The following is a 57,671-nucleotide window of genomic DNA, read 5'->3' on the forward strand; positions in this document are numbered from 1 at the left end:
AGGTTCACGACCGTGTAGCCGTTGTTGGACAGGATGATGTCCACCAGGTTCTTGCCGATGTCGTGGACGTCGCCCTTGACGGTGGCCAGCACGATCGTGCCCTTGCCCTCATCGTCCGACTTCTCCATGTGCGGCTCCAGGTGCGCCACCGCGGTCTTCATCACCTCGGCGGACTGCAGCACGAACGGCAGCTGCATCTGGCCCGAGCCGAACAGCTCGCCGACCACCTTCATACCCGCCAGCAGCGTGGTGTTCACGATGTCCAGCGCGGCCCGGGTGGTGAGCGCCTCGTCCAGATCGGCCTCCAGCCCGTTCCGCTCGCCGTCGATGATCCGCCGCTGCAGACGCTCCTCCAGCGGCAGCGCCGCCAGCTCCTGCGCCTTCGACTCCCGCGAGGACGCCATCGAGACACCCTCGAACAGCTGCAGCAGCTTCTGCAGCGGGTCGTAACCCTCGCTACGGCGGTCGTAGACCAGGTCCAGGGCGGCAGTGCGCTGCTCCTCGGGGATCCGGTTGATCGGGAGGATCTTGGCGGCGTGCACGATCGCCGAGTCCAGCCCGGCCTCGACGCACTCGTTCAGGAACACCGAGTTGAGCACCTGACGCGCGGCCGGGTTGAGGCCGAAGGAGATGTTCGACAGACCCAGCGTGGTCTGCACGTCGGGGTGACGGCGCTTCAGCTCGCGGATCGCCTCGATGGTCTCGATGCCGTCCCGGCGGGACTCCTCCTGACCGGTGGCCAGGGTGAAGGCCAGACAGTCGACCAGGATCGCGCCCTCGTCCACGCCGTACTCGCCGGTCAGCTGCGCGATCAGGCGCTCGGCGATCTCCACCTTCTTCGCGGCGGTGCGCGCCTGGCCCTCCTCGTCGATGGTCAGCGCGATCAGACCCGCACCGTGCTCGCGGGCCAGGGAGGCGATCTTCCCGAAGCGGGTGTCCGGCCCGTCCCCGTCCTCGTAGTTGACGGAGTTGAGCACCGCGCGCCCGCCCAGCGCCTCCAGGCCGGCCCGGAGCACCGGCGGCTCGGTGGAGTCGAGCACGATCGGCAGGGTGGAGGCCGTGGCCAGGCGACCCGCGATCTCCTTCATGTCGGCCACACCGTCCCGGCCGACGTAGTCCACACACAGGTCCAGCAGGTGGGCGCCCTCACGGATCTGGTCCCGGGCGATCTCCACACAGGCCTGCCAGTCCCCCGCCAGCATCGACTCACGGAACTTCTTCGACCCGTTGGCGTTCGTCCGCTCGCCGATCGCCAGGTAGGAGGTGTCCTGGCGCAGCGGGACGGACTGGTAGAGCGAGGCGACCGAGGGCTCGGGGCGGGGGTCGCGGGTGCTGATCTCGCGGCCGCGCACGCGCTCGACCACGGCCTTCAGGTGCTCGGGGGTGGTGCCGCAGCAGCCGCCGACCAGGTTGAGGCCGTACTCGCGGGTGAACACCTCATGGGCGTCGGCGAGCTCCTGGGGGGAGAGCGGGTAGTGGGCGCCGTCCTTGCCCAGCACCGGCAGACCGGCGTTCGGCATGCAGGACAGGCCGACCTTGGCGTTCTTCGCCAGGTAGCGCAGGTGCTCGCTCATCTCGGCGGGGCCGGTGGCGCAGTTCAGGCCGATGAAGTCGACGCCGAGGGGTTCGAGGGCCGTGAGCGCGGCGCCGATCTCGGAGCCCAGCAGCATCGTCCCGGTGGTCTCCACCGTCACCTGCACGAACACCGGCAGGTCCAGCCCGGCCTCCTCGACGGCGGCCTTGGCGCCGAGAACGGCCGCCTTGGTCTGCAGCAGGTCCTGGCTGGTCTCCACCAGCAGACCGTCCGCACCACCGGCGATCAGACCCGCCGCGTTCTGCCGGAACCCCTCCCGCACCGTCGCGTAGTCCACATGCCCCAGCGTCGGCAGCTTCGTCCCCGGCCCGATCGAGCCCAGCACCCACCGCGGCCGCTCCGGCGTCGCGAACGCGTCGGCCGCCTCACGGGCGATCCGCGCACCCGCCTCCGACAGCTCGAAGACCCGCTCCGGGATGTCGTACTCGCCCAGCGCCGCCCAGTTCGCCCCGAACGTATTGGTCTCGACGCAGTCCACACCCACCGAGAAGTACGCGTCATGCACCGACCGCACGATGTCCGGCCGGGTCACGTTCAGGATCTCGTTACAGCCCTCGAGCTGCTGGAAGTCCTCAAGCGTTGGGTCCTGCGCCTGCAGCATGGTGCCCATCGCACCGTCGGCCACCACCACCCGGGTGGCAAGCGCCTCGCGCAGAGCGTTCGCGCGGTCTTGAGGGGCGGACGAGGGGACAAGTGTGGCCATGAGGCGCTCCCTGAGTGCGACGGCTGTCGGCTATGCGGCCCCCCATTGCGGAGGCGCACCAGGTCAGCGTATCCGCACCGACCGTCGGTTTGGAGCCCGTCCCGTATCCTGGGCGTTTCCGTTCGAGGGGGGAGCGTCCAGCATGCGGATATCCGCGGCTCGATTCCGTGGTTTCCTGGCCGGTGTCTGGCAACGCCGCAGGTGGCGGCGGTCGATCCTGGCGGCGCTCTGTGTGCTGGCCCTGCTGGTGCTGCCGGTGGCCGCGGCCGGGGTGGCGTTGCGCCTGCAGTACGCGGGCGCCCCGTCAGCGGACGCCTGGACCAGGGGGCGGGACGCCGTCTGGCTCGGCCATGCGTGGGTCGACGGACGGAAGGGGGAGCCGGAGCTCACCGCGTTGACCCGGCAGCTGGCCGGGACGGGCGTCCGGGACCTGTACGTGCACACCGGGCCGCTGGAGAGCGACGGTTCGCTCTCCCCCGCGCGCTACCCGAAGGCCGCCTGGCTGCTGGCCGCCGTGCACCGGGAGCTGCCGGGTGTGCGGGTGCAGGCCTGGCTGGGCAACGTCGTCGCCCCCGAGCACCCCGAGGCCCTGCATCTGGAGGACCCGGCCAGCCGGGAGCGGGTGGTCACCGCCACACGCCAGGTGCTGGCCGCCGGCTTCGAGGGCGTGCACTTCGACATGGAGCCGATCCGCTCCGACTCGGCCGGCTTCCTGACCCTGCTCGACCGGACCCACGCCGTCACCGCCGCCGCCGGCGCCCCGCTCTCGGTGGCCGCCCCGCAGATCGACCCGCTGCCCGGCCTGCACGTGGTCACCACCGGGCTGACCGACCACGGCAAGTGGTGGTCCCAGGCGTACTTCGGGCAGGTCGCCCGGCGGGTCGAGCAGATCGCCGTGATGTCGTACGACACCAGCATGCAGCTGGAGTCCCTCTACGGGGGTTATGTCGCCCAGCAGACGAAGCTGGCCCTGGAGGCGACCCCGCCCGGGGTCGACCTCCTGATGGGCCTGCCCGGCTACTGGGACGACACCTTCTCGCACCGCGGCTCGGCCGAGACGGTCGCCGCCGCCGTGCGCGGCGCCCGCCTGGGGCTGAGCCGGCACGGCGGCGGCCGCCGGACCTTCGGGCTGGCCCTGTACGCGGACTTCTCCGCCTCGGCCCAGGACTGGAGCTCCTTCCGCGACGGCTGGACCAGCCGGTAGCCGCCGCTACTTCACGAACCAGCCGGACAGGTCGGCGACGACCTGGGTGGTGCCGCTGAAGTTGTAGACGTCGAAGGCCCCGTCGCTACTGAGTGGAGTGGTCACGTGGTTCGGGACCACCTGGCCCGGGAGGAAGTTGAGGTTGCTGGTGCCCGGCCGCTTCTCGCTGTACGCCCAGACCGTCAGATAGCCCGGGGTGGTCGGCTGGACGGCCGTCACGTTGACCACGGCGCCGGTCGCGAGCAGAGGCGCACCGGAGGCAACCGCGACCGTGCCGCCGGGGCCGAGAGCGGAACTGGTGCGGGTGTCGAGCAGGCGGCGTGGGGTGACTGGCTCGAACAGCGCGTCGCCGTCCGGGCTGTAGTAGCCGAACAGGTCCACCACCGCCTGGGCGTGACCGGCGAAGTTGTACAGCCTCACGCTCCCGTCCGAGCCGATCGGCACGATCACCTGGTTGGCCACCGTCTGCCCGGGCTTGAAGTTCAGGTTGCTGGTCCCCGGCCGGGCGGTGCCGGAGGGGTACGCCGTGAAGTAACCCCCCGCGTCCGAGCCGGTCGAGGTCACGTTCAGCACCACGGCCTTGGCACCCCACGGCACGCCGTGCTTGCCCGCGATCTGGAGCGAGGTCTCGCCACCGGGGCCTAGCGGCTGGTCCGCCCGGGTGTCGAGCAGGCGAACCGGTGCCTGGGCGGTGAACCGGCCGGAGTCCTCGCCCCAGTGCACGCTGTAGTACCCGGCGATGTCGACAACCACGTCCGTGTCGCCGAACTTGTTGAAGATCTGGACGGTGCCGTCCGCCCCGACCGGCACAGTGACGAGGTTCGGCACCGCCTGGCCCGCCGCGAAGTTGACGTTCGAGGTGTCCGGCCGGTCGGTGCCGCCCGGGAAGACCGTCAGATACCCGCCAGAGCTCTTCGCCACCGCCGTCACGTTGAGCACCACGGCCTCCGGAGTCTTCCCGAAGATCACGTCACCCCGGCCGAGGACCGGCAGCGAGAGCGTCTGCTGCGGCCCGATGGTGGTCTTCTGCTGACGGGTGTCCACCAGCCGGGCCGGCGCCAGCGGGACGTACCCGGCGTCCTGGTAGTTGGCGTGCAGCACCTGCTGGAGCTTCTTGGTCCGGCCACCCGCGTCCTTGACCGTGATGGTGACCATAAGGTCGCCCTCCTTCCGGTACACGTGGTTGCAGGCACCGACGGTGCTCTCGCAGACGGCTGAGCCGTCTCCGAAATCGAAGCTGTAACCGGTGATGTCCCAGGCGGAGTGCGCCGTCACCACGGCGTAGTAGCTCAGACCGTGATCGCTGGGGGTGAGGCTGAAGTAGGCATCCAGCGGGCCCGGCTGGGTGGCCGTGAGGGTGAGCCGGGTCGGCACGCCGGCGTCACCGTCGGCCAGCACGGCGGTGACGCTCGCCTGGTGGGGGCCCATGGTGTCGTAGGTGTGCGAGACCGTCAGGTCGGCGGTGGTGACCTTGATGCCGTCGCCGAAGTCGTAGCGGTAACTGACCTGGCCCGACCAGCCCGCGAGCGGAGTGACCGTCAGGGAGACCGCCGAGCCCAGCGGCGTTTGGGAGCTGCTCGGGGCAACGGCGAGCTTCTGGCTGAGCGGGCTGAACTCGAAGGCGCCCAGGTCGTGGTTGCCGCTTCCGGTGTCGGGCACCGTGGGATCGGCGACCCGCTGGCGGCCGTACAGGTCCGTGGCCGACTCACCGGGGGCGGCGGCGTCCGCCGCATCGATCGCGGGCGAGCCCTCGGTCAGCGAGAGGCCCGAGATCGGACCGGTCGGGTCGAACTTCGGGTCGGCGGTCAGGTCGTGACCGGCCTGCCCCGGGACTGCCCTGGCGAAGGCGGCGGCATTCGGGTAGTCCGCTCCGGCCCAGGTGTACGCGGGCTGGTGCGGGTAGGGGTTGGTCAGGTTGTGGTCGGCCCTGGTGCCGCTCGCCGAGGCGGCCGACACGGCCAGCCGGGGCGCAGGCTGCTGGCAGTCGTGCGCCCAGGACACCAGGAGCGGGCTGGGAGCCAGCACGTTGTTCTCCACCACGGCCCTCGACGAGTCGCCGAGCAGGCTGACGGACGGTGCGCAGGCGGTGCTGACGGTGTTCCCGGTCAGGACGACGCCCTGGGTGCCCGTCACCTCGATCCCCGTGCCCAGCGAGTTGGTGACGGCGTTGGCCGAGAGCACCGTCCCCGTCGAGCCGGGCGCAATCACCACGTTGGTCCCGTGGGTGTACCCCTCGATCAGGTTGTGACTGACGGTGGTGCCCGAGGACTTGCCGTCGACCAGGATGTTCTGCGGCGAGCCGTTGGAGGCGGCGAAGAACCAGTTGCCGTCCAGCGTGACGCGGCTGGTGCCGCTGAGGGCGGCTCCCGGCCCCTGGGAGTGGACGAAGAACCCCGAGAGCGTCACGTCGTGCACACCGTCCAGGACGAAGCCCTGCTCGTCGGTGTTGGAGGCGACGATGTGGGCCAGCGTCTGGATCCCGTCACTGAGCCGCCCGCCCCGGAAGGTGATCGGCTGCTGCGGCGTACCGGAGTGGCTCAATGTGATCCGGGGCTGCACGTACTGGCCGTGCGCCACCTCGACCGTCTGCCCGGCCTGCACGACATCGGCGGCGGCCTGAATGGTGCAGAACGGCTGCGCCTGGCTCCCCGGCCCGGAGTCGGAGCAGTGCGCGGCCGTCGCGTTGTTCACGTACAGCGTGCTGCCGTCCGCTGCTGCCGCCACCCCCGGCAGCTGGAGTCCGAGCGCCATGCTCCCGGCTGTCGCCAACGTGGCCATATGTCTCAAACGCATGCATTCCCCCCGGAGTTGGCCATGGACTGCCCGGCGCTCAGGCGCCGGGCAGCACTCGCGGGAACAGCGTACGGCGGGGCTACTTGGCGCCGTTGTTCGGGGGCGTGCTTTCCCGGAACCAGCCGGACAGGTCGGCGACGACCTGGGTGGTGCCGCTGAAGTTGTAGACGTCGAAGGAGCCGTCGGGCCCCGCCTGGGTGGTCACCTGGTTCGCCACCACCTGGCCGGGCACGAAGTTCAGGTTGCTGACGAACGGCAGGTGGGTGTCGTCCGGCGACCAGACCGTCAGGTAGCCCGGGGCGGTGGGCTGGACAGCCGTCAGGTTGAGTACCGCTCCCTTGGTCCCGGCCGGGGCGGCGGAGGTGACCTCGACCGAGCCGTGCGGGCCGAGGGCGGTGGTGGTGCGGGTGTCGAGCAGGCGCCGGGCGCTGACCGGCTGGTAGAGCTCGGGGCTGCCCGGGCTGTACCAGCCGAACAGGTCGACCACGGCGTGGGCGTGGCCGGCGAAGTTGTAGAGCTTCACCGTGCCGTCCGCGCCGATCGGGACGATCACCTGGTTGGCCACCGTCTGCCCGGCGCCGAAGTTCAGGTTGCTGGTCCCCGGCCGGGCGGTGCCGGACGGATAGGCGGTGAAGTAGCCGCCCGTGTCGGAGCCGGTGGCGGTCACGTTGAGCACCGCCGCCGTGGCCCCCGCCGGGGCGTGGACCGGGATGACGGTCTCGCCGCCGGGGCCGATCGCCCCGGACTTGCGGGTGTCGAGCAGCCGGGACGGGGCCAGCGGGGTGTAGCGGCTGCCACCGGCCGTATGGGTGCTGTAGTAGCCGGAGATGTCGACCACGACGTCCGTGTCACCGAACTTGTTGAAGATCTCGATGGTGCCGTCCGGCCCGATCGGCACGGTCACCACGTTCGGCACGGCCCGGCCCGCCGCGAAGTTGAGGTTCGAGGTGTGCGGCTGGGTGGCGTTGCCCGGGTAGACCGTCAGGTAGCCACCGGCGTCGTGCGCGACGGCGGTCACGTTGAGCACCACGGCGTCCGGGGTCTGCGCGAACGGCAGTCGGGGGGACAGGTTGAGGAGCGGGAGGGTCAACGTGCGGCCCGCGCCGAGGGTGTTGTGGGTCAGCCGGGTGTCCGCCACCCGGGTGGGGGCCAGCGGGTAGAAGGCCGAGGGCTGGTAGGCGACGTGCAGGGCCTGCCGCGCGGTGGCGGTGCGGCCGCCCGCGTCCGTGACCGTCGCGGTGACGGTGACGTCGCCGTCCTGGTGGTAGGAGTGCTCGCAGGAGCCGCGCAGGGCGGTGCAGGGCGCCGAGCCGTCGCCGAAGTCGACCGACCGGCCGGTGATCTGCCAGGGCGAGGTGCCGTCCGCCTGGACGGTGTAGATCAGGCCGTGGTCGGCGGGATCGACCCGCAGGCCGGCGGTCAGCGGGCCGGGCGGGCTGACGGTCACGTCCGTGGTGGCGGAGGTGGAGTCCCCGTTCTCCAGGGTCGCGGTCACCGAGGCGTGGTAGGTGCCGGTGGCCCGGTAGGTGTGCGCCATGGACTCGGCCGTCGTCACGGCAGATCCGTCACCGAAGTCGTAGCGGTAACTCACATGGGGGGACCAGCCCTTGAAGGCGTTGACCGAGAAGGTCAGCGCCTCGCCGAGCGGCACTGCGGAGGGCAGTGCCTCCAGCAGCAGCTGCGAGCTCACCGGGGTGAACTCACCCGCCCCCCGGTCGTACGTCCCCGCGCCCGTCCCGGTGTTCGCCACGGTCGGGTCGTCCACCCGGTGGAAGCCCGACACGTCGGTGGCGAGCTCGCCCGGCGCGGCGGCGTCGGCGGAGTCGATCAGCGGTGAGCCCTCCTGCAGCCCGCCGGGGAAGTCGGGGTCGGCCTTCGGGTCCTCGGTCAGCTCGTGGGCGGCCTGGCCGGGCACCGCCTTCGCCAGCTCGACGGCCGTCGGGTAGGCCTTGCCCGCCCAGATGTACGCGGGCTCGCCCGCCGGCGGATAGGTGAGGTTCCAGTCGGCCTTGGTACCGGCCACCGAGGCGGCCGAGACGGCCAGCTCGGTGCTGAGCGTGGCGCAGCTCGGCTGGCCGGAGCGAGCCCGGTCGGTCGCCAGGACGTTGTTCTCGACCACCGACTTCGACGAGTCGCCGAACAGGCCGACCGCCACGGCGCATCCGGTGGAGACGGTGTTGCTGGTGACCACCGTGCCGGGCGCGTCGGTCACCTGCACGCCGACGCCGATCTCGTTGTAGATCTGGTTGGTGGTCACCGTCGTTCCGGTGGCACCCGCCCCGACCGTGACGGCGCCGGCGTCGTCGGTGTTGATGATGTTCCGGCTGATCGTGGTGGCCGTGGCCGCTCCGCCGACCTCGACCTCCGCCCAGGCGCGGGCGGCGTTCAGCTGCGAGAAGGTGTTGCCGTCCAGCGTGACGTGGTCGGTGTCGTGCAGCACGGCCGCCTGACCGTCCGTGTTGACCACGAACCGGGAGACCGTCACGTCGTGCACACCGTCGAGCAGGAAGCCTCGGCCCGGGCCGGCGATCCGCGGCATCGCACCGCGGTCGGCCGACCGGCCCTGGAAGACGATCGGGCTCCCCGGCAGGCCCGAGTGGGTGACCCGGATGTCGTGCTCCGGGTACACCCCGGACGCGACCAGCACGGTCTGCCCGGCCCGGACGGCATCGGCGGCGGCCTGGACGGTGCAGAACGGCTGCGCCGCGGTGCCCGTCCCCGAGTCGCTGCAGTGGGCGGCCGCGCCGTTGTCCACGTAGATCACGGCGGGGCCGGCCGCCGCCGGCCCCGGCAGTTGCAGGCCCAACCCGACGGTTGCGGCCGCGGCAAGGCAGGCCAGAGTTCTGAGACGCACGAATTACCCCCGTAATCGGTCTCACTCCGGCCGGCACGCACGCCGCCGGAGGGCGGGCCAATCATTCAACACGCCGTGCTTGCTTGTCAGTTCATCGCGCACCAGCGTGTCCGAACAGTTGTAGAGGGATCGGCCCGCGGTGGAGCACGTGCGGGACGTCGCCCCAGGGGCGGGCCGGTTCGTCCGGGGCCAGGGTGCGCAGCCGGGCCAGGGCGCGGTCGGTGACCTCGGAGACCGCGCGCAGGGTCGCCGTGGTGAGCGGGAGGTGGTCCTCGGGCCCGCCGGGGTCGGCGGAGAGTGCGCCGCGGGTCATCCGCATCAGGCGGATGCAGCAGCGCGCGGGGTCCAGCCGGGCGGCGTCGAGGGTCCAGACGGGGATGTCCGGGACGGGCCGCCCGGCGGCGCGCATCGCGGCGAAGAGGACGGCGGGATCGACCGGCGAGAGGAAGACGACCTCCGTCCAGGAGCAGTTCAGCGGGAGCACCTGTTCGTGCAGGCGGTGTTCGCGGCCCCGGTACTTGGCCAGGTGGCGGGTGTACAGGTCGGGGTGGCGGTCCCGCAGGTCGGCGAGCGGGAGGAGCTCCTCGCCGCGCGGGTCGGTGACGGCCGTGTGGTAGAGCGTGCCGCGGGCGGGGCTCAGGGGTGATTCGGGCATGAAAAAAGCGTCCGTCGCGGAGCAACTGACGGACGCGCCATAGTAATTGTACCGCCCCGGCCCCTCTGCTGTCAGCCGGGCCAGGGCGGTGCGGTTCACTTCCAGGTGTCGTTGACGGTGGGCGAGCCGGTGGCCGGGGTGGTCCAGCTGCGGTTGGCGCCGGACTCCCAGGTCACGGAACCTGAAGCGTCCTTGAGGATGTACTTGTACTCGAAGGCGGTACCGGCCGGGAGCGACACGGTGGCACTCCAGACCGGGTAGCCCGCCGAGGAGAGCGGCACCGCCTTGCCGGTGTCCCAGCCGCCCAGCGCCGGGAGGGAGCCGACCAGGTAGACGCTCTGGCCCCAGACGGTGGTGCGGGTCTCGTCGAAGGTGACCGGGACGGTCTGGCTCCAGGAGTCGGTCAGGGTGGCGTCCGAACTGGCGGTACTGGCGGTGTGATTGGCGCCGGGTTCCCAGGTCACGGAACCTGAAGCGTCCTTGAGGATGTACTTGTACTCGAAGGCGGTATTGGCCGGGAGCGACACGGCGGCGCTCCAGACCGGGTAGCCCGCCGAGGAGAGCGGCACCGCCTTGCCGGTGTCCCAGCCGCCCAGCGCCGGGAGGGAGCCGACCAGGTAGACGCTCTGGCCCGTGGTGGTGGTCCGGGTCTCGTGGAAGGTCTCGGTCACCTGGCCCGGGGTGGGCGTGGCACTCGGACTCGAGGTCACCGTGGCGCTCGGACTCGGACTCGGACTCGGACTCGGACTCGGGCTCGCTGTGGAGGTGCCGGTCGCGTAGAGGGCCACGGCGTCGCCCGGGTTCACGGTGACCGTCGCCAGGCCCGCCGCGTCGACCGTGACGGCCGGGCCGGTGCAGGCGCCGCCCGCCGCGAGGTCGCCGTGGATGATGTCGCAGTAGCTCCCGGCCGCCAGGCCGGTGGTGAAGGTGGCGGTGACGGCGCCTGCGCCGTTGTTGATCGCCACCCAGGCGGCGCTCCCCCGACTGAAGGCGATGGCACTGGAGCCGTTGTCCCACCAGTTGGCCACCGGCCGGCCCTGGGCCGCGTTGTGCCAGCCGACCATGTTGGCCACGCCGCGGTCCCGGTCGGTGCAGACCCAGCCGTTGGAGCAGTCGGTGGCGGTCACATGGCCGGCCGCGTCGGCCGGCGGCGAGTCGTCCGAGCCGTTGAAGGCGAAGCCGGAGTACACCTGCGGGGTGCCGTAGCCCCAGGCGAGCTGGAAGAGCGTCGCCAGGGTGTACTTGGTGCCGCTCTTGTAGTTCAGTGTCGAGCCGTTGCGCTCCAGGTCGTGGTTGGTGACCATCACGGCCGCCTTGTCGCTCGGCTCCAGGCCCCAACTCTGGCCGAAGGTCCTCAGGTTGGCGATGCCGCCGTTGAACTGGTCCTTGAGCTTGTACGCGTAGGTGAACTCCAGCACGCTGCCGTTCCCTTCGAAGGCGCTCGGCGCCAACTGGCCGCTGCTGCCCGGGAAGACCTCCTGGTAGACGTACGGCCGCCCGCCCCAGGCGGTGTCGGCGACGCGGGAGAGGATGTTCGCCAGGTCCGCCTGGGCGATGTGCTTGGCGGCGTCGACCCGGAAGCCGTCCACGCCGTAGCCGACCAGCTTGTTGAGGTAGCCCGCGATCTTCGCGCGGACGTCGTCCTTCTCGGTGTACAGGTCGGAGAGCGAGACGAGCTGGCACTCCTGCACCTGCTGGACGCTGTTCCAGTCGTTGATGGCGTTGCCGGCGTTCGGGCAGTTCGCGGGGTAGTCGTGGAAGCTGGCCCGGTCGTACGGGATCGAGCCGTAGCTGTAGGTGGCGGGATCGAAGCTCGCGCCGCCGTAGGAGTCGGTGCTGGTCTGGTTGGCCCCGGCGGCGTGGTTGATCACGGCATCGGCGTAGACCTTGACCCCGGCGTCGTGGCAGGCGGTGACCATGGCGGCGAACTGCGCCTCGGTGCCCATCCGGCTGTTCAGGTCGTAGCCGACGGGCTGGTACACCTCCCACCAGGGGTGGGCGCCGGCCAGCCGGATCGAGTCCTCCGGCGGGGCGACCTGGACGGCGCCGTAGCCCTTCGGGCCGAGCACGGTGGCGCACTCGTTCGCCACCGAGGGCCAGTTCCACTCGAAGAGGTTGGCGATCACGTCACCCCCGTTCGGGCGGGTGGCGGCCTGGGCCTCCGGGTGCAGGCCGAGCGGCAGCAGGGCGCCCGCGATCAGGGTGGTGGCGGCGAACAGTGCTCTTCGGGCGTGGTGGGGCACGCGCATTCTCGTCAACTCCTATGCCGGGTGGGGGCTGTGACGGCGGAGTAGACACTCCCGCCCGGCCGGAGCACCGTCAAGGGATCGCGCAAACATTTTCAGAATGTTGCAGCAATTCTTTTCGCATTACGATGCGTAGTCAACCGACCGCACAACGTCATCGGAGAACGCCAGTGCGCCACCGTCTGCTCGCCGTCGCAGCCGCGCTCACCTTCACCTTCGGCCTGGGCGCCGCGACCCCGGCCGCCGCCGCCACCCCCGCCTCCTACGCCGCCCTCGGCGACTCCGTCGCCGCCGGGGACGGCGCGGGCGACTACCGCGCCGACGGCACGGACTGCCACCGCAGCAACCGCTCCTACCCCGCGCTCTGGTCGGCCGCCAAGGGCGCCGGGGAGTTCCGGCTGCCCGCCTGCAGCGGGGCCACCACCCAGGACGTGCTGGACTCCCAGCTCGCCGAGGTGAGTCCGGCCACCACGGCCGTCACGCTCACCGTCGGCGGCAACGACGCCGGCTTCGTGACCGCGGTCGTGGACTGCCTCCAGCCGTTCACCACCGACGCCAAGTGCGATGCCGCGCTCGACGAAACGGCCCGCCGGCTGCGCGAGGACCTGCCCGTCCGGCTCGACCGCACGTACCAGGCCGTCCGGGGCGCCGCGCCGAACGCCACCGTGGCGGTGGCCGGCTACCCGCACCTGCTCGAGACCGGCACCCCATCCTGCGCCGTGGGCACCGAACCCCGCCGGGTGCGGATCAACGCGCTCGCCGACCAGCTGGACGACCTGATCTCCCGCCAGGCCGACCAGCACGGATTCCGCTTCGCCGACCCCCGCCCGGCCTTCGCCGGCCACGGCGTCTGCGCGACCGGCGGCCACGAGTGGATCAACCGGATCGTCTTCCTCTCCCTCTGGGAGTCCTTCCACCCCACCGCCGAGGGCTACCGCCTCGGCTACCTGCCCGCGGTCACCGCCGCACTCGGCTGAGGCTGCGTAACCGTTCCTGGAGACTGAGTGGGAGTGAGTCCTGTTGCCAGAACTCACGCTCAGCCGGACGCCCCGAACGGTCCTGGGCGTTCTGGTCGACCGCGTTCGACCCATGTCCGGCGCCGGCGGATCGTGTCCGTGGTCCAGGTACACGGGGGCGGGCTCCCTCACGCCCCCGGTCGCCCGGTCGGGCCTGGGCGGTCCGATGCCCCGCACGATCGCTCTGGTCGTGCGGGGGCGGTGTCGTCCGTCGCCGGATCGGGTGGCCGAGGGCGCGTCTGCCGATCGCCACCGCAGCGGCGGCGTGTCGGCTGGTCCTGCGGTTCTTCGTGGTGAGCGGTTTCTGCCAGTGTTCGGCGCCCCACTTGCTGGTGTAAGCGGGATCGACGGCGATGACGCCGATCCCGGCTTCCGCGCACATCGACAGCAGGCGGGCACGGAGCCTGGCGGTGGTGCCGCGACTTGACGAACCACTCGCGCTCGGAGCGGTAGCCGCCAGGCTGGTGCTTGGTCCCCTTCTCGCCGACCCGCAGCGACAGCCGGTGCCGGACCGTCCTGATCCCAGCCTCCAGCGACTGCGGATGAGCGGCCTGCGCGCGCCGCGACAGACCCCACTGATCATGCGTGTTCGCGGTCACCGAACCGGCCCACCGCGACGACGACACCGCAGTCAGCTCCCGCTTGCGCTCCGCCCACCTCCGACTGGAGTGCCCCAGACCATCGGCGCACCTGCGGGCCAGATCAGCGGACGCCAAGGAGCCCAGGTGTCCACCGACCAGCCGCAACACCGTCTCGTCCCGCTCCGTCAGCCCCTTGAGCCGGTCGCGTACCGACACACCCGACGGACCGTGCACGACGAACGGACGGGCGATCTGCCGCAACACCTTCCGCTGCTCAGCCACACTCGATCACCTCCGCCTGACTCGCCGGCCGCCAGCACCGGGAAACCTACCCGCCACCGCTGACAACGGCCTCAGGTGTTGATTACCCCTTGGCTGCCCAGGCATCAAAGCCCGTAGGCTGGGCAGGTAGGGACCATGGAGCAGCGTGCTCCGGCACGGGTTCCGAGGAGTCAGGTTCAGAGGTTCGGCAGCTGGTCGGCCGACCGGAGGGAGACGCTGGGTGATCGAGCTGGAGGATGTTCCCGAGTTGATCGACCCGGTGATGGTGTGTGCCTTCGAAGGGTGGAACGACGCGGGCGACGCCGCCTCGACGGCGGTGAGCCACCTGGACGACACCTGGGGTGGCAAGGTCTTCGCCGCGCTGGACGCCGAGGACTACTACGACTTCCAGGTCAACCGCCCGACCGTGTGGCTGGACGGCGGCGTCCGCCGGATCACCTGGCCGACCACCCGTCTGTCGGTGGTCCGGGTGACCGAGCCCAAGCCGCGTGACCTGGTGCTGGTCCGGGGGATCGAGCCCAGCATGCGCTGGCGCTCGTTCTGCAACGAGCTGCTCGGCTTCGCGCACGAGCTGGGCGTCGAGCTGGTGGTGATCCTGGGCGCGCTGCTCGGCGACACCCCGCACACCCGCCCGGTGCCGGTCAGCGGCGTCACCTCGGACAGCGCGCTGGCCCGCACCCTCGACCTGGAGGAGAGCCGGTACGAGGGCCCGACCGGGATCGTCGGCGTGCTGCAGGAGGCCTGTGCGCACGCGGGCGTCCCGGCGGTGACGCTCTGGGCGGCCGTGCCGCACTACGTCGCCCAGCCGCCGAACCCGAAGGCCACGCTGGCCCTGCTCAACAAGCTGGAGGACTTGCTCGACCTGCGCATTCCCCCGGGCGACCTCGCCGAGGACGCCCGCGCCTGGCAGCTCGGAGTGGACCAGCTGGCCGCCGAGGACAGCGAAGTGGCCGAGTACGTCCAGCAGTTGGAGGAGGCGCAGGACACCGCCGAGCTGCCCGAAGCCTCCGGCGACGCGATCGCCCGGGAGTTCGAGCGCTACCTGCGCCGCCGCGACAACCTGGGGCCGACCGGCGAGAAGCCCTACGCGGGCCACGCCACGGCCGAGCGTCCGGAGCCCGCCAAGGAGGACGAGCCCAAGGACGAGAACACCCAGGACGAGAACACCGAGGACGGCTCCGCGGAGGAGTAGGCACGGCCGAGGGGTGCGGGAGCACCCGCACCCCTCGGCTCGCCGGTGCTACTGCCCGATGTGCTGGACGATGTCCACCACGCGGTGCGAGAAGCCCGACTCGTTGTCGTACCAGCCGAAGACCTTCACGTGCCGCCCGCCGCCGGAGACGGTGGTCAGCTGGGCGTCGAACACGCAGGAGGCCGAGTCGCCGACGATGTCGCTGGAGACCAGCGGCGCCTCGACGTACTTGAGCACGCCCGCCAACTCGCCCTTGGCCGCCGCCGCGTAGGCCGCGTTGATCTCGGCCACGGTGACCTCACGGCTGAGGTTGACCGACAGGTCGGTGATCGAGCCGACCGGCACCGGCACCCGCAGCGCGAGGCCGGCCAGCTTGCCCTGCAGCTCGGGGAGCACCAGGCCGATCGCCTTGGCGGCGCCGGTCGAGGTGGGCACCACGTTGGCGGCGGCCGCGCGGGCCCGGCGCAGGTCCTTGTGCGGGCCGTCCTGCAGGTTCTGGTCCTGGGTGTAGGCGTGGACGGTGGTCATCAGACCGTCCTCGATGCCGAACGAGTCGTGCAGCACCTTGGCCAGCGGGGCAAGGCAGTTGGTGGTGCAGGAGGCGTTGGAGACCACGTGGTGGACGTCCCCGTCGTAGTCGAGGTGGTTCACGCCGTAGGCGAGCGTGATGTCCTCGTTGCTGGCCGGGGCGGAGATCAGCACCTTGCGGGCGCCGGCCGCCAGGTGCGCCTTGGCCTTGGTGGCATCGGTGAAGATGCCGGTCGACTCGACCACCACCTCCACGCCCAGCTCGCCCCAGGGCAGCTTGGCCGGGTCGCGCTCGGCCAGCACCTTGATCTGCCGCTCGCCGACGTGGATCACGTCGCCCACGGCGTGCACCTCGACGTCGAGGCGGCCCATCGTGGTGTCGTACGCGAGCAGGTGGGCAAGGGTGGCCGCATCGGTGAGGTCGTTGACGGCCACGATTTCGAGGTCGGTGTCACGCTGGAGCACAGCGCGCAGGAAGCCCCGGCCGATCCGGCCGAATCCGTTGACGCCTACCTTGATTGTCACGTCTGTTCCTTCGTTCGTATTGGTACGGGAAGGCGGACTGACTACTTGCGGGCGGCGAGGATCACGCCGACACCGCCGAGCAGCAGACCGATGATCGCGAGGGTGTTCAGGGTCTGGCCGACGACGATCCATCCGAGCACCGCGGTGACGGAAGGGGTCAGGAAGAACAGCGTGCCCACCCGGCTTGCGGCCTGCTTGCGCAGCATCCAGTTCAGCAGCAGGAAGGTGCCGACGGAGTTGATCAGCACGATCCAGGCGAGCGCCGCACCGAACGGGCCCCAGTGGCTGACCCCCCGGTCCTCCAGCAGCAGCGAGAGCAGCCCGACCACGGGCGCGCTCACCAGGAAGTGCACGGCGGTGCTGCTGCGGACGTCCGTACCCGGGGTGAATCGCTTCTGGTAGACCGTGCCGATGCTCAGGCCAAGGAGGCCAACGAAGCAGAGCAGCACGGCCGGGACGGAGACACTGAGCTCCCCCACCACCGCGAGGGCGACGCCGACCGCACCGACGCCGAACCCGAGCCACTGGCGGCGGGAGATCCGCTCACCCAGCACCCCACCCGCCATCAGCGCGATCAACACCGGGTTGAAGCCCTGCACCAGGGCCACCACGCCGCCGGGGAGCCCGGCGCCGATCGCGGTGTAGAAGGCGCCGAACTGGACGGCCTGCATGAGCAGGCCGACCACGGCGACGTGGAGCAGCATCCGGCCGCGCGGCCAGGGTGAGCGGGAGACCAGGGCGATCACCGTGAGCAGCACCCCGGCCGCGGCGAACCGGGCGAAGGTGAGCAGCAGCGGCGGGGCCGCCCCGGTGCCGAAGACCGCCGCGACGAAGGCGCTGCTCCACAGCACCACGAAGACGGCGGGCACGGCGGCCGTGACCCAGCCGGGGACTACGGGGGTCGCGGCAGAGGGCTCGCCCGTCGGCACGGCTGCCACCGCCGTCTCGGGCCTGACGGCCGCTTTCACGTCCTGAACTGACACGGAGGGGATCCTCACGTTCCGGGGTAACCGTCCAACGGGGTTACGTAGAGGCTAGGGGACCTGCTGGGCCAACGCAACCGGTCAATGCGGTTATGTCGACTATGCTGAACCGATGGAGTTCGTCTTCGTCAGCGGCCACCCCGCTCTGGATCTCGCCGGAACCGTCCAGCACCGGCGCACCGATGCCATCGATCTGCTCACCACCCCGGCGGCGCTGGCCACCTGGGTCTCGGCCGCCGGCCTGGTCGACTCGCCCACCCCCGCGAGCGCCGCCGACCTGGCCGAGGCCGTCACCCTGCGCGAGGCCGTCTACCGACTGGGCCGGGCCGCCGCCGCGGGCGAGCCCTACCCGGCGGCCGACCGGGAGCTGCTCAACGCGGCCGCCGAGGGCCCGGCCCGGCGGCTCGAGCTGCTCGCGGACGGCACCCTGCGCCGCACCGGGAGCCTGCCGGCCGTCCTGGCCGACCTGGCCCGCTCGGCCGTGGAGCTGCTGGCCACGCCGTCCGCCGAAGGGGTCAAGGAGTGCGCGGGGCCCCGCTGCACCCGGCTCTACCTGGACCGGTCACGGCGGGGCTCCCGCCGCTGGTGCGACATGAAGGGCTGCGGCAACCGGGCCAAGGCCGCGGCCTTCCGAGAGCGGCATCCGGCGGAGGCCTGACCTCAGGCCAGGTGGACGGGCTGCTCCCAGACCACCAGGACCAGGCAGCCCTCGGGGCTGCGCGGGGCGTGCACGCTGTCCGGCGGCATCACCAGCAGGCTGTTGGCCGGGTAGACGCCGTCGTCCGTCTCCAGGACGCCACTGAGGACGTAGATCGTCTCGTAGCCGGGGTGGCGGTGCGGCGCCGTGGTCGCCCCGGGCGCGTACCGGACGATCGCGGCGGCCGGGCCGTCGGCGCCGGTCTCCTCGGTGGAGTAGAGCTGGTGCATCTCGATCCCGACCCGGCCGTTGCTGCGCACGGGCCGGAAGTCCAGCTCCCGGTGGTCGATCGGCCCGCCGGTGATCCCGGAGAACAGTACGGGCGGCAGTTCGGCGAGCAGTTGCGCGGTCATGCGGTCCCTCCGCTGTCTCGGCACGTGAATTGGTCTAGGCAAGTTGACGCCTCTGTGCCAAGTGTCCGGCCGGGGAGGGGGGCCGGCCGTCGTGGACAGCGAGTCGACGGCGATCCTGTCAGGTCGTCAACTCAGCTGCCCCGTGCGTCACTTGCGTTGCGAGGGAACGGCGAAGGGGGGCACGGTCGCCCGTGCCCCCCTTCGCCGGGTGGTCGTTACAGCGCGACGCCCAGCAGGGCGTCCACCGTCCGGGAGACCAGGCCGGGGGCGGAGATGTCCTCGCCGCCGGTGCTCTCCTGCCGGGCGGCCCAGGCGTCCACGGCGGCCAGCGCCGCCGGGGTGTCCAGGTCGGCCGCGAGCGCGGTGCGGACCAGGCCGAGCAGCTCCTCGGCGGCCGGGCCGTCCGGCCGGGAGACGGCCGCGCGCCAGCGGGCCAGGCGCTCCAGGGCGGCGTCCAGGTCGGCCTGCTGCCACTCCCAGTCGCTGCGGTAGTGGTGCGCGAGCAGGGCCAGGCGGATCGCCGCCGGGTCCACGCCCTCGCGGCGCAGCTTGGAGACGAAGACCAGGTTGCCGCGGGACTTGGACATCTTGTGCCCGTCCAGCGCGACCATCCCGGCGTGCACGTAGGCGCGCGCGTACGGGTGGGCGCCGGTGGCGCTGTGCGCGTGCGAGGCGCCCATCTCGTGGTGCGGGAAGGACAGGTCGCTGCCGCCGCCCTGGATGTCGAAGCTCATCCCGAGGTACTCGAGCGCGATGGCCACGCACTCGATGTGCCAACCGGGGCGGCCGTGGCCGAGCTCGGTGTCCCAGGCGGGCTCGCCCGGCCGGGCCGAGAGCCAGAGCAGGGCGTCCAGCGGGTGCTTCTTGCCCGGGCGCTCCGGGTCGCCGCCGCGCTCGGCGAAGATGGCGGCCATCGCCTCGCGGTCCAGGCCCGAGACCTCGCCGAAGTGCGGGTCGGCGTCGACCGAGAAGTAGATGTCGCCGTCCAGCTCGTACGCGGCGCCGCTCGCCAGGAGCTTCTTCACCAGCGGCACGATCCACGGGATGGACTCCACGGCGCCGATGTAGTGCGCCGGGGGCAGCATCCGCAGGGCGGTCATGTCCTCGCGGAACAGCGCCGTCTCACGCTCGGCCAGCTCCGTCCAGTCCTGCCCGGTGGCGACCGCGCGCTCGAGCAGCGGGTCGTCCACGTCGGTCACGTTCTGGACGTAGAGCACGTCGTGCCCCGCGTCCTTCCAGACCCGCTGGACGAGGTCGAACGCATTGTAGGTGGCGGCGTGGCCCAGGTGGGTCGCGTCGTAGGGGGTGATGCCGCAGACGTAGAGCCGGGCGGTGCCGTCCTGCGGCACGACCTCCCGGACCTCGCCGGTGGCGGTGTCGTGGATGCGGAGGGGAAACCCCTGACCAGGCAGGGCGGGAACCTCGGAGGCGGGCCAGGAATGCATGAAAGTGACTCTAACCTTGCGTTGAATTGAAAGGCCAACTACTAAGCGGGATCGGCTTGAAATCGGTTTTCGACTACGTCAGCTCTACGTCAGATCGAGGACCGACTCCTTCTGTCACACCGGCGGCCAGGGGATCGACGGCCAGTCAGGCGAGGGCAGCGGGTGCCGGCCGGTCTCCCGCAGCCGCGCCACTCTGGCCTCGACGGCCCGGAGTTCGGCCGCCGTCAGGTGCGGGGCCAGCGTCTGGCCGAGCGGGCCGGCCAGCCCCACGGCCAGCCGGGCCAGCACCTCGGCGGCCTCCTCGGTGAGCGGCTGCCCGGCCCAGCCCCAGAGCAGGGTGCGCAGCTTGCCGGGCACCGCGAAGGTGACGCCGTGGTCGATGCCGTACAGGCGGCCGTCGGCGGCGCAGATCCAGTGGCCGCCCTTGCGGTCGGAGTTGTTGAGCACTGCGTCGAGCACCGCGAGGCGGCGCAGCCGCTCGTCGTCCCGGTGCACGAGCAGCGCGGTGCGGCCCTCCTCGACCTCGGCGCGGACGATCGGCAGCCAGCCCGGCTCCGGCTCGGGCTCCGGCTGGAGCTCGAGCAGCTCGGGGGCGCCGTCGACCGGCTCGACCCACACCTGGGCCATGCCGGCGCCGTGCGGCCCCTCGCGCAGCACGGTGGGGGGCACCAGGGCCCACCCGGTGGCCGCGGCCACTTCGTAGGAGGCCACCTCGCGCCCGGCCAGCGTGCCGTCCGGGAAGTCCCACAGCGGGCGCTCCCCCGCGACGGGCTTGTAGACGCAGGGGGCGGTGAGCCCGTCCAGCGTCACCGAGCAGTAGAGGACCGCGTTGGAGGCGTCCGTCACCCGGCCGTGGACGGTCAGCTCGCCCTCGCGCAGCAGGGTGAGGGCGGTACCGGGGTCGGCGGCGAGGGCGGCGCTGACCGCTGGGTCCGCCACCGGCACCTGGTCGGTGTCCATCAGCGGCGGTAGCCGTTCGCCCGGGGGCAGAGGTGGCCCTCGGGGTCGAGCGGCAGGTTGCAGAACGGGCAGGGCTTGCGCCCGGCGGCGACCAGGTCGAGCGCGCGCTTGGCGAAGACCCGGGCCATCGCACCGGAGAGCCGGACCCGGAGCATGTCCGGCCCGTTCTCCTCGTCGGCGAAGACGTCCTCCTCGGTCTCCTCGTCCTCCTCCGACTCCACCACGGCCTGCGCCTCGACCACCAGGCACTCGTCCACACTGTCCCAGGCCAGGGCCATCGTGCCGACCCGGAACTCCTCCTCCAGCGGGAGGTCGAGCGGGGCGGTGTCGACCAGCTCCGACGGGGCGGTCACCGGGATCGTCGCGGTGCCGCCGCTGCGGCGCAGCGCCTCGTCGAGCACCTCCTCGACCCGCTCGGCCAGCGCCGCGACCTGGGCCTTCTCCAGGAGCACACTGGTGATCCGACCCCGCGAGCTGGCCTGCAGGAAGAACGCCCGGGCTCCGGGCTGGCCGACGGTACCGGCCACGAACCGCTCGGGCTGGTCGTAGAAGTGGACCTGACGGGGCACGCTCTCGCTCCGGGTTCTGATTGATCGTGGGCTCACCTGCCACCCTACGGCCTGCGCCGGGGCACAGGGGGCTGAGGTGCGGACTTGCCCCGCGGGTGTCAACTCGGCGGGCCGGGATTCGATTCCCGCCGGTCCGGACCGCTTCAGCGGGCGCCGGTGTCCCCTCCGACGACCGCGTCGCCGCTCGGAGTGGCGGCGGAGTGCGGGCGCGGCGCGAGCGAGGCGAGGCTGCCGGTGTCCCCGACCCGCAGTACGAAGGGGCGCTGCGGCGTGTAGCGGATGGCGGTGACGGAGCAGGGCTCGACGTTGATCCGCTGGAAGTGGTCCAGGTGCAGGCCGAGCGCGTCGGCCACGATCGCCTTGATCACGTCGCCGTGCGAGCAGGCGATCCAGACGGCGTCCTGGCCGTGCTCGGCGGCCACCTTCTCGTCCCACTCCCGGGCGGCCGTCACCGTACGGTGGCTCAGCGCGCGCAGCGACTCCCCGCCGGGGAAGGCGGCGGCCGCGGCGTGGTCCTGCACCACCCGCCAGAGCGGCTCCTTGGCCAGCTCGGCCAGCGGGCGGCCGGTCCACTCCCCGTAGTGGCACTCGCCGAAGCGCTCGTCGAGCTCCGGCCCCCGGAGTTCGGGGCGGGCCGCCAGCAGCGGGGCCAGCGTCTGGCGGCAGCGCTCCAGCGGGCTGCTCACCGCCTGCACCAGCGGCACCTGGGCCAGGCGCTCGGCGAGCTCCTCGGCCTGCGAGCGGCCGGTGTCGTCCAGCTCCACCCCGGGGGTCCAACCGGCGAGCACCCCGGCTGTGTTCGCGGTCGATCGGCCGTGGCGTACGAGCAGCAGAGTCGGCATGCGGACCAGCCTAACGGCTCTTGATCGCCGTTCCCAGGTCCGCTCCCGGAGCTGCCGGACGTGCGGGTCTCGTGCGGATTCCGCCCGGGGTGGTGCTTGAGCACCGCCTGGTTCGGCAAGAATGTCCCGCATGATCGTGGACAGAGCCACCTACCGGGACGGCCACCGGACCGAAGGCCCGGCCGACCTCTCGGACGCCCTCGCCGCCGCCCGGGCGACGCCGGGCGCCTACGTCTGGCTCGGCCTGTACGAGCCGACCCAGGAGGAGCTGGACCTCGTCAGCGAGGAGTTCGGCCTGCACCCGCTCGCGGTCGAGGACGCCGTCAACGCGCACCAGCGGCCCAAGCTGGAGGAGTACCGGGACTCGCTCTTCATGGTGCTCAAGACCGTCGGCTACCACCCCGACGGGCACAGCGTGAGCACCGGCGAGGTGATGCTCTTCGTCGGCGACAGCTACGTGATCACCATCCGGCACGGCGCCGACAGCCCGCTGCGCGGCCTGCGCGCCGAGCTCGAGAAGCAGCCCGAGCTGCTCGCCCACGGGCCCTCCGCCGTCCTGTACGCCGTCGCCGACCTGGTGGTGGACAGCTACCTCGACGCCCAGACCTCCCTCCAGGCCGACCTGGACGAACTCGAGGCCGAGGTGTTCGCCCCCGGCCGCCCCCGGGCCAACGTCGCCGAGCGGATCTACGAGTTCAAACGCCAGCTGCTGGCCTTCCGCCGGGCGAGCGCCCCGCTGCAGGAGCCCCTCTCCCGGCTCTCCAAGGGCACCTCGAACTACCCGCCGGAGCCGCTGCGGCCGTACCTGCGCGACGTCGCCGACCACCTCTCCAAGGTCAACGAGATGATCGACGGCCTCGACCGCCTGCTCTCCGACATCCTCAACGCCAATCTGGCCCAGGTGAGCGTCCAGCAGAACGACGACATGCGGAAGATCTCCGCCTGGGCAGGTCTCGCCGCCGTCCCCACCATGATCGCGGGCATCTACGGCATGAACTTCGTGGACATGCCCGAGCTGCGGCAGCCGTGGGGGTATCCGGCGGCGGTCGTCCTGATGGTCCTCGTCTGCGTGGTGCTGCACCGGGTGTTCAAGCGCAGCGGCTGGCTCTGAGGGTCAGTCCCGCCGGAGCCGGTCCAGGATCGGCTCCCAGGCGGCCCGGCCGAGCCGGGCATCGGCCTCGGGCGTGCCGCCGTAGGCGTACGTCGTCATGGGTGCGGCCGGGCTCTCGCCGGGCAGGCGGATGCGGTGGCCGGCGTCCGCGCTGCTGATCAGCTCGACCGGAGCACCGACGGCCCGCCGCCGGCCGGCCAGCTCCTGGGCGTACCGCAGGGCGGGCCACATCTCGTCGTCGCCGCCCGCCACCAGCACGAGGTCCGCGCGAGCCTGCTCGACCGGGATCGCGGCGGCCTCCAGGCGGGCCGCGAAGGTGCGCTCGCTCTGCTCGTACCACCCGAGGATCGCCACCGGCTCCGGGCCGTGGTCGCCCTCCAGCCAGGTGTCGTCGACCGGGACGAACGGCACCGGCTCACCGCGCCAGCTCCACGACGAACGGTACGGCCGCTCCCGTCCGTCCAGCCCCGGCCCGACGTTCCCCCACACCACCGAGGTCGGCGCCAGTGCCACCACCACGTCCACCCGCGGATCACGCACCGCCGTCAGCATCGCCGCCTCGGCACCCTTGGAGGTGCCCAGGATCGCGATCCGCTCCGCTCCTCGCTCCTTCAGCAGGTCCACCGCCGCGGTGAAGGTCTCCAGCGGCACCTCACAGATCCCCGGCGGCTGCCCGGGGCCGCCGTACCACCGGATCGACAGCGCCATCACCCCCTGCCCGGCCAGCACCCGCGCCCGCTCCCGGTCCACCCGCCCGCTCGACCCCAACAGCACCACCACCCCGGTCCGGCTCCCCCCGGCCGGCTCCACCAGCACACCCTCCCAAGGGACCGTCAACTCCCGCTCGACCAGCTCCATCGCTCTCTCCCCCTCGCATCGGAACAGACTCCCCGGCATCGTACGAGATCACTGTCCGGGCCCTGCGGAATCCACCTACGATCCCCGCCATGGAACCGCAGGTACCGAAGGGCCTCACCCCCGTCGACAGCCACGCCGCCCGCCGCTGGGCAGCGGGAGACACCGAGCACCGGCGGACCGTCGGTCTCCACCCGGCACACCCCGAGCAGAACCTCGCGCTCTACATCCACCGGATCGAGGCAGCCGGCTGGCAGTTGGCCGACCAGGCCTTCCACGACGACGGGGCCGTCCGGCGCTGCTCACTGCGGTTCGTCCGCCCGGCCAGGTGACCACGCCGGCGCGGCGAACCGGGCCTCGGCGGCGATCTCGTCATCGGTCCAGGCCGCAACACCCTCGAGGTGCGGAGCATCGACCTCCTCGCCGGTGACGGCGGGATCGGCGGGATCGGCGGGATCGGCGGGATCGGCGGGCCGGTCTACGTCAATGCCCCGGGTAGGCACATCGGCTAGGCGAGGCCGGCGAGTTCGAGGGCCTCGACGCCGGTGCACCCTCGGGCGGGACCAGGACAGGCTTCGGCGGTGGCCGTCAGAACGGCTGCGGGCAGGGCATAGGTTCCGGGTCGTCCGGCCAGTGGAACGGACAGGGAACCACTGCGAGGTAGACCTTCGTGGGGTTGCCTGGCTCGGGGAACCACCAAGACCACACGTCCTCACGCCCGAGGGAGAGCACCCGCTCCGCGTACTGCTGCCGGTTCTCCGGGTCGCGGTGCGTGACCTTCGGCGTGGCGGCTTCCCACTGCTCTCGCATCCACTCGGCAGCCTCCTTGGCAGAGCCGACGGTGGCAGCCACCTGCCGGGGCTTCAACAGGTAGTGCCTCACCGCCTCGGGCGGCAGGTCCGAGGCGGTGAAGTCCGGCGTCCCCGGGTTCCGCTGTGACTGCATCTTGTAGCTCTCCAACAACCCGCCCTGGCCGGACCAGCGGAAGCAGTGGAAGTGCAATCCCAGCTTCGGTTCACCCTGGAGGTAGTGGTTCCAGTCGATCGGTTCCATGGCGCTGGACTCGGGCCTTTCAGAGGGGAGTTGGGAGATCCGGAGTGGGAGAGCTTCCCACAGCCTCGGCCGGAAGCCCGGGAGGGAAGGACTCCGGGTGTGCCGCACGCCGGACAGCTTCGGCCAGCTCGGCTGCATCGGCCCGAGCCAGGGCTCCGACCAGATAAGCGCGGGCCTCTTGGACGGCCGCCGTCGGTTCGTGCAGCGTCTCGGGGGCCAGCGCCTCCCGCATGGCAGGATCGGCGAGAGCCTGGCGGAGGATCAGGCCCGCTACCTCGGACGCCACCCACTGACCTGTGCGCTCCTTGAGCGCGAACGTCAGGTGCAGAGACGGTTCATGCCCGACCGTGTACGGGGAGTGGACGAACCCGCGCGGGAGCCACATCACGTCACCCGGTCCGAGTACGGGCGTCTCCACCGGCGGAGTGAACTCCAAGTACCTCCGTTCCTCCGGGGTGAAGCCCCGGGTGTGGAAACTCCCGTACTCCCTCACGGGGTTCTCCACGAACGGGCGGTGCAGCGGCCACGCCTTCTGCCCGGCCAACTGCACGATCAGCGTCACGTACGGGTCGTAGTGGTACCTCAGCCCGTGTGCACCGGCCGGGGTGTAGTAGGCGTTCGCGTGCACCTCGTACCCGGTCTCCACGGCGATGGCCCGCGCCATGTCGGCGACCATGGGCTTCATCGTGTCCAGGCCACGGATGGACAGCGTCCCACCGGCGTCCAGGAAGCGCCGGATGTAGCCCGGCCGGGGCATGTCGCCGACGACGTACAGGCAGGTGTCCACCGGACCACCGTCCTTGAGCAGCACTACGTTTCGGCTCGCCAAGGTGTTCGTGTCGATCAGCGCGTCCACCTCCTCCCGGTGCAGCAGAAGTCCGGCGAACCGGTCTGGGTGGTGTTGGTAGAACTGCGGTTCGGTCGGGCAGGCGCGCAGCACGCCGGACAGGTCAGCGTCGAGTAACAGGGACAGGCTCACTGGGGGTTCCCTCTGCTCAGATGGGTACGCTACGGGCAGTGGGCCGTCCTCGATTCAGGCGAGGACGGCCCACGTCGAGCTAGCCGATCAGCGGTCAGGCTGCCGTGGCGCCCTCACCGAACATGGCGAGGATCTGGTGCGCCCCGTTCACCAGCTCCGCCTTGGTGTACCGGAGGACCGGGGTCGAGTCGCCCAGCTTGGTGTCACCAACGGCGTAGCCGATGCCCCCGGCCAGCTCGGCGATGGACATGCAGTCCTCCATGGAGCCGGAGGAGTTGTCACCGCCGCCGCAGAGGGCCGTGAACGGTCCGGCCACCTCGACGTCGGAGCGGTACAGGTCGGTCATGATGTTCCCTTCGAGTGGATGGTGTGGTGCCCGCATCTCCGTTGATGCAGGGAGGTACTGTCTATCCGTCGGCCAGCTGCCGGCTCGACGCCCCGAGCAGCCGCCAGGCGGCCCGATCAGGGCACTTCGCGCCTGAAAAGACGGAGTGCCCGTCACGTCCCAAGGACGGTACGGGCACTCAGAGTCAGGAAGGGGGACGAACTGTCCCCCCATGCAAGTGTTCTAGGCCGCGACCCCCACCGACTCGGCCAGCTCCACCGCGTCGGCACGCAGCGGACCCGTCGCCGTCCGGGTCAGTTCCACCACCAGCGAGCGCCCGGCGGGCACGTAACGGACTCCTTCGGGCGAGGTCTCGTACGCCTTCTTCAAGTAGTGCAGGGCGCCCGCCGGTTCGTGCCGTGAGTACTCCGAGCGTGCCGCGTCGATGTACAGCCGCGACCGGCGTTCGACGCTCGGCACAGTGGCCGGGTCCACGTCTGCCACCCGCCGCAGCGCAGCGCCAGGGGTGTGCAGCTCCACGCCGATCGTGACCGCGTGCACGGCCACATTGCCGACGCCGAAGGCCGTCCAGGGGTGCCAGTAGGCCGGGGCCTGCTTCGCGGTCCGGTCCGCCTCGTCCCACCAGCGCCAGGCATCGCCGTCCCGGCCGTCCTGAGCGAACGTCACGGCAGCCTTGAGCGCCAGGGAGCCGAAGACACCCCGAAGGCTCTCCGAGCCCTCTTCGAGCATCGGCCGCAGGGACTCGGCGGCATCCTCCACCAGGCGCAGGCACTCATCCGTGTGCCCGCTGGCAGCAAGGCCGTTGGCGGAGATCCACGCCGACGCGGCCAACATCACGGGGTCGTCGGCCTCCTCGGCCGCCATCCGGGCCCGGTCGACCGTGAGCCAGTACAGCTCTGGCTCAGAGGTGTGCGCGGCGTACTGCTGCGCGAGCGCGTACGCCTCAGCAATGATCCGGTACGCCTGCCGGCGCTCGGCCCCCTCGCGGCCTCGTGCGGTCGCGTGGCAGGTCAACAGCAGCTCCGGAAGCAACGCCCCTACCTCGGTCCGCTGATGGGCGGAGGAGTGCCACAGGGTCCACGTCTGCCGAACCCTGCCCGCCAACTCGTCAAGCGTCGTCGGCAGATCGTTCGGCCGCCGGTACGCGCTCGCGTGGATCGCTTCCCGCAGCGCGGGCACGGAAGCGTGGCTCAGCTTGCCCCATGGGCCCACCGGCACGGCTCCCGGAGTGCCCGTCAGGGCCCCGATGTCGTCCAGCCGGAGAACCTGCGCGAGGCGGGCCAGCATGCCCACGTTGCGCAGCTGTCGATCCCCGTTCTCGATCTTCTTCAACCAGTCAGGGGTGCGGCCGACCAGACCGGCCAGAACCGGCCTGGTCATCCCGCGCCGCTCACGGTGGTATCGCACTCGTTCGCCGGTGGTCAGGCCCTCGGCGGGAAGGTCGGTCATGGTCACTCCCTGGCACGGTGTCAAGCCCTAGGCAGAGAGTACGCCGGGCGCAGCCGCGTGGGGAGAGATCAAGAGCAGCCGCCAGGAACATCAGCAGGGCCCGTAGCCGGTCCACGAGTGACAGGCCACGAACTCTCCCGGGGATGCCCCGCCGTTAGGCGAGGCCGGCGAGTTCGAGGGCCTCGACGCCGGTGCGGAGGGCGGTGATGCGCTCTTCGAGGGTGAAGCCGGCCGGGGCCGGATTCGGTCATTCACTCGTGAACGCCCCCGAATTGGATCCAGTTCCCTGCTGTGAGGTCCACTCCCGGATCTGGCGGCCCGGACCACATCACGCAGCCCGCGCCGCGTCCGCACACCAGCCCCGCCAACTTGCAACGGTCACCGGTGACTCGGCGTGGTCCAGTGCCCAGCGCACGTAGCCGGCCCGACGCTGCACCGTCGGGTCCGGCGAGCACACCGCCGCGTCGAGCCCGGCACGCAGCGCCGGGCTGTCCAGGCTCCGGGCCAGCAGCACGTAGCCGAGATCCTCGCACCGCTGGCCGCGGTTCACCGCCCGGAGGGTCAACTCGGTCACTGCAGGGACCTGCGGTTCCGGCACATCCATATCGGCGAACTGGCGCAGTACCCGCTTCTTCAGGCCCCAGGGCGACCACGGGCCGGCCGACCGCCACTGCTCCGGGTGGTGCGCCTCCCACTGGAGGAAGAGCACCGCGTACGGCGCCAGCCGCCGGTAGTCGTCGAGACCACCCGCCCAGCGCACCGCACGGAACTTGCCGACGACTCCGTGGAGCGTATCCGCCTCGGCAGTCGCGTGGGCGGCCTGCGCCGCGCGCGCCGAAACCGCCAGGACCGGATCCGTCGGGCTCCAGGACTTCCCGGCCGCCCACCACGCCTCGTTCATCGCCCGAAGCGCGCGATCGAGCGCGGCCCTGGAACGGGTATGACGCGCCACAGCGGCATCACGACGGAGCGGATCCCGACTCACCAGGTCGAACATCCACTCGCTGTCAGCTGAAATCTGAAGATCCACCCGGGCAGTGTGCCACCGCCCCGCCCCGGCCTCACGTGAATTCCGCCCGAGTGCGGCCCGACAGACCCGCACGCCCGAAGGCTCGAACCGGACCGCCCCCCAGGTCGCACCACCCATCAGCGCCCCCGACCTCCTCAGGCGAGGCCGGCGAGTTCGAGGGCCTCGACGCCGGTGCGGAGGGCGGTGATGCGCTCTTCGAGGGTGAAGCCGGCCGGGGCGAGGGTGAGGGTGGTGACGCCGGCGGCGGCGTAGGCGTGCATGCGGTCGGCGATGCGCTCCTTGGTGCCGAGGAGGGCGGTGGAGTCGATCAGGTCGTGCGGGACGGCGGCGGCGGCGCCGGCGTAGTCCTTGGCGAGGTACTTCTCCTGGATCTCGTCGGCGGCGGCCTCGTAGCCCATGCGACGGGCGAGCTGGTTGTAGAAGTTCTTCTCCTTGCTGCCCATGCCGCCGATGTAGAGGGCGGCATAGGAGCGCTGGGTGTCGGCCGCGGCCTTGACGTCCTCGCCGACCGAGATGGTGACGGTGGGGCAGAGGTCGAAACCGTCCAGGGTCAGGCCGGCCTTGGCGCGGCCGGCGGTCAGGGGGTCGAGGGAGAGGGCGGCGTGCTCGGGGGCGAAGAAGATGCCGAGCCAGCCGTCGGCGATCTCGCCGGTCAGCTCCAGGTTCTTCGGGCCGATCGCCGCGATGTAGAGCGGGATGCGCTCGCGGACCGGGTGCACGGTCAGCTTGAGCGGCTTGCCCGGGCCGCCCGGGAGGGGGAGGGTCCACTGCGACCCCTCGTGGACCAGGCGCTCGCGGGACATCGCCTTGCGGATGATCTCCACGTACTCGCGGGTCCGCGCCAGCGGCTTGTCGAACTTGACGCCGTACCAGCCCTCGGAGACCTGCGGCCCCGACACGCCGAGCCCGAGGCGGAACCGGCCGCCGGAGAGGGTGTCCAGGGTGGCCGCCGTCATGGCGGTCATCGCCGGGGTGCGGGCCGGGATCTGGAAGATCGCCGAACCGACGTCGATCCGCTCGGTCTTGGCCGCGACGTAGCTGAGCACCGTCGCCGCGTCCGACCCGTAGGCCTCGGCCGCCCAGCACACCGAGTAGCCGAGCCGGTCCGCCTCCTGGGCGACCGCGATGTTGTCGGCGTCCATGCCGAGACCCCAGTAGCCGAGGTTGATGCCGAGTCGCATGTGGATGCCGAGCCTTCCAGGAGACGGGAGGGTTGCCGGGCCCGAGCCTAACCGGGCTGCCGACGGACAGGCTACCGACGGGTAGATGTGGGCTGCGTCACGCCGCGCACCCGGACGTGCGTGGCGCTCCGGGTTCGGACCGCTACGCTCTGCGGTCATGGGGGGCGGTACCCCCTGCGCGCGGCCGCCGTGCCGCCCGATCAGCTGACGGAGGGTCTGCCCCGGTGGAAAAGCGTCAACTCGGCCGGACGGGGCTGCGGGTCTCCCGCCTGGGCCTCGGCACCATGACCTGGGGCCGGGACACCGACGAGCACGAAGCCGCCGAACAGCTCAAGGCGTTCGTGGACGCGGGCGGCACCCTGGTCGACACCGCCGACGTGTACGCCGACGGCGGCGCCGAGTACCTGCTCTCCCGGCTCACCGAGACCCTCGTCCCGCGCGCCGAGTTGGTCATCGCCACCAAGGCCGGCAGCGTGCCCGACGCCGACCGCCGCTTCGACACCTCCCGGGGCCGGCTGCTCGCCGCCCTCGACGGCTCGCTGCGCCGCCTCGGCACCGACTACGTGGACCTCTGGCAGGTGCACGCGTACGACCCCGACACGCCGACCGAGGAGACGCTGCACGCGCTGGACCTCGCCGTCGGCTCCGGCCGGGCCCGGTACGCCGGGCTCGCCAACCACAGCGGCTGGCAGACCGCCAAGGCCGCCACCTGGCAACGTGCCCAGCCCGGGCGGGTGCCGCTGGCCGGTGTGCAGTTGGAGTACTCGCTGCTGCAGCGCGGGGTCGAACGGGAGGTGCTGCCGGCCGCGCTCGACGCGGGTCTGGGGCTGCTCGCCTCCTCGCCGCTCGGGCGTGGCGTGCTCACCGGCAAGTACCGCCACGGTGTGCCGCCCGAGTCGCGCGGCGCCTCCCCGTACCTCTCCGGCTTCGTCCAGCCCTACCTCGGCGAACGCTCGCGGCACATCGTGGACGCGGTCGCGACCGCCGCCGACGGGCTCGCCTCCAGTCCGCTGGCGGTGGCACTGGCGTGGGTGCGGGACCGCCCCGGGGTGGCGAGCGCGCTGGTCGGGGCGCGGACGGCGGGGCAGCTGCAGCACTGCCTGTCGGTGGAGAGCCTTACGCTTCCGGATGAGATCCGCGCTGCGTTGGACGACGTCTCGGCCCCGACGCACCGCTACCCGGACGATGGCTGGACGGAGCTGTAGGAGCGAGTGATGGGCAACACGGAGACCGCCGCGGCGAAGGCGGCGGCACTCGCCGAGCTGACCAAGGCCGTGCGGAAGGTGGAGCAGGCACCCCGGCCCGCCTCCGAGATCCGCGTCCAGCGCAAGGTCGACCGGATCGCCGAGGAGCAGGCCGCCGCCGAAGCGGCCGCCGAGGCGGAGGCGGCTGCCGCGGCCGCGAAGGCCGCTGAAGCGGAGAACGGTTCGGAGGACGGTACCGAGAACGGCGTCGAAGCCGACGAGCCGTCAGCCGAGTCCGAGCCCGACGCCGAGTCCGACGCCGAGAGCGAAGCCGAATCAGAGAGCGACGCCGAGAGCGAAGCCGAGCCGACGGCGGACCAGGCGGACGCGCAGTCCGAAGGGACCCGTCCGGAGCCGGAGACGGCCGAGGCGGAGCCGGCCGACGCCGAGGAACCGGACGACACGCCCGAGGCGGGAACGGACGACGGCGAGGGCGCCACCGACACGCCCGAGCCGGGCACGGCCCCGGTACCGGCCGAAGCCACCCCGTCGGCCCCGGCCCCGGCCCCGGTGCCGATGCCCGTGCCGGTGCCGGTGCCCGTGCCGGTGCCGGTGCCGCCCAAGGCCGGGGTGGTCCGGCGGCGGGTGCAGCGGCCCGAGCTGCCCGCAGTGCCGGACGAGCAGCGGTTGGCGGCGTACCGGGCGGCGGCCGAGGTGCTGCGGGCCGGCGGGGCACCGGCGGAGCTGGCCGAGGTGGCCGTGGCGGAGCTCGGGGAGTCGGCGGCCGAGGTGCTACGGGCGGATCCGTGGGCGGTGCTGGGGCTGGCGGGGGTGCGGCCGGAGCATGCGGACGGGTTCGCGCGTGGCGTGCTCGGGGCCCAGGCCACGCCGGGGGACGCCCGGCGGGCCGGGGCGCTGGCCGTCTGGGTGCTCGAGCAGGCGGCGCTGCGCGGCCACTCCGCGCTGGAGTTCGGCGAGGTGGTCGGCGAGTTGGAGAAGCTGCGGCTGCCCGAGGCGGCCGCGGCGCTGCAGGCCGTGGTGACCGACGGCCGGGTGATGGCGTTCCAGGAGGAGCTGCCGGGCGCCACCGCCGCCACGCCCGCCAAGGGCGAGGACGCGGACGAGGACCCGGAGGTGCCGACCCGGACGCTGCTCGCGCTGGAGCGGCTCGCGCTCGCGGAGGAGAGCCTCGGCGAGGGCCTGGTCCGGCTGGCCTCCACGGTGGGCGAGGTGGACGGGCCGGCCTGGGAGGCCGCGGCGGCCGCCGCGCCGTCCCCCTCCGCCGCCGCGCTGATCCGCGCCGTGGCCGCGAACGGCCTGGTCGCCCACACCGGCGGCGAGGCCGCCAAGGCCGAGCCGGCGGCGCTGCTGACGGCCGCGCACGGCCTCGGGCTGCGGGTCTGGGCCGCCACCTGGACGGATCAGGGCCGCGATGCCTTCGCCGCCCAGCTGGGCGGTCCGGACGCACCCGTCGCGGTGCTCGGCGAGCTGCTCGCCGGTACGGCCGGGCCCGGCCACGCCGAGGACACCTCGCTCGCCCTGGACCTGCTCGTGGTGCTCGACGCGCCGCTGCTCGACCTGGAGTTGGCCGCCACCCTGGTGGAGTCGCTGGCCGACGGCACCCGCCTGGTGCTCAGCGGTGACCCGGGCCAGCTCTGGTCGGCCGGGCCCGGGCGGTTCTTCGCCGACCTGGCGGCCGCCAAGGCCTGCCCGGTGCTGGCCTCCCGGACGCCCGACTTCGGGCCGATCGGCGAGCTGGTCTCCGGGATCGGCGTCGGCGAGCTGCTGCCGGTCGACGCCCCCGGCAAGGAGGTGGTGATCCTCCCCGCCAAGGACGGCGGCGAGGCGGTGCACCGCGCCCTGCAGCTGCTGACCGACTCCATCCCGCGCGCGCTGGGCATCCCGGTCGAGCAGGTCACCCTGCTGACCCCGGGGCACGGCGGCAGCGCAGGCACCCGGGCGCTCAACGCGGCGGCCAAGGCGCGGCTCAACCCCGGCCCCGGCCGGTTCGGCGGCTTCGACCCGGGCGACCGGGTGGCCTACTCCCCCGCCCCCGGCCTCTGCCACCTGGGCCGGGTGCTCGACGGCGACGCCGCCGGGCTGCACCTGCAGCTCACCGACGGCGCCAAGCTCACCCTCGCCCCCGCGCAGGCCGCCGACACCGCCAAGCTGCGCCACGGCTGGGCGCTGACGGTGCACCAGGCCGTCGGCCGCCGCTGGCCGGGCGTGATCGCCGTCCTGCCGGACGACGCCGCGGCCGGGCTGACCCGCCAGCTGGTGTACACCGCCTTCGGCCGCGCCGAGCGCCACCTCTCGGTGGTCCACGCGGCCGGCCAGGCCCTCCCCCAGGCGGTCACCGGCCGCCAGGCCCAGCCCCGGACCACGCGGCTGCGCACCGTCCTCGCCGAACTCGCGGAGCCGCAGGACTGAGGCCAGGGCCCGGGTCGGTCCGGACCTGGACCGACCCGGCCCGGCCCGGCCCAGAAAGCCGTCAGGCGGCCGTCTCCGGCCGCCTGGCGGGGTGGGGTGGGTGGACGGGCGTCAGCCGTCCGTGTCGTGGCCGTCGAGGTCGTCGTCGTAGACCTCGCTGACGTCGAAGCGGCAGATCAGCAACTGCGGGTCGGCGCCGTCGAACGGCTCGGGGAGCCACTCGCCCGGGTCGGTCGGCTCGGTGGCGGCCACCCAGAGCGTGGAGTCACCCTCCTCGAGGCCGAACTCCTCGCAGCGGGCGGCGATCTCGTCCGGCTCGTACTCGCCGAAGATCACGCCGATGGCCGCCGTCACGCCGCCCTCCGCGCCACCGCCCGGGGTGAGCGAGCTCTCCACCCGCTCGGCCTGCCCGCGCAGCCGCTTCGGGTCGGCGATCAGGTAGTCACGGCGGATCAGGACGCTGATCGCCTCGGGCTGTTCGGGGCCGGTGTAGGTGCCGGGGCCTTCGTCGCCGGGCACCTCGAAGGGGGTGACCTCGTCGTAGACCTCGTACAGGATCTGGTCGTACGCGATTGCCGCCGCGGCAAGCTCCTCGTAGGCGGTGACGACGTCGGTATCGTCGGCTTCGGCAGGGGCGGAGACCGCCGCCAGGTGGCGGTCGATGGCGGCCTTGACCGCCTCGGCGGCGGCGCGTACCTCGGAGATGGTGAGCTGCGCGGCATCAGACATGGTGCTGACGCTATCTCCCCCGACCCACGACACGCACAGGGGTTGTCCCCTACGCCCGTGAATTCACTGCAACTTGCGCCCGGATGTCCGGTCCGCGTGGTTCTGTGCCCGCGCCGCGGGGGCACCCACGCGCCCCTGGGAGCTGCCCCGCGAGCCCGTTCCGACCTGATGTTGTGCCCCGCGTCACTCCGTCCGGGCGGCGGGTCGCGGCATTCCGGCGTCTTACCGTGGGTATCCCGGTGGCGAGGAAGAAAATTGATTGACTGTCAGCCGCGGCGGCGCGAACCTCGCTGCCAGGAGGAGATCACCGAGCGCCCGAGCACCCCGTCCGACCAGGCCCAGTTGTCCCAGGCAGGCCGTACCCTTGCCTGCACGGCGCACCGCAGGAGGCAGAATCTTGACCCCACCGAAGCTGGTCCGGCAACCGGAGTACGAGTACCAGTCGCTGCGCATGCCGCGCGGCACGACCCGGAACGCCGCCCGGCAGCTGCTCACCGAGCACGCCGAGTACGGGCACTGGGAGCTGGACAGGCTGCGGCTCTTCCCCGACGGCAGCCGCACCGTGCTGCTGCGCCGCCGGATCATCCGCCAGGTGCGCAGTTGGTAGCGGCCCGGCCGGTAGCGGCGGCGGGCCGCGTGCGTGTGGGGCGCGACAGCGACGGCTGTCGCGCCCCACGGCGTTTCGGCGTCGGCCGCCGTGGTCAGCGGGCTCCGGCGCGCGAGCGGCGGTAGAGCACGCCGCCGCCGATCATCATCGCCAGGCCGGCCGTGCCCGCTAGCTCGAGGCCGAGGGCGTTGGTGCCGGTGGAGGCCAGCTGGGCGCGGGTGGTGTCGAGCGCCCTGGCTCCCTGGCGGGGGGTGTGGGTCTCGCCCGTGCCGCCCGAGGGGGTGCCGTTGCCGGTGGTCGAGGAGCTGACCGGGGTGGCCTGGACCGGGCCGCCGTTGCGGTCGCTGCCCGGCGCCCCAGCGGGCGGCGTGTCGGCGGTCGGCGTACCGGCGGACGGGGCCTGGACCGGCGGGGTCTGGGCGGGGGGCGTCTGCGCGGGGGGCGTCTGCGCGGGCGGCTGCTCCACCGGCGGCGTCTGCGCGGGCGGCTGGCTCACCGGAGGGGTGTCGCCGGGCGGGGGCGGGTTGTGGCCCCCGGGCGGCGGCGGGTTGTGGGTGCCCGGCGTGCAGTCGTCGGCCGGCGGCGGAGGCGGCGGGTTGTGCGCCTCCGGCGGGCAGTCCTCGGTGGGCCGTGGGGGCGGCGGGGTGGAGTGCACCGGCGGGTGGCTGTGCGTCTCGTTGCCGCAGCTGTTGCCGAAGGCCGGGTTCAGCAGACCGGGCAGGTTCACCGAGTTGCCACAGGCGTTGACCGGGACGGTCACCGGAGCCTGCACCTGGTTGCCCGCGACCACGCCCGGCGAGCCGTGGGCGACCCCGGCGGCCGAGGCGCCGCCCGGGTGCAGGTGGCCCGCGCCGGGCTGCCAGCCGCCGGCGTTGCCGCCGGTGTGGCCGGTCTGCATCGGCGCGGAGTGCGGTGGGGGCAGGTGGCCCGCGTGGTGGTGGCCGGGGTGGCCCTGGCCGGGCACGGAGGGCATGCTGCGGACCGCGTTGGCGCAGCTGTTGCCGAACGCCGGGTTCAGCGCGCCGACCGCGTCGACCGTGTTGCCGCAGGCGTTGACGGGGATGTCCACGGGAGCCTGCACGGCGTTGCCGGAGCCGACCCCGGGCGAGTTGACCGCACCGCCCTGGGCGTCCGCGTTGGCGTACGCATAGCCCGCGGTGGAGGCCAGCACGCTGCCGGTGGCTACGGCAGTGAGGATGCCCCTCTTTGCGACCTGTCGCATTACTCCCCTAACTGTGATTGTCGGAATTTGGCGGAACTCCTGACGAGACTCCCCGTGCACCACACAACGAGGCGCGCCGGGAAAGGTTGAGCCGCCACCGTTCGTTCATCCGATCGGGTGAGCGAAAAAAGGCCGTGCCCCCGAGCGGTGGATTCCACCACCCTCAGGGGCACGGCCTTCAGCGCACCGGCGTCAGTCGCCGGGCAGCGGTCAGACGTTCTCGCAGTGGTCGCCGAACGCCGGGTTCAGCAGGCCGACCACGCTGATGGTGTTGCCGCAGACGTTGACCGGCACGTGCACCGGGATCTGGACCAGGTTGCCCGAGGCCACGCCGGGGGAATCGACGGCGGCACCCTCGGCCTGCGCGCCGTGCGCCGAGGCGACGCCGGCACCGGCCAGGGCCAGACCACCGGTGGCGGCGACGACGGCGGCAATCTTCTTGATCTTCACGGGGTTCCTCCTGAGAACCGGAAAGGTGGAGCTGTGCGAATCCGCAGTCCGCGCTCCCGGCTCGGGGCCGGAATCACGCCTGCAAATGGGTGAACGACGCTGGGCCGAATGGGGTACGCCACCCCGATTCGGTTCACCCTTCGCGGTGACCGTTCGCACGCACAGCCGACACCACTCCGAACACGGTTCTCAGCAGGCGTCGATGAACCGGTCCAGCACCCGGACACCGAACTTCAGGCCGTCCACCGGCACCCGCTCGTCCACGCCGTGGAACATCCCGGCGAAGTCCAGCTCCGGCGGCAGCTGCAGCGGGGCGAAGCCGAAGCAGCGGATGCCGAGGTCCTGGAAGGACTTCGCGTCCGTGCCGCCGGAGAGGCAGTACGGCACCGCCCGGGCGATCGGGTCCTCGGCGCGCAGCGCGGACTGCATCGCCTCGACCAGCGCCCCGTCGAAGCTGGTCTCGATCGCCTTGTCACTGTGCAGGCTCTCGCGCTTGACCCGGGGGCCGAGGATGCGGTCGAGGTCGGCCAGGAACTCCTCCTCGTACCCGGGCAGGAAACGCCCGTCCACGTGGGCCGTGGCCTGGCCGGGGATGACGTTCACCTTGTAGCCCGCGCCGAGCATGGTCGGGGCGGCGGTGTTGCGCAGCGTGGTGCCGATCATCTTGGCGATGCCGCCGAGCACCCGCAGCGTCTCGTCCATGTTCTCCGGGTCGAGCTCGACGCCGAGCGCGTCCGAGAGCTCGTCCAGGAAGGCCCGGACGGTCTTGGTGATCCGCAGCGGGAACTGGTGCCGCCCGAGCCGGGCCACCGCCTCGCAGAGCTCGGTGATCGCGTTGTCGTTGTTCTCCATCGAGCCGTGGCCGGCCCGGCCCTCGACGGTCAGGCGCATCCAGTGCATGCCCTTCTCCGCCGTCTCGATCAGGTAGAGCCGGGTCTTGTCGTTCACCGTGAAGGAGAAGCCGCCGACCTCGCCGATGCCCTCGGTGACTCCCTCGAACAGATCGCGGTGCTTGTCGACCAGGTACCGGGCGCCGTAGGTGCCGCCGGCCTCCTCGTCGGCCAGGAACGCCAGCACAATGTCACGCGGGGGCTTGCGGCCGGTGCGCAGACGGTCGCGGATCACCGCGAGGGTCATCGCGTCCATGTCCTTCATGTCGACCGCGCCGCGGCCCCAGACACAGCCGTCGGCGATCTCGCCGCCGAAGGGGTCGTACGTCCAGTCCGCCGCGTTGGCCGGGACGACGTCGGTGTGACCGTGGATCAGCAGGCCCGGACGGGAGCGGTCCTCGCCCTCGATCCGCACCACGGCGGAGGCCCGCCCCTTGGCCGACTCGATGATGGTCGGCTCCAGGCCGAACTCGGCCAGCTGCTCCGCCACGTACTCGGCGGCGGCCCGCTCGCCGGGGCCGGAGCCGTCCCCGTAGTTGCTGGTGTCGATCCGGATCAGATCCCGGCAGATGTCGGCCACCTCCGACTCCGCCGTCACCTTGGGGGCCCCCTGCCGATCGGCCTGCGAATCGCTCACGATCACTCCTCGTCCCTGGCTCTCTGACCCGCTCGGACCACCGCGCGGGCACGGTCCCGCCAATCCTCCCCCCAGCCACCCCGCCGCCCCAAGTGCCATTCCCGCCGGTCACCCCCGGATCGAAGCCCCCGGGCAGCCCCCAGGGACGGTTTTGGGACTACGAGCCGATCTTTGCTACAGTTGTCCATGTCAGCGCGGCACGGAGACGTCAACCGCAACGACAGGCACCTAGTCCGGGTGGCGGAATGGCAGACGCGCTAGCTTGAGGTGCTAGTGCCCTTTATCGGGCGTGGGGGTTCAAGTCCCCCCTCGGACACCAGGCAAGACCCCAGCAATCGCTGGGGTTTTTCTGCTTTCCAGGCCCGTCCCCGCGCCCCATCATGCCCCTGAGCAGGGCAAACGCTGGTTCGGACCACCCCGGAAGCCTGGTAGTGTTCTCTCTGCGCCAAGGGGAACGACAAGCAGGATCCCCACGGCACACACCCTGTCCGGGTGGCGGAATGGCAGACGCGCTAGCTTGAGGTGCTAGTGCCCTTTATCGGGCGTGGGGGTTCAAGTCCCCCCTCGGACACCAGCAGCCTGTGGAGCGATCGGTGATCGCTCCACAGGCTTTCTGTTCGGGGCCGGCGGTGTCGCTAGGCGGCTCCGGGGGTGTCGCCCAGGGCCTCGGTGACGAGTTCGTCCAGGAGGGTCGCGTAGCCGCTGGTCCAGCCGGCGACGGTCTCGGCGCGCCAGAGGTCGGTCGTGTACTCCATGTATCCCGTGAGGCCGTCGCCCGCCGGGATGACGCCGAAGTTGAACTCGCTGCGCGCCGCCGGCACGGTGAGGTCCTCGAACCGGACGGTGAGACCGGGCAGATCGATGTCGGTCTCCAGGGAGTTCTGGTACTGGAACCCGTAGTCGAGCCGGTCGGGGATGTCCGGGTAGCCGCGTTGACGCAGCCGGGGCGCGAACTTGGCCATCGGAGTCAGGTGGTCCAGGGCCTCGCCCGCGGCGCGGGCCGTCGCACGCACCTGGTCCGCGAACGGTGTCGAGGCCTCCGTCCGCAGCCGCACCAGCAGCGCGGTGACGGTGCAGGCCAGCAGCGACTCCTCCTCAGGGCGGGTGCGGTTGGCGTACGCGACCTGGAGCAGGTTGTCCGCCCGGCCGTTGAGGGTTCCCATGAACCGTCCGAAGGCGGTGGCGGTGACGGCGAACGGAGTGGTGCCCAGCCGCCTCGCCAGCTCCTCGATCCGGCCACGCACCCGGGGCGGCACCGTGAACTGGGCCACCTCGCCGTGGCCGCTGAGCACTGCGGGGCGCGGCCGGTCCAGCGGGAAGTCGTGCCCCAGCGGCGCGTCCTTCAACAGGCCTTCCCAGTAGTCGTCGTGCTCCTCGCCGACGGCACCGGCCCGGCTCCGCTCGTACCGGGCCTGGTCGCTCTGCTGGGTGGCCGGCGGCAGGCCGTGCGGCTCGCCGCGCAGCGCCGCCCGGTACAGGGCCGCGAGGTCCTGGAACAGCATGCTCACCGACCAGCCGTCGCACATCGAGTGGTGCAGTACGAACACCAGTGCCCAGGACTCCTCGCCGGTGCGCACCAGCCGGATCACCGGCTGGACGCCCGCCGCCATGTCGAACCGGTGCCGGGCCGCCTCGGTGGTGATCCGCGACAGCTCCGCCTCCCGCTCACCCTCCGTCAGACCCCTCAGGTCCGCCACAACAGGCTCGACCGGCTCGGCGGGCAGCACGTCCTGCCACCACTCCCCCGTCTCCTCGTCGTGCACGCACCGGGTCCGCAGGGACTCGTGCCGCTCCGTCAGGCCGGTGAGGGCGCTGTGCAGTGCGGAGACGTCCAGCGGGCCGGTGACGAGGAGCCGCAGCCCGACGTTGAACACCTCGGGCAGGGGGAGACTGCCCATGCGCTCCACGAACCTCGCCTGGGCCTCGGTCAGCGGGGGACGATCGGACGCGGCGGCCGGCTCCACCGGAGCCCGACCGCTCTCCGTCCGGGAGCCGGACGCGTCCACGAAGGCGGCCATCGCCGCCGGGGTTGGCTCCTGGAAGAGCCGCGTCACCGGTACGTCCACCCCGAACGCCTCCCGCACCCGGTTCACCAACCGGATCGCGGTGATCGAGTGCCCGCCCAGGTCGAAGAACGACACCTGCGGACCGACCGCCTCCACCCCGGTGCCGAACTCGGCCGCCCACAGCTCACGCACCCGCTCCAGCGTCCGTGACGCAGGCGCAGGCGCAGGCGCAGGCGGGGGCGCCGCCGCCGAGGCCGCCTGCGGCGCGGGCGTCCACGGGACGGTGATCCGCGGCTCGGGCAGTGCCGAGCGGTCCAGCTTGCCGATGGCGTTGAGCGGCAGCGCGGGCAGGACCTCCCAGGCGCGCGGCACCAGGTACTCGGGCACCCGGCGCCCGAGCGCACCGGCGGCCAGGACGGCGAAGGCCGTGCGCTGTGCGGCGGCCGGCCCGTCGTCGCCGTCCAGCGGCTCGGCCGGGACGACGTAGCCGGCCAGGTAGGCGTCCCCGCGCGCGTCACGCCGGGCGAGGACGACCGCCTCCTTCACCCCCCACACCTGGCGCAGCTGCTCGGTCGCCTCGCCCGGCTCGACCCGGAATCCGCGGATCTTCACCTGGTCGTCGGAGCGCCCGCAGAACTCCAGCGCCCCGGAGGAGGGGTTGCGTCGTACGAGGTCACCCGTGCGGTACATCAGCGCACCCGGGCCGCCTGCCGGATCGGGCCGAAACCGCGCGGCGGTCTCGTCCGGCCGGTCCAGGTAGCCGCGCGCGACCCCGGCTCCGGCGACGTACAACTCACCGGCCGTGCCGTCGGGCACCGGCCCGCCCTCGGCGTCCACGATCCGGACCCGGACGTTGTCGACCGGCAGGCCGATCGGGATCGGGCCGCCCTGGCTGCCCCGGGGCGCGACGGTCTGCGCCGTGCACAGGACCGTCGCCTCCGTCGGCCCGTATACGTTGGTGACCCGGTACGCCGCCGACGGGTGCGGCCGGACCCTCAGCACGTCCCCGCCGACCACCAGCTGACGCAGCGGCGGCTGGTGCCGCTCGGGCAGGCCGATGAGTGACTCGCCGAAGGCCGTGGTGAGGAACGCGAAGGTGACGCGCTGCACGGCGTACCAGCGGGCCAGCGCCAGTGGGTCCCCGCGGGTCTCGTCGTCGGCCACGACGAGCGTCGCGCCTGCCGTGAGCGTCGGCCAGATCTCCATCAGCGAGCCGTCGAAGCTGACGCTGGACGCCAGTGCCGTGCGGTCCTCGGCGGTCGTCGCGAAGTGCTCGTGGTGCCAGCGGCAGAACGACACCAGGTTGCGGTGCGGGACGGCGACGCCCTTGGGCCGTCCGGTCGTCCCCGAGGTGTGCAGCGCGTAGCAGAGCGACGAAGGGGTCGCCGTGTCCTCGGCTCCGGCGGACCCGGGGGCGCCGGGGGTGCCAGGGGCGCCACCGGGGTCGTTGACGTCGATGACGGTGACCTCGGCGGCCAGGTCGAGGCCGGCCGGCGCGCCGCCGGCGGTCAGCAGCAGCGGCGAGCCACAGTCGGCCAGCACCGCCTGGGCACGGGCGAGCCCGAGGGCCGGATCGATCGGGGCGTAGCCGTGACCGGCCTTGAGGACGGCGAGCATCGCCACGATCAGCTCGGGCGAGCGGTTCAGCCACAGCGGGACCGGCCGGTCCCGGCCGGCCACGGGTGCGCCGATCCGGTCCCGGACGACGGCGGCGAGCCGGGACGCCCGGCGCTCCAGCTCCCCGTACGTCAGGGTGGTGTCGCCGTCGACGACGGCCGCGTGCCCGGGGCGGCGGGCCGCCTGCCGGGCGACCCAGGCGTGCACGGTCGTCCCGGGCACCTCACGTACCGGGCCGCTCAGCCAGCCGTCCGCCGCCGGGGCGGTGTCCGTGCCGAGCCGGGACAGCGGCGTGGCGTCGTCCGCCACGGCCTGCTGCAGGATGCCGGTGAATGCCGTGAACCAGCCGTCGACCGTGGCGGGGTCGAACAGGTCGGTGTTGAACTCCAGGTGGCAGCGGATGCCCTCCGACGGGCCGTAGTCGGTGAAGTACACGCACAGGTCGGTGAGGGCCTTGTCCGGCCCGGCCTCGAGGGCGGTGGCCCGCACACCCGGCAGGTCGAAGCGGAACGGCTCGCCCCGCTCGAACGCGGCGAGCACCTGGAAGACCGGCGTGCGGTCGGTGGCCCGGCCCCGCGCCAGCTCCCGCACGACCGACTCGAACGGCACGTCGGCGTGGTCGTAGGCGTCCAGCGCGGTGCGCCGCACCCGGTCGAGCAGGGTGCCGAAGCCGGGGTCGCCGGCGAGGTCGACCCGCAGGGCCAGGGTGTTGACGAAGAAGCCGACCAGGTGCTCGGCGCCCTCTGGGCGGTCGGAGATCGGCGTGCCGATCACCACGTCCTGGTCGCCGGTGAGGCGGTGCAGCAGCGCCGCGTAGCCCGTGAGCAGCGTCATGAACAGCGTCGCCCGCCGCCGCCTGCTCAACCCCCGCAGCTGGTCGGAGAGTTCCGGTGGCAGGGTGCGGAAGACGGCCTTGCCGTTGGACGTCATCACCGGCGGGCGGGGCCGGTCGGCCGGCAGGTCGAGCACCGGCAGCTCGCCGCCGAGGTTCTTCCGCCAGTACGCGAGGTCCGCCGCCGTCCTGGGGCTCTCGGCGGCGGCCCGCTGGGCACGGGCGTGGTCGGTGTACGTCCGGGTGAGCGCGGGCAGTTCGCCGTCCGGGACGGTCCGGCCGGCCAGCTCGGCCCGGTAGAAGGCGGAGAGGTCGCCGGTCATCACGCCCGCCGACTCCGCGTCCATCACGATGTGGTGGAGCGAGAGCACCAGGACGTGCCGCTCCGCGGCGAGCCGCACCAGCCGGGTGACCAGGAGGGGGCCCTCCGCGAGGTCGAAGCGACGGGAGCTCTCCGCGTCGAGCACGTCCTGGACGGCGGCGCGCGGGTCGGCCCCGGCCGGGGCCGACGCCGAGCGGTCGATCAGCTCGAAGTCCGGCTCCTGCGGCGGCAGGACCACCTGCACGGGCTCGCCCGTGCCGCTCTCGCGGAAGACGGTCCGCAGGCACTCGTGGCGGGCCACCAGCGACCGCACGGCGGACCGGAGCGCGGTGACGTCCAGCGGGCCTTCCAGGAGCAGGGCCTTGGACTCGTTGTAGGCGGTGCGGCCCGGCATGATCCGCTCCAGCATCCAGATGCGCTGCTGGCCGAAGGAGAGCGGGTGCCGCGCCTGCACGGCGGGCTCCGCCGGGGCCTGCGCGGGCTCCGGCACGGCGGGTGCGACCGGGGCCCGCGCGGGCTCCGGCGCCGCGGGGCGGGTGTACGAGCGGCGCAGCGCGTCGAGCTGGGGCAGCCCGGCCCGCAGGGTCTCCCCCGGGACGCCGAAGTCCACCAGCGCCACGATCTCGTCGACGCCCGCCGCCGTGACGGCGTCCACGACGGGCCGCACGCTGTCGGCCGTGCCGATCAGTGCCCGGTCGTCGCAGTACCGCCGGTAGGCACGCGCGAACAGCACGTCCTGGTCGTCCTCGCTCAACGCCGACAGGTCGACGTTGAACCCGAGGCTGTTGGTCACCCCGCCGAAGAGCGAGAGCGAGGCCCGCATGTACCGCGAGAGCGGCCCGAACGCCGCCTCGCGCGCCTGGTCGTGGTCACTGCCGAGGAGGGTGTGCAGCAGGATGGCGACCCGGCCGGCGGCCGGGTCGAGGCCGTGGGCGGCGCGGGTGCGGCGGTAGCGGGCGATGTTGTCGCGCAGCTGGTCCAGGCTCTGCGACATCAGGTTGGTGACGATGCCCAGGTCATGGCGGGCGGCCAGCTCGTAGGAGGCCGGGTTCCCGACGACCGCCGTGAACATCGGCGGCAGGTCCTGGACCGGCCGGGGGAACAGCCGGATCTCGGTCTCGCCCCCGTCGCCGGTGGCGCGGGTGAGGGCTCCGCCGCTCCAGAGCGTCCGGACCTCGGCGAGCTGGCTGTACATCGCCTCCTTGTGCCGGCCGAAGCGCTCCGGGAAGAAGACGAAGTCGTTCGCGTGCCAGCCGCTCGCGCAGCCGATGCCGACCCGTCCGCCGGAGAGGTTGTCCACCATCGACCACTCCTCGGCGACCCGGATCGGGTCGTGGAGCGGCAGGACGACCGAGCCCGCGTTGATGCGGATGCGGGCCGTCTCCCGGGCGAGGGCCGCCGCGAGCACGGCGGGGTTGGGGAACAGGCCGCCGAAGGAGTGGAAGTGCCGTTCGGGCATCCAGAGGGAGTGGAACCCGTGGGTGTCGGCGAACCGGGCGGTCGCCAGGATCTCGGCGTACTTGTCCAGGCGGGGGGCCTCCTCCTGCGGGTAGTCGCCGAAGAAGTAGACGCTGAAGTCGGGACCGGACGTACCGGCGGGGGCGGCGGTACGGGCGGGACCGGACGTACGGGCGGGGGCGGCGGCCGGAGTCCGGCTGACGGCCGGTGCCGGGGTGCGGTGGCGGACCGGGCCGGAGAGGGGCATCGCCCCGACCGGTGCCTGGGCCGGCGCAGCGGCAGGCACGGCGGCGGGCGCAGCGGCAGGCACGGCGGTGGGCGCAGCGGCAGGCACGGCGGTGGGCGCAGTGGCAGGCATTGCGGCGGGCACGGCACCCGCCCGGGCCTGGGTGCGGGCCTTCGGGAAGAACCCGGCGTCGCGCAGCTCGCGCAGCGAACCCTGGACGGCGTCCGTGACGACGGCGAGGTCCTCGTCGGTGTGCTCGGTGGAGAGGAAGAAGTTCCGCCACTCCCAGACGAACACCCCGCGCAACAGCAGGTGGTGGTAGAGCAGTTCCATGTCGGCGCGGTGCTCGAAGCGGAACATCGAGCCGAAGTGGGCGAGCCGCAGCGGGAATTCCTCGGCCTCGAAGAACCCGTTGAGACCGGCGGCGAAGCGGTCCGTCCGGCTGTTGAGGCGCTGCTGGAGGCCCGGCCCCGACGCCTTGAGGTGGGCGAGGACGGCGCGGGCGGCCACCATCGACACCGGGTGCTGGATGTAGGTGCCACCGAAGAAGGTCGTCTCGCCCGGCGGGTAACTGGCGTCCCCGTAGCTCCAGTAGCCGCCGTCGACACCGTCCATGATGTCGGCCCGCCCGGCGATGGCGCCGATCGGGAAGCCGCCGCCGAGCAGCTTCCCGTAGGTGGCCAAGTCGGGTGTCACTCCGTACAGCTCCTGCGCGCCGCGCAGGGCCGGGCGGAAGCCGGTCAGCATCTCGTCGAACATGAGCACGATGCCGTGCCGCCGCGTCAGCTCGCGCAGCTCCCGGACGAACTCCACCGGCTGCAGGGACGGGTGGCGGCTCTGTACCGGCTCGACGATGCACGCGGCGATGGAGTGCGCCTGCTCCTCGATGACGCGCAGCGAGGCCGGGTCGCCGTAGTCGAGGACCAGGAGATCGGCCACCGCGCTGTCCGGGATGCCGATCGACACGGGCGCGGTCGCGCGCGCCTCGCCCGACCCCGCGGCGCGGCCGAGGACGTTGTCCGCGTGACCGTGGTACGAGCCGTGGAACGTCACGATCCTCCGGCGCCCGGTGGCGGCGCGCGCCAGCCGGATCGCGGCCGAGTTGGCCTCCGTCCCGGAGTTGGCGAACGCCACCCGCTCCATCCCGGTGAGCTCGGCGAGCAGCTCGGCCGCCTCCCCCGTCTCGGCGTTGCGCGGCCCCAACTGCACACCGCGCGAGAGGTGTTCGCGGACCGCCTCGCGGACGAACGGCGGCTCGTGACCGAACATCAGCACGCCGAAGCCCATGGTGATGTCGGTGTACCGGTTGCCGTCGATGTCGGTGATCTGCACGCCGGACGCACCGCGCGCCGCGATCGGGTACAGCATCTCCTTGGTGCTGGAGCGGAAGCCGACCACGGCCCGGCTGTCGGCCAGCACCCGGCGGTGGCGCTGGGCCAGCTCCTTCGAGGTCTGCGTCTTCGCGGTGTACCGGCGGACGAGCTCGTCCAGGTGCCGCTGCCGGCTCTCCGGTCCGGCGCCCGCGGCCATGCCGGAGCCACGGTCGACCGCCACCCGCGGGCCGTGCATCCTCGGCGCGGCGCCGGACGGTGCCGCGGCCTGGACCTGGACCTGGGCCGCACCGGCCAGCTGCTCGGTGATCCGCCGTGACAGCTCCGCCATCGCGGCGAGATCGCGGTCGGCCGCGGCGGTGACGGCCGAGGGGTCGCCGTACTCCGAGCCCGGGCTCACCGGCCACCAGCCGGGTTCGAGGCGCCGCCGGTCAGCGAGCCGAGCTGGCGGGTCACCAGCTCGGAGAGCTGCGTCATCATCTGGAGCTGGATCTGGGTGAGTTGCTGGATCTGGCGCGCCAGGTCGTCGATCTCCTGACGCGTCGCGTACACCGGGGCCGGCATCGCGGGTGCGGCGGGCGCGGGGACGGCGGGCGCGGGGACCGAGGCCTGAACGGGAGCAGGGACGGGCTGGGCCGGCGGAGCGGGCGGGGTGACCGGGACGGGTGGGGCCGGCGGCTCGGCCCCCGGGATCCGGCTGACGATCAGCTCGGCCAGCAGTCGCGGCGTACCGGCCTGCTCGAACAGCTCACGCATGGCGACCTTGACCTGGTACTCCTGCTCGACGAGCCGCAGGACGTGGATCATCTGCAGCGAGTCGGCGCCCAGGTCGAAGAACGAGGTGTCGTCGGCCACCTCCTCGGGCTCGGCCCCGAGTTGACTGACTGTCAGGTCGATGATGTAACGGCGCACGCCGTCGCCGACGGCCGTCCCCGCGTTGCTCTGCTCCACTGGTTCCTCATCCTCCCTGGGCGCACTGACCGCGCTGATCACCGGTTCGGGTCCTGTCCAGTAGCGACGGCGCTGGAAGCGGTAGCCGGGCAGCGGGGTGCGACCGCCGCCGGTGCCCTCCAGCAGGTGGTGCCAGTCCACGGGTACGCCCGCGCAGTGCAGGGCGGCGGCCGCGGACCACATCGGTTCGGTGCCCGCACCGCGGCGCGTCGCCGAGACCACGGTGGCGCCCGGCAGGGCCCGCCTGGCCAGGCCGCCGAGGGTGTGGTGCGGCCCGAGGTCCAGGAGTACGGGGCCGTCCGGCGCCTCGGCGCCGAGCGCCGCGAGCACCGCGTCGAACCGCACCTCCTGCCGGGTGTGCCGCAGGAAGTAGTCCGGGCCCGGGACCCACCCCACCGGGCGGACGACGCCGTCCAGCCCGCTCACGAACGGGACGGCCAGCGGCCGGAAGGCGACGCCCTCCAGCACCGTGCGGAACGCGCCGAGCGCCGGTTCGGCCAGCGCCGTGTGGAAGGCGCGGTCGACCGGGAGCCGCTCGCCGGGGATGCCGCGCTCGGCGAGCAGCGTGAGCAGCTTCTCCGCCGCCTCGACCGGGCCGCCCAGCACGTGCGACCGCCCGCCGTTGGCGACGGCCAGCTCCAGTCCGGGGACTTCGGCCGCCAGCAGTTCTGCGGTGGTCCGGCCGACGGCGACGGCGACCATCGCGCCAGGCGGGCAGCTCTGCATGAGCCGGCCGCGCTCGGCGGTGAGCCGCAGCCCGTCGGCCGTGCTGAGCGCCCCGGCGGCCGCCAGCGCCGCGTACTCCCCGGCGCTGTGCCCGGCCACGATCGCGGGCCGCACTCCGGCCCGGTGCCACAGCTGGGTGAGCGCCGCCTGGAACGCGAACAGGGCGGGCTGGGCGGCGCCCGTCGGCCAGGTCTCGTACCCGACGGCCTCCGGGCCGGTGCGGAACGCCTCGAGCAGCGGCGCGCCGTACTCCCGGCGGTACTGGGCCTCGCACGCGTCGAGGACGTCGGCCACCGCCCGGAACCTTCCGTCGAAGGGAGCGGCCATGCCCCGGGAGGGGCTGCCCTGGCCCGCGAACAGGAACGCGACCGGGGTCGTACCCTCGCGCGGGGCGAGGCCGGACAGCACCCGACCGCGACCGCCGCCCGCGGGGGCCGCTCCGGCCAGCCAGCCGTCGAGCGCGTCGGCGAGCGCCGTCGGCGTGTCACCGCGCACGGCGAGCCGGTGCCGCCCGTGGCCGCGGCCGAGCGCTGCGGTGGTGACCAGGTCGGGCAGGGACGACTGCGGGTGGCGGCGTAAGTGGTTGCGTAAGGCCCGGGCGTTCGCGGTGAGGGCCTGCGGGTCACGCCCGGAGACCAGCAGCACGCCGGGAGCGGGGTGGGCGGGCCGCTCCGGCGGCGGGGGCGCGGGGGGTGGCTCCTCCAGCAGGACGTGGACGTTGGTGCCGCCCACTCCCAGCGAGGTGACCCCGGCCCGGCGCGGGCGGCCGTCCCGCGGCCACGGGCGGGCCGTACGGGGGATGTAGAAGGGGCTGGCGTCGAGGTCGAGCGCCGGATTGGGGCGCTCGAAGCCCGCCAGCGGCGGGATCACCCCGTGCCGTACGGCGAGCATCGCCTTGATGAGGCCGACCAGTCCGGAGGCCACGTCCAGGTGCCCGATGTTCGCCTTGACCGAACCGATCGCGCAGTAGCCGGTCCGGTCGGTGTCGGCGCGGAACGCGGCGGTGGCGCCGTCGAACTCGATCGGGTCACCCTTGAGTGTGCCGGTGCCGTGGGTCTCCAGCAGGCCGATCCCGTCCGCGCTGACCCCGGCCGTCTCCAATGCCCGGCGGATCGCGGTCTGCTGGCCGACCGTGCTGGGCGCGGTGTAACTGTGTTTGCTGGCACCGTCGTTGCTGACACCCCAACCGCTGATGACCCCGTGCACGGTGTCCCGGTCGGCGACGGCACGGTCGAACCGCTTGAGGACGATCGCCGCCACCCCGTTGCCGCCGACCGTGCCGTCCGCCGATCCGTCGAACGCCCGCAGGCGGCCCGTCCTCGACAGGATCGAGCCCTTGACGTACTGGTAGCCCAGCACCTGCGGCGTGTGGACGGCCGCGGCCCCGACCAGCGCAATGTCGGTGTCCCCGCACAGCAGTGCCTGCCCGGCGGTCTGCACCGCGACGAGCGAACTGGAGCACCCCGTCTGGATGTTGACCGAGGGGCCGGTCAGGTCCAGCCGGAAGGAGGCGCGGGTGGCGGTGAAGTCGGGGTAGTTGCCGACCATCACCTGCATGCGCGAGAGCCAGTCCTCCGCGGTCAGTTCCGGGAGCACGTTGTTGAGCAGATAGGTCTGCAGCGAGTACAGCTCGTACCCGGTGGTGCCGTAGACACCGATGCGCGTGCCCGGGCGCTCCTGCGGGTAACCGGCGTTCTCCAGGGCGTGGTAGGCGACTTCGAGGAACAGCCGGTGCTGCGGATCGGTCCAGGTGGCCTCACGGGCGCTCATCCCGAAGAACGGCGCGTCGAAACGCGAGACGTCACCGTCGAGCACGGCACTCGCGCCGACGAAGTCCGGCGCCCGGTACTTCTCGGATGGCACCCCGGCGGCGGCGAGCTCCTCGTCGGTGAAGTGCCGGATGCGGTCCTCGCCGTCGCGGATCAGCCGCCAGAACTCGTCCTCGGTGTCCGCGCCGGGCAGGCGGAGGGCGACCCCGATGACGGCGATCCGCCGGTCAGCAGGGGCGGTCATGCCCGCCCGCCCTCGGACGCGGGCACCCGGCCGTCGACGGGCTCCGCCACCGGGGTGGGCCGGCCCGCCACCGTGCGCCGCAGCAGCAGCCCCAGGAATCCGACGCACAGCAGGATCGCGAGCCCGTGGAAAGCCCCCACCACCCGCAGCGGCGAGAAGTGTTCGAGCAGGGCGCCGTTGAGGATCATGCCGAGGCCGAAGCCCAGGTTCTCCACCGAGGCCGAGAGGCCGAACAGCCGCGCCCGCTGCGCGTCCGGGACGGCCTGGAGCCGGGAGACGTAGGCGACCTCGGTCAGGCCGTCCGCCATGCCGGCCACCAGCGCCACGACGATCGCCGGGAGGGTCGGCAGCCCGCTGAAGACGAGGATGAACGAGGCCGACATCACGCAGGCACCCAGCGCGAAGACCCGCTCGCCCGGGCTGCGGCCCGTACGGGAGCTGTAACGGGACAGGATCTGCTGCACGGCGATGTTGCCGATGGCCCAGGTCGCCCAGAACTGGCTGATGAACGCGGCCGGGCGGGCGGGGTCGAGCGCGGCGGAGTAGACCGGCAGGGCCACGTTGTGGGAGGAGGAGCCCAGGCCGTCCGCCGCCCGGACCAGGACCATCACGGCCACGACGGGCATCGACCGCAGCAGCACCAGCGAGGCCCAGCGCCCGCCGCCGCCCTCCCGCCCGGCCGCTCCACCCTGCTCCGCCTTCGCGGCGGACACCGGAGCGGACACCGGAGCGGACACCGCGGCGGACACCGGGGCATCGCCCTCCCGTTCCTCCCGCGCGGCCTCCGTGCGGATCGACAGCGAGGTCAGCACGCTCGCCGAGACGAGGAACGAGAGCGCGTCGAAGGCGAAGGCCCAGCGGTAGCCGAGCTGGGCGACGATGACGCTCGCCGAGCCGAACCCGGCCACCATCGCCAGGGAACGGCCGGTTGCCAGCAGGCTGTTGGCCCTGGTGCGCAGGTCGGCGCCGACGATCTCGGGCACCGCGCTGCGCAGCGACACCCCGGAGACGGTCGAGCAGGCACCGGCGACGACGGCGAGCACGAACAGCAGCCCGACCCGGGCACCCGACGGCGCCAGCAGCAGCAGTACCAACGCGGTGGCCTGGGTGAGGTCGGAGCCGACCATCAGGCGCTTTCGCGGGATCCGGGACGCGAGGGAGCCTGCGACCACCCCGGAGGCGACGCTGGTCAGCAGCCGCACCGCCATGTACAGACCGGCCGTCAGGGCGCTGCCCGTCAGCTGGTAGACGAAGACGTTGAGCGCCACCATGTTGAGATAACTGCCGTACGCGGAAACCGCGTTACCAGCGACGAGCAGGCGGAAACGCCTCACTTCAGCCCCTCCCGAGCCCGGCTTGCGGACACCGGCAAGCTACTCCTGGAAGGGCTTCGCGGGGCGGTTCGGCGGCCGACCTGGCAGCAACTTGACAGTACTCGGGCCAAACGGACGGAGCGTCGGTCGGAAAATGTCAGCGGGCCCCCGCCGCACGGCGAGGGCCCGGGCGCGCTCGGCTCAGCCGGTGACGCAGGTGACGGTGGTCTTCCAGTAGCCCGGGGCGATGAGGTCGGTCTCCGAGGAGCACTGGCTGTCCGTGTAGCCCGCGGCGAGGGCCAGGTTCCAGGCGTGCTGGGTCGCGATGCCCGCATTGGGGCCGCTGCCGTAGAAGTAGCGGACGGTGGTGGCGGAGGCCTCGGTGGCGGTACCGGCGAAGCCGAGCAGGCCGGCGGCGAGGAGGGCCACTGCGGCGGCGCGACGGGGGAGCGAAACCATGCTGGTTCTCCATCTCTTGTGGCGGAGTGGTGCAGGAATCGAAAATGATCCGGTAGGACCAAGCCGCGACTGTAGCAGCGGATGTGACGGATCAACAGACGTGGTTCAGCTGGGAATGACGAGGCTCAGGAGGCGCAGGGGGGAAGCTCGGGGTTGTCGTGGGTGCGGACGGCGGGCAGCCAGGCGAGTCCCTCGGGGATGTCGGGGACGGCGTCGCGGAACCAGCGGGTCGTCTCGACTCCGGTCTCGTCGCCCACGCGTTCGGCGTCGCGCAGGACACAGTCGGCCGTCAGGGCGTCTCCGTGCCAGACCCGGTGCGCCACCACGTTGGCGGCCTCGTAGGCCTTGCGCGGGTCCCGGGCCAGGCCCATGCTGCAGGCCGGCAGTCGCTGCTGCTGGGTCTTGCAGTCGCCCTCGACGTTGTACACCGAGATGTTCACCGTCCGTGCCCCGGTGGACGGTTGGGGCACCGGCGGGCTCGCCCGGTGCCCGGTCGATGCCGCCCACCAGCTCAAGGTGGACGGCGGTTTCGGCACCAACACCTTCAACGCGCTCAATAAGGCCCAGGCCGCCCGCCGGGGCCACCGCGGACGGTGTCTACGGCCCAAACACCAGGCACGCGTTCGCGACCTCCCGGGGCTGGTGGTCCGGGACGTACTGCCTGTGGGTGGACGCCTGACGGAACGTCCACGGCCGGCCCGGGGCTCACCCGGGCAGGCCGTGGACCATGGCACCGCCGAGGAGGGTGTGGGTGGGGCGAAGGGAGTCCAAGTCTGTTGCAGTGTAAGGATCTTCGGGCCAGACGGTGAGGTCGGCGAGCCGGCCGGGGGTGAGGAGGCCGCGCAGGCGGGCTTCACCGGCGAGGCGGGCGGCGGCAGTGGTGTGGAGGGTGACGGCCTCGGCGAGGGTGATGGCCTGGTCCGGGCCGAGGACGCCGGCCACGGTCGAGCGGGTGGTCAGGCCGTGCAGGGAGTGGGCCACACCGAAGGCGCCGACGGGGTAGTCGGAGCCGGCCGAGAGGTCGGCCCCGGCGTCGAGCCAGGCCCGGGCGGGGAAGAGGGCGGCCACGCGTTCGCGGCCCCAGTACTCGGACTGGATGGCGGCGGCGTCGTGCAGCAGCGGCTGCTGGACGGTGACCGGGATGCCGAGCTGGACGACTCGGCGCCGCTGGGTGCGCTCCGCGAGCCCGCCGTGCTCCATGACCAGCGTGCCGTACGGCAGCCCGGGGATGCGCTGCTGGACGCGCTCGAACAGGTCGAGCAGGGTGCGGACGCCGCGGTCGCCGTAGGCGTGGATGCCGACCCGCCAGCCGCGCCGGACCACGAGTTCGACAGCCTCCTCCAACTCCGGTTGGTGCCAGGACAGTTGTCCGGTGTAGCCCGGGGTCGGGCAGTGCGCCGGGCAGTACGGGGCCTCCAGGGCCCCCGCCTCGATGCCACCGTCCATCCAGAACTTGACGCCCCAGACCTTCAGCCAGGGGTCGGCCACGTTTCGCCAGGGCTCCATGCCGTCGAGCAGCTCCTCGACCTGCTGCACCGAGCTGAAGCCGAGCGTGGAGAGCAACACCCTGACCCGGCAGCCGAGTCCGCCGCGCGCGTGCAGCTCCTTCAGCGCGGCCAGGTCGGCCGGGGAGGAGTTGGTGTCGCGGACGGTGCCGATGCCGGTCGCCGCGTAGGCGTGCGAGGCCAGGCGCAGCCCGTCCAGCTTGCGCTCCTGGTCGGGCGCGGGCAGGTGCGGCCGGATCAGGGGGAGGCCGCCGCGCAGGTGGCCGACGGGCCGGCCGTCGCCGTGGCGGGTGATGGCGCCGCCCGCCGGGTCGGGGGTGGTGGCGTCGATTCCGCACAGGCGCAGCGCGTACCCGTTGAGGACTTGGTTGTGGACGCCGCGCTGGACGAGCACCGGGTGCCGGTCGGTGGCGGTGTCGAGCTCGGCGGCGGTGGGGAAGCGGCGTTCGGCGAGGTTCAGCTCCTGCCAGTGCCCGGCGGTGCGGATCCACTCCCCCGCCGGGGTGCGCTCGGCGCGGGCGCGGATCAGCTCGAGGAACTCGGCGACGGAGCGGGCGCCGTCCACGGCCACGTCGTGGGCGCTGTCGGCGGCCGCGATCAGGTGGGTGTGGGTGTCGTCGAAGGCCGGGAGGACGGTGGCGCCGGGCAGGTCGAGCACGGTGGTGCCCGGGCCGAGGAGGTGGTCGAGCCCGTCCGGCGCCGCCGAGACCGCGTACACCCGGTCGCCGCGCACGGCGAGCGAGCGCTGTGGCTCCTGGCCGGGGGCGAGGGTGTGGATGCGGCCCGCGCGCAGCAGCAGGTCCGCGGAGGGTGGGGTGGGCACGGCAGACCTCCGGTCAGTCGGCTTCGGGCCGGACCAGGCGCTCGTCCGGGATGACCGCGACGCCAAGGATCTCGATCATGGCCTCGGGCTGCCAGAGCCCGGTGGTGCCGATGCCGGCCATCGCGGGGTAGACCGGGCCGGCCAGTTCGCGCCAGACCTGGCCGATCTCGCGGCCGTGGGCCTGGTAGTCGGGGATGTCGGTCAGGTAGATGGTCACGCTCACCAAGTCCTGCGGTATGCCGCCGGCCGCCGCGAGGGTGGTGAGGACGTTGCCGAAGGCCTGCCGGAACTGCTCGACGATGCCACCGGGGACGATCTTCATGTCCCGGTCGAGGGCGGTCTGGCCGCCCAGGTGGAGCGTGTTGCCGCTCAGTGTCCCGTGCGAGTAGCCGCTGGGCTTGGGCAGGGACGGGGGGTTGACCGGAATCGGCGTCAGGTCGGTTGCCATGGCGAGCTCCTGCGGGCCGGGAACTTGGGCGCCGTCACCGTAGCATCTATTGACAGCTCCGTGACGGTCGCAGAAATAATGAAATACCCGATGACGGGCCCCTCGGTACGGAGGAGTGGCAAGGCACATGCACCTCGCGACAGTGACCCACGCGGGCGGTACCAGCGCCGCGGTCCTCGACGGGAGCAGCTGGCGGGCCCTGCCCGCCGCCGACCTGTCGGCGCTGCTCGACAGCGGGGCAGAGCCCGTCCCCGGCGAGGTGCTGGCCGGGGCCGTGCCCGTGCTGCCGCTGCCCGCGCCGCGCAAGGTGATCTGCTGCGGCCTGAACTACGCCGACCACATCCTCGAGACCGGCCGCGAACTGCCCGCCCACCCCACGCTGTTCACCAAGTACGCCGACACCCTGGCCGGCCCCGAGGCCGATCTCCTGCTGCCGGCGGGCCTGCAGGTGGACTGGGAGGCCGAGCTCGCCGTGGTGGTGGGCGCGACCCTGCGCCGCGCCGACCGCGAGGCCGCGCTGAAGGGGATCGCGGGCTACACCGTGGCCAACGACATCTCGGTGCGCGACTGGCAGTACCGGACGCTGGAGTGGTTCCAGGGCAAGGCCTGGGACGGCTCGACCCCCGTCGGCCCGGTGGTCGTGACGCCCGACGAGCTCGACCCCGCCGAGGGCGTCGAGGTGATCTGCCGGGTCAACGGCGAGCAGGTCCAGCGCGGCAACACCCGCACGCTGGTGTTCGACCCCGCCGACCTGCTCGCGTACATCTCGACCTTCACCGTGCTGCGCCCGGGCGACCTGGTGCTGACCGGCACGCCCGGCGGCATCGGGGCGGCGCGGCGGCCGCCGCGCTACCTCGCCGACGGCGACGTGGTGGAGACGGAGATCACCGGCCTCGGCACCCTGCGCAACACCGTCCGGTTCGTGAACTGACCCGAGGAGCTTCGATGGACCCCACGCCCGCTGACTACCTCCTTGAAGGCGACAACTCGATGTACGCCACCGCGAGCGGCCTGGTGGTGCCGGTCGTCACCCGGGCCGGCACGGAGCCGGGTGACACCGGCCAGTCCGCCGGCGCCACCCGGATCTCGGGGATCAGCATCCAGCACACCCCGGCCACCAGACTCTGGTTCGGCAAGGTCCGCAACGAGGCCGGCTACCGCTCGGTGCCGCACCACCACGGCGAGGCGGAGACCGGCGGGTACGTGCTCTCCGGGCGCGGCCGGATCTACTTCGGCCTGGAGTTCGAGGACTACATCGACATGGCGGAGGGCGACTGGGTCTTCGTGCCGCCGTTCATGCCGCACGTCGAGTGCAACCTCGACCGCGACAACCCGCTGACCTGGATGACCACCCGCACCCCGGAGAACATCGTGGTCAACCTCCCCGAAGTCCCCGACGCGGACCTGCGCGACTGGCTGGAGCGCCCCTGATGGCCGACACCACCTCGGAGACCTTCACCACCGCCGTCACGCTGACCCCCGCCACGGCCGAGCACTTCGACCTGGCGTTCACCGCCGTCACCCAGCCCTGCCCCTGGCCGAAGGCCTACGGCGGCGACCTGGTCGCCCAGGCGGCCGCCGCCGCGATGCGCTCGGTCGAGGACGGCAAGACGCTGCACTCCATGCACTCCTACTTCATGCGCCCGGCCGAGATCGGCAAGGAGGTGCGCTACGAGGTGGAACTGCTGCGCGACGGCCGGGGGTACACGACCCGGCAGGTACGCGGCTACCAGAACGGCAAGGCGCTCTACGTCTGCCTGGCCAACTTCGCGGCCGGCGAGCCCGGCGACAGCCACCACGCGACCGCCCCCGAGCTGCCGGGGCCGGACGAACTCCCCTCCTCCGCCGAGTACTTGGCCGGCCGCTCCGGCGGGACGATGACGCCGGGCTCGAAGGCGTACTGGTCCGGCGGGCGCAGCTTCGACATGCGGCACGTGCCGGGGCCGGTCTACCTGGGCGTCGAGGGCGCGCGGGTGCCGCACCAGGCGCTCTGGGTCAAGCCCTTCGACGCGCTGCGGCCGGTGGAGGGGCTCACCGACGCGCAGCGGGACGCGGCGGCGCTCGCGTACGTCTGCGACTACACGATCCTGGAGCCGGTGCTGCGGGTGCTCGGCCTGCACTGGGCGCAGGAGGGGCTGGTCACGGCCAGTCTCGACCATGCGATGTGGTTCCACCGGGCCCTGCCGCCGGGTGCGGCGGACGGCTGGCTGCTCTACGCCCAGCAGGCCGACGCGGCCGGGGGCGGGCGCGGCCTGGGCTCCGGGCGGTTCTTCGCCCCGGACGGCACGCACCTGGCCACCGTGGCACAGGAGGGCATGATCAGAGTGGCGGGCCGGCCATGAACCGGCCGGCGTCGGCGCACACCGACACCTTCGCCCGTGACCACCTGCCGCCGGCCGAGCAGTGGCCGGCCATCGAGTTCACCACCGAGCTGCTGCAGTACCCCGAACGCCTCAACGCGGCCGTGGAGTTGATCGACCGCCCGACGGCGGAGCTCGGGCCCGGCCGGCCCGCGCTGCGCACCCCGGGCGGCGAGGTCTGGACGTACGGCGAGCTGAAGCTCCGCTCGGACCAGGTCGCCCAGGTGCTCACCGAGGACTTCGGCCTGGTGCCGGGCAACCGGGTGCTGCTGCGCTCCCCCAACAACCCCTGGGCCGTGGCCGCCTGGCTGGGCGTGCTGAAGGCCGGCGGCATCGTGGTCTCCACCATGGCCGCCCTGCGCTCCCGCGAGCTGGCCCCGATCGTGGCGAAGACCAGGCCGGCCCTGGCGCTCGCCGACCACCGGTACCTGGACGAGGTGGCCGCCCTGCCCGGGCTGACCGTGGTGGCCCACGGGGGCGACGGGGAAGGTGACTTGAGCCGTCTGGCCGCGGCGAAGTCCGGGCGGTTCACGGCCGTCGACACCGCCGCGGAGGACGTCGCGCTGTTCGGGCCCACCTCGGGCACCACCGGCGTCCCGAAGATCACCGTGCACTTCCACCGCGACCTCCTGTCCATCGACAACACCTTCGGACGCAGCACCCTGCGGCTGCGCCAGGACGACCTGGTCGCCTGCACCGCGCCGTTCGCGTTCACCTTCGGCCTGGGCATGCTGGTGGTCTTCACCCTGCGGGCGGGTGCCTGCGCCTTCCTGACCGAGGCCACCACCCCGGTGCAGCTGGCCGGCCTGGTCGCCGAGCACGGTGTCACGGTGCTGGCCACCGCACCGACGGCCTACCAGCAGATCGTCAAGTCCGGTGCGGTGCAGCAGCTTTCGGGCCTCCGCCGGGCGGTCAGCGCCGGGGAGCACATCCCGCAGGCGCTGTGGGAGAGGCTGCGCACGGAGCTCGGCATCGAGGTGATCGACGGGATCGGCGCCACCGAGCTGCTGCACATCTTCATCTCGGCCGCCGATGCGGAGATCCGCCCCGGCTCGACCGGGCGGCCCGTGCCCGGCTACCGCGCCACCGTGCTGGACCTGTACGGC

At 72.6% G+C, this 57,671-nt stretch carries 43 protein-coding genes, 2 tRNA genes and 1 pseudogene (1 of these 46 running past the window's edge); 15 read left to right on the plus strand and 31 right to left on the minus strand.

Going from position 1 to position 57,671, the window contains the following annotated elements; genetic code table 11:
- Positions 1-2,297: methionine synthase (metH, locus tag ABT095_RS03655; RefSeq protein WP_350527616.1), on the minus strand; the 2,297-nt coding region annotated here is incomplete at its 3' end.
- Between the two features lie 142 nt (positions 2,298-2,439).
- On the opposite strand from metH, the gene ABT095_RS03660 reads away from it, so the two are divergent.
- Positions 2,440-3,501, plus strand: coding sequence for a glycoside hydrolase family 18 protein (locus tag ABT095_RS03660; protein WP_350527617.1), 1,062 nt, complete (start codon positions 2,440-2,442; stop codon positions 3,499-3,501).
- 6 nt (positions 3,502-3,507) lie between these two features.
- Here the strand turns inward: ABT095_RS03660 and ABT095_RS03665 are convergent, their stop codons facing one another.
- From ABT095_RS03665 to ABT095_RS03680, 4 genes are all read right to left on the minus strand, one after another.
- On the minus strand, positions 3,508-6,252 hold the full coding sequence (locus ABT095_RS03665; RefSeq protein ID WP_350527618.1) for a right-handed parallel beta-helix repeat-containing protein: 2,745 nt from the start codon (positions 6,250-6,252) through the stop codon (positions 3,508-3,510).
- Between the two features lie 121 nt (positions 6,253-6,373).
- On the minus strand, positions 6,374-9,148 hold the full coding sequence (locus tag ABT095_RS03670; protein WP_350527619.1) for a PKD domain-containing protein: 2,775 nt from the start codon (positions 9,146-9,148) through the stop codon (positions 6,374-6,376).
- Positions 9,149-9,239: 91 nt separating this feature from the next.
- The gene (locus tag ABT095_RS03675) at positions 9,240-9,803 is read right to left on the minus strand and encodes a hypothetical protein (protein ID WP_350527620.1); all 564 of its coding nucleotides are present in this window, start codon (positions 9,801-9,803) and stop codon (positions 9,240-9,242) included.
- 95 nt (positions 9,804-9,898) lie between these two features.
- Positions 9,899-12,052 carry a carbohydrate-binding module family 20 domain-containing protein gene (locus ABT095_RS03680; protein ID WP_350527621.1) on the minus strand — a complete coding sequence of 718 codons (2,154 nt, stop codon included), beginning with the start codon at positions 12,050-12,052 and terminating at the stop codon, positions 9,899-9,901.
- A 167-nt stretch (positions 12,053-12,219) separates the two neighbouring features.
- On the opposite strand from ABT095_RS03680, the gene ABT095_RS03685 reads away from it, so the two are divergent.
- A complete protein-coding gene (locus tag ABT095_RS03685; RefSeq protein WP_350527622.1) occupies positions 12,220-13,026 on the plus strand; it encodes an SGNH/GDSL hydrolase family protein in 807 nt (268 codons plus the stop codon).
- Here ABT095_RS03685 and ABT095_RS03690 read toward each other — a convergent pair.
- Positions 13,007-13,910: pseudogene (locus tag ABT095_RS03690) on the minus strand (transposase family protein). The gene ABT095_RS03685 and the pseudogene ABT095_RS03690 sit on opposite strands and share 20 nt — an antisense overlap.
- A 238-nt stretch (positions 13,911-14,148) precedes the next feature.
- Between ABT095_RS03690 and ABT095_RS03695 the strand changes: the two are divergent.
- Positions 14,149-15,120 (plus strand): PAC2 family protein, encoded by a 972-nt coding sequence (locus tag ABT095_RS03695; RefSeq protein ID WP_350527623.1) that lies wholly within the window; start codon positions 14,149-14,151, stop codon positions 15,118-15,120.
- A gap of 48 nt (positions 15,121-15,168) precedes the next feature.
- On the opposite strand, the gene gap is transcribed toward ABT095_RS03695, so the two are convergent.
- Entirely contained in the window at positions 15,169-16,173 is a 1,005-nt protein-coding gene (gene gap / locus ABT095_RS03700) for a type I glyceraldehyde-3-phosphate dehydrogenase (RefSeq protein ID WP_350527624.1), read from the minus strand.
- A gap of 41 nt (positions 16,174-16,214) precedes the next feature.
- The gene (locus tag ABT095_RS03705) at positions 16,215-17,156 is read right to left on the minus strand and encodes a DMT family transporter (protein ID WP_350527625.1); all 942 of its coding nucleotides are present in this window, start codon (positions 17,154-17,156) and stop codon (positions 16,215-16,217) included.
- 112 nt (positions 17,157-17,268) lie between these two features.
- On the opposite strand from ABT095_RS03705, the gene ABT095_RS03710 reads away from it, so the two are divergent.
- Entirely contained in the window at positions 17,269-17,814 is a 546-nt protein-coding gene (locus ABT095_RS03710; protein WP_350527626.1) for a CGNR zinc finger domain-containing protein, read from the plus strand.
- A gap of 2 nt (positions 17,815-17,816) precedes the next feature.
- Here the strand turns inward: ABT095_RS03710 and ABT095_RS03715 are convergent, their stop codons facing one another.
- The 5 genes from ABT095_RS03715 to ABT095_RS03735 form a co-directional block, all read right to left on the minus strand.
- A complete protein-coding gene (locus ABT095_RS03715) occupies positions 17,817-18,206 on the minus strand; it encodes a cupin domain-containing protein (RefSeq protein WP_350527627.1) in 390 nt (129 codons plus the stop codon).
- Positions 18,207-18,421: 215 nt separating this feature from the next.
- Positions 18,422-19,651, minus strand: coding sequence for a cysteine--1-D-myo-inosityl 2-amino-2-deoxy-alpha-D-glucopyranoside ligase (gene mshC / locus ABT095_RS03720; protein ID WP_350527628.1), 1,230 nt, complete (start codon positions 19,649-19,651; stop codon positions 18,422-18,424).
- 114 nt (positions 19,652-19,765) lie between these two features.
- Positions 19,766-20,611: an SCO1664 family protein gene (locus tag ABT095_RS03725; RefSeq protein WP_350527629.1), complete on the minus strand. Its 846-nt coding sequence runs from the start codon at positions 20,609-20,611 to the stop codon at positions 19,766-19,768.
- The gene (locus tag ABT095_RS03730; protein ID WP_350527630.1) at positions 20,611-21,180 is read right to left on the minus strand and encodes a DUF3090 domain-containing protein; all 570 of its coding nucleotides are present in this window, start codon (positions 21,178-21,180) and stop codon (positions 20,611-20,613) included. Before ABT095_RS03730 ends, ABT095_RS03725 begins: the two co-directional genes overlap by 1 nt.
- Before the next feature lie 143 nt (positions 21,181-21,323).
- Positions 21,324-22,022, minus strand: a complete 699-nt coding sequence (locus tag ABT095_RS03735; protein WP_350527631.1) for a histidine phosphatase family protein — start codon at positions 22,020-22,022, stop codon at positions 21,324-21,326.
- 130 nt (positions 22,023-22,152) lie between these two features.
- On the opposite strand from ABT095_RS03735, the gene corA reads away from it, so the two are divergent.
- Entirely contained in the window at positions 22,153-23,133 is a 981-nt protein-coding gene (gene corA, locus ABT095_RS03740) for a magnesium/cobalt transporter CorA (protein WP_350527632.1), read from the plus strand.
- Positions 23,134-23,136: 3 nt separating this feature from the next.
- Here corA and ABT095_RS03745 read toward each other — a convergent pair whose 3' ends face one another.
- Positions 23,137-23,991: an acyl-CoA thioester hydrolase/BAAT C-terminal domain-containing protein gene (locus ABT095_RS03745; protein ID WP_350527633.1), complete on the minus strand. Its 855-nt coding sequence runs from the start codon at positions 23,989-23,991 to the stop codon at positions 23,137-23,139.
- Between the two features lie 89 nt (positions 23,992-24,080).
- Here ABT095_RS03745 and ABT095_RS03750 point away from each other — a divergent pair, with 89 nt between their 5' ends.
- Entirely contained in the window at positions 24,081-24,320 is a 240-nt protein-coding gene (locus ABT095_RS03750; protein ID WP_350527634.1) for a hypothetical protein, read from the plus strand.
- A gap of 256 nt (positions 24,321-24,576) precedes the next feature.
- Here ABT095_RS03750 and ABT095_RS03755 read toward each other — a convergent pair whose 3' ends face one another.
- The 6 genes from ABT095_RS03755 to ABT095_RS03780 all read right to left on the minus strand — a co-directional run bounded on the left by ABT095_RS03755 (position 24,577) and on the right by ABT095_RS03780 (position 30,026).
- Complete coding sequence (locus ABT095_RS03755; protein ID WP_350527635.1) at positions 24,577-24,948, minus strand: hypothetical protein; 372 nt, start codon at positions 24,946-24,948, stop codon at positions 24,577-24,579.
- Positions 24,949-25,060: 112 nt separating this feature from the next.
- Positions 25,061-25,897 carry a JmjC domain-containing protein gene (locus tag ABT095_RS03760; protein ID WP_350527636.1) on the minus strand — a complete coding sequence of 279 codons (837 nt, stop codon included), beginning with the start codon at positions 25,895-25,897 and terminating at the stop codon, positions 25,061-25,063.
- Between the two features lie 217 nt (positions 25,898-26,114).
- The gene (locus ABT095_RS03765) at positions 26,115-26,366 is read right to left on the minus strand and encodes a DUF397 domain-containing protein (RefSeq protein ID WP_350527637.1); all 252 of its coding nucleotides are present in this window, start codon (positions 26,364-26,366) and stop codon (positions 26,115-26,117) included.
- 222 nt (positions 26,367-26,588) lie between these two features.
- Positions 26,589-27,815: a helix-turn-helix domain-containing protein gene (locus ABT095_RS03770; protein ID WP_350527638.1), complete on the minus strand. Its 1,227-nt coding sequence runs from the start codon at positions 27,813-27,815 to the stop codon at positions 26,589-26,591.
- A 328-nt stretch (positions 27,816-28,143) separates the two neighbouring features.
- Positions 28,144-28,845 carry a hypothetical protein gene (locus tag ABT095_RS03775; protein ID WP_350527639.1) on the minus strand — a complete coding sequence of 234 codons (702 nt, stop codon included), beginning with the start codon at positions 28,843-28,845 and terminating at the stop codon, positions 28,144-28,146.
- A gap of 134 nt (positions 28,846-28,979) precedes the next feature.
- On the minus strand, positions 28,980-30,026 hold the full coding sequence (locus tag ABT095_RS03780) for an LLM class F420-dependent oxidoreductase (RefSeq protein WP_350527640.1): 1,047 nt from the start codon (positions 30,024-30,026) through the stop codon (positions 28,980-28,982).
- 224 nt (positions 30,027-30,250) lie between these two features.
- Between ABT095_RS03780 and ABT095_RS03785 the strand changes: the two genes are divergently transcribed.
- Entirely contained in the window at positions 30,251-31,231 is a 981-nt protein-coding gene (locus ABT095_RS03785; protein WP_350527641.1) for an aldo/keto reductase, read from the plus strand.
- Between the two features lie 9 nt (positions 31,232-31,240).
- Positions 31,241-33,640, plus strand: coding sequence for an ATP-binding domain-containing protein (locus ABT095_RS03790; RefSeq protein WP_350527642.1), 2,400 nt, complete (start codon positions 31,241-31,243; stop codon positions 33,638-33,640).
- 111 nt (positions 33,641-33,751) lie between these two features.
- On the opposite strand, the gene ABT095_RS03795 is transcribed toward ABT095_RS03790, so the two are convergent.
- The gene (locus ABT095_RS03795) at positions 33,752-34,369 is read right to left on the minus strand and encodes a hypothetical protein (protein WP_350527643.1); all 618 of its coding nucleotides are present in this window, start codon (positions 34,367-34,369) and stop codon (positions 33,752-33,754) included.
- Between the two features lie 412 nt (positions 34,370-34,781).
- Between ABT095_RS03795 and ABT095_RS03800 the strand changes: the two genes are divergently transcribed.
- Complete coding sequence (locus ABT095_RS03800) at positions 34,782-34,976, plus strand: DUF5703 family protein (protein WP_266301036.1); 195 nt, start codon at positions 34,782-34,784, stop codon at positions 34,974-34,976.
- 94 nt (positions 34,977-35,070) lie between these two features.
- Here the strand turns inward: ABT095_RS03800 and ABT095_RS03805 are convergent, their stop codons facing one another.
- The 3 genes from ABT095_RS03805 to ABT095_RS03815 all read right to left on the minus strand — a co-directional run bounded on the left by ABT095_RS03805 (position 35,071) and on the right by ABT095_RS03815 (position 38,175).
- Positions 35,071-36,198 carry a chaplin gene (locus ABT095_RS03805; protein ID WP_350527644.1) on the minus strand — a complete coding sequence of 376 codons (1,128 nt, stop codon included), beginning with the start codon at positions 36,196-36,198 and terminating at the stop codon, positions 35,071-35,073.
- Positions 36,199-36,408: 210 nt separating this feature from the next.
- Complete coding sequence (locus tag ABT095_RS03810) at positions 36,409-36,648, minus strand: chaplin (protein WP_350527645.1); 240 nt, start codon at positions 36,646-36,648, stop codon at positions 36,409-36,411.
- A gap of 189 nt (positions 36,649-36,837) precedes the next feature.
- Positions 36,838-38,175, minus strand: a complete 1,338-nt coding sequence (locus ABT095_RS03815) for a M20/M25/M40 family metallo-hydrolase (RefSeq protein WP_350527646.1) — start codon at positions 38,173-38,175, stop codon at positions 36,838-36,840.
- 231 nt (positions 38,176-38,406) lie between these two features.
- Between ABT095_RS03815 and ABT095_RS03820 the strand changes: the two genes are divergently transcribed.
- Both ABT095_RS03820 and ABT095_RS03825 read left to right on the plus strand, forming a co-directional pair.
- Positions 38,407-38,494, plus strand: a tRNA-Leu gene (locus ABT095_RS03820).
- 167 nt (positions 38,495-38,661) lie between these two features.
- Positions 38,662-38,749 (plus strand) — tRNA-Leu (locus ABT095_RS03825).
- A 61-nt stretch (positions 38,750-38,810) separates the two neighbouring features.
- Here ABT095_RS03825 and ABT095_RS03830 read toward each other — a convergent pair.
- The 7 genes from ABT095_RS03830 to ABT095_RS03860 all read right to left on the minus strand — a co-directional run bounded on the left by ABT095_RS03830 (position 38,811) and on the right by ABT095_RS03860 (position 54,205).
- A complete protein-coding gene (locus ABT095_RS03830) occupies positions 38,811-46,367 on the minus strand; it encodes a non-ribosomal peptide synthetase (RefSeq protein ID WP_350527647.1) in 7,557 nt (2,518 codons plus the stop codon).
- Positions 46,364-49,657 (minus strand): type I polyketide synthase, encoded by a 3,294-nt coding sequence (locus ABT095_RS03835; RefSeq protein ID WP_350527648.1) that lies wholly within the window; start codon positions 49,655-49,657, stop codon positions 46,364-46,366. Before ABT095_RS03835 ends, ABT095_RS03830 begins: the two co-directional genes overlap by 4 nt.
- The gene (locus ABT095_RS03840) at positions 49,654-50,991 is read right to left on the minus strand and encodes an MFS transporter (RefSeq protein WP_350527649.1); all 1,338 of its coding nucleotides are present in this window, start codon (positions 50,989-50,991) and stop codon (positions 49,654-49,656) included. The genes ABT095_RS03835 and ABT095_RS03840 overlap by 4 nt, the downstream gene beginning before the upstream one ends.
- A 180-nt stretch (positions 50,992-51,171) precedes the next feature.
- A complete protein-coding gene (locus ABT095_RS03845; RefSeq protein ID WP_350527650.1) occupies positions 51,172-51,429 on the minus strand; it encodes a hypothetical protein in 258 nt (85 codons plus the stop codon).
- Positions 51,430-51,554: 125 nt separating this feature from the next.
- Positions 51,555-51,869, minus strand: coding sequence for a hypothetical protein (locus ABT095_RS03850; protein WP_350527651.1), 315 nt, complete (start codon positions 51,867-51,869; stop codon positions 51,555-51,557).
- A gap of 265 nt (positions 51,870-52,134) precedes the next feature.
- Positions 52,135-53,757 carry an amidohydrolase gene (locus ABT095_RS03855; RefSeq protein WP_350527652.1) on the minus strand — a complete coding sequence of 541 codons (1,623 nt, stop codon included), beginning with the start codon at positions 53,755-53,757 and terminating at the stop codon, positions 52,135-52,137.
- Between the two features lie 13 nt (positions 53,758-53,770).
- Entirely contained in the window at positions 53,771-54,205 is a 435-nt protein-coding gene (locus ABT095_RS03860) for a RidA family protein (RefSeq protein ID WP_350527653.1), read from the minus strand.
- Between the two features lie 127 nt (positions 54,206-54,332).
- On the opposite strand from ABT095_RS03860, the gene ABT095_RS03865 reads away from it, so the two are divergent.
- The 4 genes in view from ABT095_RS03865 to ABT095_RS03880 are tightly spaced (at most 14 nt apart) and all read left to right on the plus strand, a layout consistent with a single transcriptional unit that may run on beyond the window.
- The gene (locus ABT095_RS03865) at positions 54,333-55,136 is read left to right on the plus strand and encodes a fumarylacetoacetate hydrolase family protein (RefSeq protein ID WP_350527654.1); all 804 of its coding nucleotides are present in this window, start codon (positions 54,333-54,335) and stop codon (positions 55,134-55,136) included.
- Between the two features lie 14 nt (positions 55,137-55,150).
- Positions 55,151-55,636, plus strand: coding sequence for a cupin domain-containing protein (locus tag ABT095_RS03870; RefSeq protein ID WP_350527655.1), 486 nt, complete (start codon positions 55,151-55,153; stop codon positions 55,634-55,636).
- Positions 55,636-56,547: an acyl-CoA thioesterase gene (locus ABT095_RS03875; RefSeq protein WP_350527656.1), complete on the plus strand. Its 912-nt coding sequence runs from the start codon at positions 55,636-55,638 to the stop codon at positions 56,545-56,547. Before ABT095_RS03870 ends, ABT095_RS03875 begins: the two co-directional genes overlap by 1 nt.
- Positions 56,544-57,671, plus strand: the 5' portion of a protein-coding gene (locus ABT095_RS03880; RefSeq protein WP_350527657.1) for an AMP-binding protein. The gene runs 504 nt beyond the window's last position; the window shows 1,128 of its 1,632 coding nt (coding positions 1-1,128); it begins with the start codon at positions 56,544-56,546; its stop codon lies off the right edge, out of view. The genes ABT095_RS03875 and ABT095_RS03880 overlap by 4 nt, the downstream gene beginning before the upstream one ends.

This window comes from Kitasatospora sp. NPDC002227, from assembly GCF_040296285.1.
GTDB lineage: Bacteria > Actinomycetota > Actinomycetes > Streptomycetales > Streptomycetaceae > Kitasatospora.

Excerpts from the sequence above, each read along its gene's own strand:
- ABT095_RS03680 (WP_350527621.1), bottom strand. The coding sequence starts at position 12,052 with ATGCGCGTGCCCCACCACGCCCGAAGAGCACTGTTCGCCGCCACCACC.
- ABT095_RS03665 (WP_350527618.1), bottom strand. The coding sequence starts at position 6,252 with ATGGCGCTCGGACTCCAGCTGCCGGGGGTGGCGGCAGCAGCGGACGGC.
- ABT095_RS03765 (WP_350527637.1), bottom strand. The coding sequence starts at position 26,366 with ATGACCGACCTGTACCGCTCCGACGTCGAGGTGGCCGGACCGTTCACG.
- ABT095_RS03875 (WP_350527656.1), top strand. The coding sequence starts at position 55,636 with ATGGCCGACACCACCTCGGAGACCTTCACCACCGCCGTCACGCTGACC.
- ABT095_RS03675 (WP_350527620.1), bottom strand. The coding sequence starts at position 9,803 with ATGCCCGAATCACCCCTGAGCCCCGCCCGCGGCACGCTCTACCACACG.
- ABT095_RS03770 (WP_350527638.1), bottom strand. The coding sequence starts at position 27,815 with ATGACCGACCTTCCCGCCGAGGGCCTGACCACCGGCGAACGAGTGCGA.
- ABT095_RS03790 (WP_350527642.1), top strand. The coding sequence starts at position 31,241 with ATGGGCAACACGGAGACCGCCGCGGCGAAGGCGGCGGCACTCGCCGAG.
- ABT095_RS03715 (WP_350527627.1), bottom strand. The coding sequence starts at position 18,206 with ATGACCGCGCAACTGCTCGCCGAACTGCCGCCCGTACTGTTCTCCGGG.
- mshC (WP_350527628.1), bottom strand. The coding sequence starts at position 19,651 with ATGCATTCCTGGCCCGCCTCCGAGGTTCCCGCCCTGCCTGGTCAGGGG.
- ABT095_RS03725 (WP_350527629.1), bottom strand. The coding sequence starts at position 20,611 with ATGGACACCGACCAGGTGCCGGTGGCGGACCCAGCGGTCAGCGCCGCC.
- ABT095_RS03860 (WP_350527653.1), bottom strand. The coding sequence starts at position 54,205 with ATGGCAACCGACCTGACGCCGATTCCGGTCAACCCCCCGTCCCTGCCC.
- ABT095_RS03865 (WP_350527654.1), top strand. The coding sequence starts at position 54,333 with ATGCACCTCGCGACAGTGACCCACGCGGGCGGTACCAGCGCCGCGGTC.
- ABT095_RS03780 (WP_350527640.1), bottom strand. The coding sequence starts at position 30,026 with ATGCGACTCGGCATCAACCTCGGCTACTGGGGTCTCGGCATGGACGCC.
- ABT095_RS03660 (WP_350527617.1), top strand. The coding sequence starts at position 2,440 with ATGCGGATATCCGCGGCTCGATTCCGTGGTTTCCTGGCCGGTGTCTGG.
- ABT095_RS03745 (WP_350527633.1), bottom strand. The coding sequence starts at position 23,991 with ATGGAGCTGGTCGAGCGGGAGTTGACGGTCCCTTGGGAGGGTGTGCTG.
- ABT095_RS03710 (WP_350527626.1), top strand. The coding sequence starts at position 17,269 with ATGGAGTTCGTCTTCGTCAGCGGCCACCCCGCTCTGGATCTCGCCGGA.
- ABT095_RS03795 (WP_350527643.1), bottom strand. The coding sequence starts at position 34,369 with ATGTCTGATGCCGCGCAGCTCACCATCTCCGAGGTACGCGCCGCCGCC.
- ABT095_RS03735 (WP_350527631.1), bottom strand. The coding sequence starts at position 22,022 with ATGCCGACTCTGCTGCTCGTACGCCACGGCCGATCGACCGCGAACACA.
- ABT095_RS03805 (WP_350527644.1), bottom strand. The coding sequence starts at position 36,198 with ATGCGACAGGTCGCAAAGAGGGGCATCCTCACTGCCGTAGCCACCGGC.
- ABT095_RS03835 (WP_350527648.1), bottom strand. The coding sequence starts at position 49,657 with ATGACCGCCCCTGCTGACCGGCGGATCGCCGTCATCGGGGTCGCCCTC.
- ABT095_RS03870 (WP_350527655.1), top strand. The coding sequence starts at position 55,151 with ATGGACCCCACGCCCGCTGACTACCTCCTTGAAGGCGACAACTCGATG.
- ABT095_RS03845 (WP_350527650.1), bottom strand. The coding sequence starts at position 51,429 with ATGGTTTCGCTCCCCCGTCGCGCCGCCGCAGTGGCCCTCCTCGCCGCC.
- ABT095_RS03750 (WP_350527634.1), top strand. The coding sequence starts at position 24,081 with ATGGAACCGCAGGTACCGAAGGGCCTCACCCCCGTCGACAGCCACGCC.
- corA (WP_350527632.1), top strand. The coding sequence starts at position 22,153 with ATGATCGTGGACAGAGCCACCTACCGGGACGGCCACCGGACCGAAGGC.